The following is a 41,681-nucleotide window of genomic DNA, read 5'->3' as shown; positions in this document are numbered from 1 at the left end:
CAGTGCAAGCCTGCGCGTACTGCGCGAGCTGCGCCTCCAAACGCGCCGCATCGAAGGCCGCGAGGTGATGATCGCCGACACCCCGCAGGGTGAGCGCATCATCGGCGAGAAGGTGCCGCAGGAGCCGTTACCTCCAAGTTGGCGTGAGCGTCTCGGCTCCTGGCGCATCCTCAATCCAGACCCCGGCTTTCCGGTCACTGACCTCCAGCTCAAGCTCACCGATGGCAAGCTCTGCCTCAGCTATCGGATGCCGGTGCTCTCGCCGGATCGGATTCAGGTGCCGCTACGGGCGGTGAGCAACGAACGCGCGATCATGCTCGGGCTTGGGCGCACGCGGGGGGATTCGGTGCAGATGGTTGATCATGAGGGCCGGGCTCGGCTGCGCTGGTCGGGGTATTTGGCTGAGCCGGTTGGCCGTTCTGATCTCGCGCAGGTTGACGAGCTACTCGAGCCGTTGGAGACCTTCGGCACCGACCCTTAGCCGTCGTGGCCCTAGATGTCATGGAGGACGCGGTAGTTCTGCCGATTCTATCTGTCGCTGACCTTCTTCCATTTCATCCATGTGCTGCTCAGCATAGTCATCCTTGCTGCTGTGGAGCCCGCGCGGGTGCCCATAGCGCCGCCGATCGTGTTGGCGTCGAGAGTGGCGTGTGCTAGTGGCAGATGGTGGATCTGATCTGGCTGATCCTGTTCCCAGTGGTCTGTGTGGTGCGCTGAGGTCCGGTGACGGCCGATAACAACAAGCCGATACCGCGCAAGGCTGCAGTTGTCTACCTGCTCTTAGTGATCCTGGCTACGGTGACCCCGGGTATCGGACATGCGAGCGCTGGCAGATAGACCTGCGAGCGCGGCGGCCAAGCGAGTGGCTCTGCGCAAGCCGACGGGCGTGCTGTGCACCAACCTTGTCGGTCAAACTGCGCCCGGAGCTTCGTACTCCCGACAGATGCGGACGACGTCCTCGGCGGAAAGCGGCTCGCCCGTCAGACTACAGCGATAGCCGTCCGCGCGGCGCTCGTTGAAGCGGCATCCGCTGCAAACGCCAAAGACCCGTCGGCCGTGGGCGATCTGCAGTGCTCGCAGAAGCTCGGTAAGACCTGCGTCTAGCGCCGAACGGGCCGTCTCATCGAGGTCTGCTGCAGCCTGGCGAATCCGCTGCTCGCGCCCGGTCCGTTCCAGCAGCTCCAGGGCTGCGGACGTGAGTGTTAGGTGCACCACGCGCCGGTCCGCTGCATCTGGGCGTTTGATCACAAGACCTTTCCCCGCAAGCAACTTTAGACTCTGCGACACAGAGCCCTTGGTCTGGCCGAGGAACTCAGCCACCGCAAGTGGCGTGTCCGAGTAGCGGTTACAGACGGCGAGATACCGCAAGGTATGCAGGTGGATAGGCTGCAGGCCGACTTTCGCGCTGGCCACCCAGGCCTCGCTACGTAGGAGGTTGCAGAGACGTTCCAGAGTATCGTCAATGGCCATGGCGCGAGTCTAGCGCGACAAGTGGTTTTTTGTCGAAACAATCTTGACCAGTCCTGTTTCCCCGGCTAGAGTTATTATTGTATCGATCCGATACTATATGTTCAGCGTCTACGTTTGGAGTTCTGCCATGCCGACCAGCCGCATCAACATCCGTGTCATTACAGCCACCGTCATCGCGATCGCGAGTTTCGGCACCGCCGACGCCGCTGAGCCGCCCGCGTATCCCGCGGACTACCGCAACTGGACCCATGTCAAGTCCATGGTCATCCACCCAGGACACCCGCTAGCCGAGCCTTTCCAGGGTATTCACCACATCTATGCCAACGCCGCCGCCCGTGGCGGGCTTGCCAACGGCAGCTATGCCGATGGTGCGGTCTTCGCCTTCGACCTGTTGGAATACGATACCGCCGACAACGCCTCTAGTGAGGGCGAGCGAGCCTTGCTGGGCGTCATGGTGAAGGACAGCGGTCGGTATTCCGAAACGGGCGGTTGGGGCTTCGAGGCTTGGCAGGGCGACAGCCGCACCGAACGCATGGTGAATGATGGTGGCGCAGGCTGCTTCAGCTGTCACCAGGATGTCACGGAACGTGATTACGTCTTTACGCAGTGGCGCAATTGAGCGCCAGCGACATCCGTAAAGCCACCGCAGTTAGGGCTGGCGGAAGAGCACGTTGCCGCAACGGCAGCGATGGTGCTGGATCAGACCAGCGGCGGCCGGCTGACGGCGCCGCCCGTGCTCACCGATCAACAGCACTCAGTTCGCCCGATACACCTCAGTCTCGGGGTGAAACGCATACCAAGCGAACCAGAACAGGGTCGTAGCCGGGAGTGGGTCGCCCTCAGCATCGAAGGCACGCGCACTGGGCTGTGCCCAATCGAAGCGCACCTCAATCGACTCACCGCCGAGCTGATCAGACACGCGGCCATCGGTCTGCGAGAGCTCCGCAAACGGATACGCCTTGAACTGTCCATTGACCTCAACCCCAAGCACCCGCTCCTTCGGGTGATAACGCTTAGAGCGCGCGCTCACAGGAAAGTAAAGCTTGCCATGGCTGCTGTAGCCGCCATAGGGGGCACGATCATAGTTGCGGCGATGGCCGGTCTCAGTGGACAGCGCCTGGGTCTGCGGATGGGCACGGCGCCAGGCGCCCCAAGTCGTGTGGGTCAAGGGCAGGGCGGTGAGCTTGGTCCCGGCCAAGGGGCCGGCGATGGCCTGCTTGGCGATCTGACTCCAGAGGCTCTCGGTTTGACAGTCGTAGAGCAGCAGGTCGCTGTTGTAGAGCAGCCCAGAGACGCCGAAGCTGAGTGCCCGTCCCGCCTGCTCGGCGCGGAACGCGATCCCTGAGCCGCACAGCGGGCAGTAGGTGATGGCAATCGGCTCGCCCTCGATGCGATCATTGACGATCTCATGCCAATCCATGATCTTGATCGGATAGGCGCGGGCCTCGCCTTGATGGACCAGGCCCAGGACCTCGTCGTCACGCGTAAGAAAATCCACCGCCTCGGCCTCGACAAAGCGCGGCTGATCGATCGCCGGGATGCCATCCCGATCCGGCCCACCGGCATGGATCTCAGCGACCGGGACCAGGCTGTTGTGCACGTCAAAGCCGTTGAGTTGTTGTGCCGTCGGTGCCGCATCCAGCAGCACACTGGCACTGAGTGCGACGAGACCGACGACGGCAAAGACGGCTGGGAGTGCTGAACTGAGGCGTTGAGTCATGCGATGGCTCCTTGGCTGGCCGGGGTCGGATGGCGGGTTCGGATGAGATCAGGCGTGAGCGGTTGCGAACCTGGCCTCCGTCTTGCGGGACCGTGCGCTGCGACGCTCCAGCCAACGCCCGATCCAATCATCGACCGACAGGTAGCGCCCGGCGCCGATGAACAACAGCGCCACCAGCATGATCAGGTAGGTCGCGGCGAACTCGATGCCGTTGTTCAGGATCACCAGGCTGCCGTTCTCGGTCAGCCACTCATAGTTGCCATGCTCGCGCAGGATGTCCTTGGCGCGATCCAAACGCTCGACAGCGCCGATGGTGCGCTCGTTGGCGAACAACGAGCCGCTCCCCTCGGCGATCGCCAGCCAGCCGTGCTGCCAGTGCACCGTCACCATCGCCACGAGCATGGTCACGATCAACGGCACCGAGATCAGCCGCACACCAAGGCCAACCACCAGTAAGACCGCGCCAACGGTCTCGGTTGAAGCCGCCAGGAACGCCATCACTGTTGGAAAGGGCAGGCCCAAGCCGGAGTCCGGATTGCCAAACCAGGCTATGGTGCTGTCGAAGTGGGCGAACTTCTGGGTTCCCGCCATCCAGAAGATCGGCGCCAGATAGAGCCGCAACAGCAGCGGGGCGATGAAATCGACGCGTCGCGTGGCATCGAGTAGGCTGCGCGCCTGAGTCATGAGGCTGATGATCATGGGGAACACTCCGGTCGGGTTGCTGAGTCGCTGATAGCGAACAAGACCCGATCGGCGCGGTTGATCTTTCGCGGAGGATGGCAGGATGTCTGAAGCAAGTGAACCGAGTGCGCTGCCCACACGGGGGCAGGCCGCTGAGCCGGCGCACCCACTGCGCCAGATCTTCGACCACGCCAACGATGCCATCCTGCTGATCGACCCCGAGCGCGATCGCATCCTCGAGGCCAATACCCAGGCCTCGCGCATGCTCGGCTACGACCCGGCTGAGCTCACCCGCGACGTGCGCATCTCCAGCGTGCATCCGCACGAGATGGAGCGCCTGCGCCAGTTCGCCCAAGACGTCAAGACCCGCGGCCAGGGCTGGACTGATGAACTCAGCTGCATGCGCAAGGACGGCCTGCAGCTGCCATCGGAGATCTCCGCCTCGGTGGTCCAGGTCGACGGGCGCGACTGCATCGTCGCCATGGTGCGCGACGTCTCTGCGCGCAAGGCCGCCGAAGAGGCCCTGCGCCGCAGCGAAGCCCGCTTCCGGGCCTTCGTCGAGAACGCCGGCGACGGCTTCTTCCTGGTCGCCAGTGATGGACGCATCCTCGACACTAACAGCCGGGCTGCCGAGATGCTCGGCTATCAGCGCGCGGAGGAACTGGTCGGCCGCTCGGTGCTCGAGATCGATGTCGGTCTGACGCCAGAGACCTTCGCGCAGCTCCTCGCCGAGCTCGAGATCGACCAGCCCAAGCTGCTCGAGAGCCGGCATCGACGCCGCGATGGCTCGGTGTTTCCCAGCGAGGTTAGCCTCTGCGCCCACGGCGAGGCGCAGGCACCGAGCTACATCGCCCTGCTGCGCGACGTCAGCCAGCGAAAGACCGCTGAGGCGGCTATCGCCCGCTTGGCCGAGATGGGCGAGTTCGCGGCAATGATGGTGCACCAGATCCGCAATCCGCTCTCGACCCTGCGCATGGCGCTGGATTATCTCGGTAGGCAGTCGCTCACTGATGCGGCGAGCAAGCGGCTCACCCTAGCCCAACGCGAGTCCGATCGGCTCGGCCGGCTGTTGGAGGACGTGCTGGCCTATGCCGGCCGCCGCACCGCCTCACCCGAGCCGGTCGCGCTCGATGCGCTGATTCGCGCCCTGCTGCCGTCGCTGCAAGCGCTGCCGAGCGTTGCCGATCGGCGGCTGCACGTCGACCTGGGAGTCCCGGAGACCGAGATCCAAGCCGATCCGGCGCAGCTGCGCGAGGTCCTGATCAACCTCGTCGTCAATGCCTGCGAGGCGGTGGCAGCCGGCGACCCGGTGTTCCTGCGCACCGCTCGGCAGCCTGGCACGGCGAGCCCGATGATCGAGGTGCGCAATGGTGGCGAGCCGATCTCGCCGGAGGTGCTTGCGCGCATCGGCAAGCCGTTCTTCTCGACCAAAGACACCGGCAATGGCCTCGGCGTGGCCTATGTGCGGCGGGTGGCCGCGGCGCATCATTGGGTGTTCTCGCTCGAATCGACAGCAGATTCTGGGACCGTTGCGAGGTTGCTGCTGTAGCGAGGTCTGTTAGCGTTGCGCCCTTTGCTCACCGGAGCCTGGCCTGCAGGCTGCGCCGTTCCGGGCGACCAATGGCGCTGAGCCGTCAATGCCCGCAAGGGAGCTTTCGGCCAACATTTGCATCTCAGTTCGGTGCACTCATGGATCATTACCTAGAAGCGAGGGATGCCACTGCTGCCAACGGCACAAGTGCATTGCACGGACAGAGAATGGACCAGCGTTGAGCGGAACCTCTGAAGAGCGGCGCGGCGCATCTGAATTCACCCTGCCGATACAGCTCGATGAACTGCAGCTGAGCCACGATACCCCGTCTTTTCAACAATCAGTGGCAGACTTCGGTCATCACCGGCCAGGTCGTGATCAACGGCTCGTCAAGGCTGCTGAAGATCCTGACAGCGAGCGCCTGAGCCTCATCCTTGGGGTTTCCCAAAGCCACCCAAAATCCGGTATCGGCGACGATCAGTTTTTGTCCGACCAGTCCAAAAGCTCCTTATAACGCGCCGAGAAATCGGCTTCGGCCTCGAAACCCCCGACAAAGCCGATCTCCTGGGCCTTGCGCAAGGCATCCGCGCCGACCAATGGAGCTTGCGGAGAGGCTGTTTGAGCGGGCGCCGGCGTGACCGTGATTTGGACTTCCTGATCGGCAAGCTCTTTCACCGGCAGATGGAGGATGCCGTCGGCGGCGATTCGGGTAGTGATCTCGAGTCTTTGCATGTGATTGATCGCCTGTGGATGTGACGTCAGCAACGATTGAATCGCTCAGCCGGTTGACCTTACTTGCTTGATAGGGGGGATGCAGTCATCAGGGCCGGCCCGATACACGCGCCGCGCGGGCGGCGGCATCGGTAAGTGCGGGCCGCTCGCGCCTGGCCGCGGTGCGCTGCTCGAAGGCGACTTGGCACCGACGCTGCAGCTCAGCTTCAGCAATGGCCTGCTGCATCAGGCGGGCGATCACAGCGCTCTCGTTCTGTCCGGAAAACGTGCGGTTGAAAGCATCGCGGATCGCGTCCGGAATGCTGAAGTTCATGGTCGCCATGGGCTGCGCCGGCTTATGCAAATCTTCAACAAGCCTAGGCGCAAGGGTGTCGCCTCGCAAGCCCGTTGCTGGCCTCGAGGGCCTCGTCAGCAACGTTCTATGGCAGCGGTATCAGGCGGTCTTCAGGCGACTGCGTATCGTCAAGGTTTGGGTTCGGATCGCCGTTGAGCATCAGGCGACACTCGATCTTGAAACGGGCGCTTGGCTACCGGAGACAATTTGAGCTTCGTGGTGTCCTTGTCGGCGCAAGAGACAGATGTCCGGCGCGACGCAAAGTAGACATGTCCGGTCCGCAGGCTCGGCGGAGTTGGGCTTGCCGCGTGGCAGGGCAGTGATGGCGCTGTGGCGGCCCCAAGTTTCTTTTCCTACTGCCCGATGGCGGCATTGCTGGCCATGTCGGGTGTTTGTGCATACACATGAGCGTATGGACATCGATTTTTGAGTGGGTCGAGTCCAAGCGCTAGGCGAACTTAAGAGCAGGCTGCTCAATGATCACGATCTGATAGGCAAACCCGTGCGTGTCAGACGCACGTCAGAAACGCCTCGAGGTCTCGGGATCGATATACTCTGCGGCGAAGCCCGCACAACAGTGCGATCACTTGGACATTCAGCCTCAACGGCGGCAGCAGCTGGGAAGACCACGAGGCTGCACCGGCTACCCATCTCGCTCAGTTGGGCTCGGAACAGAGAAGCGATTGATGAAATTGATTTACGGTCTCGTCGCAGGCAGCGCCCTCATCGGCGCAACCCTGAGCATCCCACAGGCACTCGCCTGCACCGGCGGCGCAATCACCGCCAAGGACGGCGGAGTGGTCGTCGGGCGCACACTAGAGTTCGGCACATCACTCAACTCCCAGCTCGCCGTCTGGCCGAAGGGCTCCTCGTTCACCGGCACCACCGAGGCCGGCAACAACGGACTGAGCTACACATCACAGTACGGCTTCATCGGCGCCACGGTTGATACCAGCTACGACATGATCGTCGACGGCCTGAACGAGAAGGGCCTCAACGCCGCCCTGTTCTACTTCCCCGGCTACGCCGAGTATGCCGACGTCACCCCGGAGAACACCGCCAAGGGACTCTCGCCCTCTCAGGTGGTGACCTGGCTGTTGGCCAACTTTGACTCCGTCGATGCAGTTAAGGAGAACATCGATCAGATCGCCGTCCTGCCGGTCAAGCTCGACCTGCTCGGCGCAGTTCCCGATGTGCACTACAAGGTTCAGGATGCCTCCGGTCAGGCGATCACGATCGAGCCCGTCGGTGGCGAGCTGAAGGTCTACGACAACCCGGTTCGCGTGCTCACCAACGCGCCCGGTTTCGAGTGGCACCTCAGCAATTTGAACAACTACGTCAACCTCACCGCCGACTACCCAAAGTCGGAGACGATTGGCGATCTCGAGCTGCAGCCGTTCGGTGTGGGTGCTGGAGCCCTTGGCCTGCCCGGCGATTTCACCCCGCCGTCGCGCTTCGTGCGCATGGTCTTCTTCACGCAAAACGTGCCTGAGCAGCCGAACACCGACGCAGCGGTCTCGACCCTCTTTCATCTCCTAAACAACTTCGATATCCCCTTCGGCTCCAACGCCTCACCCCCCGGCACCGCCGAGACCGAGCCTGAGATCACCACCTGGACCGCCGTCAGCGACCTCCAAAAGCTGCACTACCACTGGAAGACCTACGGCCACCAGAGCGTGCTCGTGGTCGATCTGCATGAGGCGCTGAAGCAGGCCGGCGGCAAGCTGCTCACGCGCGAGATGGGTCCGCAGGACGCCAGCTCGGTGTCGCGCTCCACCCCGGTCGGCATGAAGTAGTCGGTACCGGACAGCCTCTTGGCCATCAGTTCGCGGTGGCTAAGAAGGTGTTGACGACCTCCGCCATTTGCGTCGGGAACTGATACATCATGCCGTGACCGCCGCCGCGGAAGCGCACCAGCCAGGAGGCACGAATCTGTCGTGCCAGGGTGAGTGCGTTGCCCGGCGGCACCACTTCGTCCTCGGTGCCAGCCATGATCAGGGTCGGCGTGCGGATGGACAGAAGCTGTTGGTCGATGCCGGGCCAGTTGGCGACCGCTGCGTTTTGCTTGGCGCGGACCTCCGGGCTGATGGTCTCGGTCACTGGCGGGACATAGGTGGACGGGTCCGGGTGGGCTTGTCGCCAGCGCTCGGGGATGAGCACACTGAACATCCGCTGCGTCTTCTGCTCGGGCGTGCCGGATGTATCAGCGAAGATCTTCTGCACCGCAGCGCTGCGCTTGATCTCGGCTGGACCGCCAGGCGTGTTCATGGGGTTGCTCACAGAGGTTGGTGGAGGAGCAGGGGCTGCTTCCCGCCTTGCGGGTCGCCGGCCAGCAGGCCTTGGTTGAGCAAACCCTTGCCGAGCATACCGAGCTGCGGGGGTTGATTGTGAGCGACGCCCCTGATGCCCCGGCGCGCTTCGGTGACGCCTTGCAGGCGCATATCCGCTTTGAAGAGCGGACCCTGTTCGAGACCGCGCAGCAGGTGCTGGAGCCCGCCGTGCTCAACGAACTGGGCATGCTGCACGAAGCGGCAGCGCGCCCAGCTTGTCCGACGACAGCGCGCAAGGGCGGCGCGCCCGGAGCGCCGCGATGAGCCCGCAGCAAGCCAAACGCCCCGGCGAGGTCGCCGTGGAGCACCCCCCAAGCGTCAGATCGCCGTTTCGACCGCTTGCTGTTCGCCGGACTCTGGCTCCTGCTGCTGGCCTACGCGCTGTTGTTCGCACCTCCGGTTCCAGCGGACCTGCTCGGTCAACTCCGCGATCTCGCCTTGGCGCGCGTGCAAGCCGTCGATCCGATCGCGATCGCGGTGTTCAACCTGCTCGGGGTCTTGCCGGCCGCCTTCCTCGCCATCCTGCTGTTTGATACCGGCAAGCCTAGCCCCTGGCCCTTTGCGCTGGGCAGCTTCGTCCTCGGTGGTGTCGTTTTGCTGCCCTACCTGGTGATACGGGACCTGCGCGCGCCCTTGCAGCCGGCCCCCGGTGCCTTTGTGCGCGCGCTCGGTTCGTGGATCACCGGCGTGGTGTTGCTGCTGATGGCTCTGGGGCTGATAGGCTTTGCGGCCTTGGCTGGAGATCTGAGCGCCTTCGCCACCCAGCTTCAGGACTCGGCCTTCATCGCCGTGATGAGTGCCGACCTGCTGGTCTTGACCATCGCGCTGCATCGCTGTGCGGTGATGGATCGACAGCGGCGCGGGTTGCGCCTGAGCGGTTGGTCCGCGCAGGCTGTGCACATGCCGCTACTGGGTCCGCTGCTCTATCTTGCGCTGCGCCAGCCGGCATCGCGGGACGACCTCGGGTGAGTCCAGACGGTGCTACAAGATCGGCTCGCTGAACGAGCGCAGCCGGTAGCGGATGCGGATCTGGCCAGCGTCCGTGCGCGTGGCGCTGATCGGGTAGCCGGAGTTGTCGAGGATGCTGGTCACCAGCGCCGCGACCAGCTCCTCAGGCGGGGTATCGCGATGCCGCTGTGCCAGGCGCTCGCGCACATGCTCGAGCAAGGACGGGTCGATCTCAAGCGTCAGGGTCTCAGCGGGCGTGGATGTATTCATGGCGCTTCAGTGACGAGTGGCTCGAGCAGTTCCGGACTGTCGTTGGCCGACGAGTTCACCGCCCGCGAGATCGGATAGGCCTCCCAGCATCTTGTATCGGCCGGCTTGAGCAGCGCCAGCAGCGCCCCCTTGCTCGCGCTTCCGTCACCGCTCGCAAGCCAGTTCCCATAGTCCTCAGGCGCCAGGATCACCGGCATCCGATCATGGATCGGCGCCAACAACGCGTTGGCCTCAGTCACGATCATCGTGCAAGAGTCGATGACGGCCCCCCGGTGCTGCGCAGGCCAGGACACTCAGCAGCCGGCCAATCGACCGCTGAGGCGGGCTGTTGATCGGATCAATGAAAGGTTCGATCTATCGATTGACAAAACACAATAGGCCAGGCCCATAGCAGCCATCCGATCAAACGATTTCACCCCGAGCGGCGCAGCGCCTAACCTGGTGTCAACCTCAAACGAGGCATCCACACCCACCGACTAGGAGCTGTACCCATGACCACCGACGTCCAGACCACCCCCGCCATGCCACGCCTGAACGAGCCGGCCCCAGCCTTCGATGCCCCGACCACCCACGGGCGCAAGACCCTCGAGGACTACCGTGGCCAATGGCTGGTGCTGTTCTCGCATCCGGCGGACTTCACCCCGGTCTGCACCACCGAGTTCATCGCCTTCGCCAAGCGCCATGCCGATTTCAAGGCGCTCGGCTGCGAACTGCTCGGCCTGTCCATCGACAGCAACTTCTCGCACATCGCCTGGGAGCGCAACATCAAGGAGAAGTTCGGTGTCGAGATCGGCTTCCCGATCATCGCCGACCTCTCGATGCAGGTGGCCAAGGCCTACGGCATGATCCAGCCCGGCGCCAGCGACACCTCAGCGGTGCGCGCCACCTTCATCATCGACCCCAATGGCGTCCTGCGCGCCATGGTCTACTACCCGATGAGCAACGGCCGCTCGATCGACGAGTTCGTGCGCCTGGTCAAGGCCCTGCAGACCTCCGATGAGCACGGCGTGGCGACCCCGGAAGCCTGGCAGCCGGGCGACAAGGTCATCGTGCCGCCGCCGGCCACCGCTGAGCAGGCCGAGGCGCGCATGGCCGAGGGCTATGAGTGCAGCGATTGGTACTTCTGCAAGAAGGCGCTCTAAGTCAGACCGCAACGATGGGCGGCGTGACACGCCGCCCAACAATCGACTGCGAGAGATCAGTCCAAGGCCAGGGCGGTTCGCGCGCGATCCGATCGATCAGGGCCGTGCGCTTCGGCTGGCCGCTGCGGCATTGTAGCAGCCGACGACCTATCTGGCCCAGCGCGCGCAGTTCGCGCTACGCGTGCAGGGTGACTCGATGACCGAGGATCAGATCGAGGATGGCGACCTGATCCTGATCGCACCCCAGGAGACCGCCGCCAATGGCGAGATCGTCGTCGCCCTGATCGACGGCGAGGCCGCGACCGTCAAGCGCCTCTATCGAGAAACCAACGGCGTCCGCCTGCAGCCGGCCCATGCCGCGATGCCACCGCTGCATTATCCTGCCGAGGCCGTGCAATTGATCGGCATCGTCACTGCCGTCCTGCGCGAACGTCCGAGCGACTTGCCCTCTGAAGCGCGCTAGCGTCGCGTCACTGATCAGTGATCGAACTTGTCAACGAAACCTGTGGATAGCCATGCGCTGAATGCGGAACTCGAATGGAGTTGCGGGCGTCTGAGCGCGCGGGATCACGCGCGGGTTTACGCGCGGGATCAGTTGCATACTTCGTGCGACTGGCTCAGTGTGACTGGCGATCTGGTCATCACATCCGAGGCCGTCATGGCTGTGACCGATGGGTCATCCTTCGCGCAATCGAGCCACCGTCCTCCTACAACAACGAGCAAAGCCTATGAGCACAGAATCGAGCACAGAATCGACTGGCCCGCTGGAGGGTCAGCAGTCCAGCTACGAGCGCATCCGTTCCATGACGACCTTAGAAGATGTGCTCAGCGTTGCGACCTCCTTCGAAGAGAGCGCGCGCAATTTCTATACCGACCTGATCCCGAAGATCAGCAAGAACTTCCGCTGGCTCGCCGAGGAATTGGCGAAAGAGGAACAGGGTCACTATGAACTGTTTACCGCGCTGGCGGCGCGCGATGACATCGAAGATCAGATCAAGGCCGAGGTGGAGCGTCCGGCCACGGACGGCAAGTTCGCCGAGGCGGTGATGACGCCTGACCTTGGCGAGAAGCCCGATGATCAAGCGGTGCTGCAGTACGCCATGAGCCGCGAGCATCTTGCGATGACGCACTACCGCTCACTCGCTGACAGCTCGCCGGCTGGTCCCTTCAAAGAGCTGTTCGAGTACCTCGCCAACGAAGAGGCTAAGCACAAGGAAGAACTAGAAAAGCTCTACTACGAGACGGTCCACAGCGGCGGCGTCTGAGACCCCCCTGAGCTGATGGCAAGGAAGCCAGGCAGCCCTGATGTCGCCCGAGTTCCCTTGGGGTCGCTAGGACCTACAGACCACCTTTGCTGTCTTCGACCTGATCAACGGAGACAAAGTCAATGACATCTTGACCCACGGCATCGCATTCGGCGAGCGGCGGATGCAAGATGAGCACCGCTGGTTGCAGGACGAGCGATGCTCGAAACCGGCCTCTGGGCGTAGACCGACGGAGGGACTCTAGCGGCAGCCCCCTGTTGCTGACGTCAGGGTGAGCCTGTCTCGCGCTCGAAAAGTGCGAGCAGGATGCGCCTTGTAACAGCAGGCGTTTTCCCTCCGAGGCTCATGATGACAGCGAACAGCGAGACCCAACCGCGAGCACGACGTATCGCCGTGATGTTCGCGACCCTGCTGCTGTTCTGGGTCATGCTGATGGGCCGGGTGACGGCCGACGTGCTCATCGTTGGTGTCATGGTCTCTCTGGCCATCGCGCTGCTGTTCCCAAGCGGTCTCTCATTCTTCACCGAATTCCGTGCGACTCCCAAGGCGTTTGCTGCGGGAATCCGCTACTACGGCCTGTTCTTCAAAGAGCTGGTCAAGTCCAACCTCAAACTTGCCGCCATCGTCCTGTCCCCATCGTTACCGATCAAGCCCGGTATCGTGAAGGTGCGCACCCGGCTGAAGAGTCGCATGGGGCGGCTGATGCTGGCCAACTCGATCTCGCTGACGCCAGGCACCCTCACCGTCGAGATGGAGGGCGAGTGGCTGTACGTGCACTGGGTCAGCGTTGGGTCGACGGACGTCGAGGGGGCCACCGCCGAGATCGTCGCCGGTTTCGAGCGCTATCTCGAGGTCATCTATGGTTGATTTGCTGATCTATCTGGCCGCGACCATCGCCGGGGTCGCCTTTCTGCTCGCGCTCTGGCGCTTCATGGCGGGCCCGACGGCTGCTGACCGCGTCATCGCCTTCGATAGCCTCACCATCGTCAGCATCACCGGGATCGCGCTCGCGGCACTGGCCGAGGGCCGCGGCATCTATCTGGACGTCGCCCTGGTCTATGCCTTGCTGTCGTTTCTCGGGGTGATCGTCGTCGCCCGCTACATCGAAAGAGGGTTTTGATGACATCGCTGCTGTATCTGCTCGGAGGCATCCTGCTCGTTGCTGGGGCGGTCTTCCTGCTCTCCGGTGGGATCGGGTTGGTGCGCATGCCCGATGCCTACAACCGCATCCAGGCCGGCACCAAGGCCACCACATTGGGCACCTTGCTGACCCTCGCCGGGGTTGCCTGCCTGCGCCCGGACTGGGCCCTGAAGTTGCTGTTGATCGGCCTGTTCCTGCTCTTCACCAACCCGCTGTCGTCGCAGGTGCTGGCGCGCGCGGCGCACCGGGTCGGGGTCAAGCAGGCGCCGCAGACCGTCATCGACCGGCTTGAGGAAGACCTGGGAGAGAAGCCATGACACTGCTCATCGCGATGAGCCTGTTGCTGAGCGTCACCATCGTGGCGGCGGCCATCTTGGCGACACGCAGCAGTCAAAGCCTGGCTGTCTCCATCCTCTCCGCAGGGCTGGTGAGCCTGCTGGCCTCGGTGCAGTTCTTGCTGCTGGCGGCGCCGGATGTGGCCATGACCGAGGCGGCAATCGGCAGTGGCCTGACCACCTTCCTATTCTTCTTCGTCCTCGGCCGGGTGCGCGGGGGCGAGCATGATTAGGCGCCTGTTCGTCGTCCTGTTGCTGTTCGGGCTCGCTGCAGTCTTCGCCGGGCTCATGGCCAGCTACTCCCCGGACGAGACGCTGAATCTCAGCGCCCGCTACTACGCTGAGCATACGGCCCAAGACATCGGGGCGGCCAACATCGTCACCGCCATCATCGTCACCTTCCGCGGGCTCGATACCCTCGGCGAGGTGACGGTGCTGTTCCTCACCGCGGCCATTGTCGGCCTGGTGCTGTCTCACGGCCGTCGCGAGGGCAGGGGCTCCGGGCGCGAACTGCCGCCTGCCGGTGAACTGCTGACCACGGGCACCCGGCTGTTGGTGCCGCTGATCCTGCTGCTCGGTGCTTACGTCTTCGTCAATGGCCATCTGACCCCGGGTGGTGGTTTCCAGGGCGGCGCCATCCTCGCCTCGGCGATCCTGTTGCTGCTGCTGACCGATCCACTGCGGCGCATCAGTCATCGGTTGATCACCGCCATCGAGTCCACCGCCGGTCTGGTCTTCGTCGGCATCGGCCTGCTCGGCATCTTTCTCGCCGGCGGCTTCCTCGACAACCGCATCCTGCCGATCGGCAGCCTCGGCGAGCTCTTCTCGGCCGGGGCGATACCGATCATCTACTCCTTCATCGGCCTCAAGGTCGGCGCGGAGTTCTCCTCGATGCTGGCGCATCTGTCCGAGACGGAGGATCTCTGATGGCCTATATCGCCATGACCACCGGCTTCGTCTTGATCCTGATCGGGCTCTACGGGGCGCTGACCAATCGCAACATCCTGCGCATGATCGTCGCCTTCACGGTGGCCAACACCGGGGTCAACCTGGTCATGGTCGCCGTCGGCTACCTGCACGGGCGCACGGCGCCGATCCTCGATGCGGCGGTGCCGGTTGCCGAGGCGGCCGCGCGCATCATCGATCCGGTGCCGCAGGCCTTAGTGCTGACGGCGATCGTGATCGGGGTCGGCGTGACGGCCCTGATGCTCGCCTATGCGTACAAGCTCTATGAGAGCAAACGCACCCTCGATATCTCCGCGTTCAAGGACCTGAAATGGTAAGCGCCATCTATATCCTCGCGGTCGGGCTCGGGGCCGCGTTTCTGATCGGCTTGCTGCGCGATGAATGGCGCGCCGGTGCCTATGGCGTCAGCCTCGCGGCACTGGCCTTGATGAGCCTGATCTCCGCTGGCTGGGTCTGGGTGCTGGCCACTGGTGATGGCAGTGCGGTGGACATCATGACCGCCGGAACCCTGCCACCCTATGCGATCAACCTGCGCATGGGGCTGGCCGAAGCCGTCCTGACCCTCTTGATCAACCTGACCGGCCTGCTCTCAGCGGTCTATCTGCGCGATACCCTGTTCAAGCAGGGGCGCCGGGCGCTGGCGACCTTGCTGGTCTTCACCATGGCGGCCTGCGGCATCGTGCTGACGCGCGATCTGTTCAACCTGTTCGTGTTCTTCGAGCTGGTCGCCATCGCCACCGGCGGGCTGGTGCTGCTCTCGCGCGATCAGCGTGCCCTGGCGGCGGGGTTCAAGTATCTGGTCGCCTCCCAGGTCATCACCGTCCTGCTGCTGGTCGGCATCATCTTCGCCTACCATGCCACCGGCACCCTCAATATCGACGGCATGGCCGAGCTGTCGGCGCTGGTGCTCCAAGGCGGCGCATTGGCCTTCTTCCTGATGTTCATCGCCATCGTGCTGGATCTGAAGCCGTTCCCGGCCAATGGCTGGGCGCTGGATATCTACGAGTCGGCGCATCCGGCCTTCTCGGCGATGCTGTCAGCGGCCTCGGCATCGGCCGCGCTGTTCGCTGCTGACAAGCTGCTGCTGATCGGCGGCTCGACCTGGCTTCCGGTGGCCACCGGGATTGGCCTCTTCGGCTTCGTCGGCGCCAATCTGTTCGCCTTGGCGCAGACCAACGACCGGCGCCTGCTGGGCTACTCCTCGGTAGCGCAGGTGGGACTGATCTTAGCGGTCCTGGGCCAGCGTGACCTGCTCGGTGATCGCTACCTGTTCATCGCTGGCGGTATCCTGCTGGCCCATGCCCTGGCCAAGGCCGGTCTCTTTTGGCTGTCTGGCCTGATCGAAGGGCGCAAGCTGACGGCTTGGAGCGCGCTGCAGGGGCATCCGATCCTGATCTTCGCCTTTGCCAGCTTCATCGCCTTGCTGGTCGGCCTGCCGCCGTTCCCGGGCTTCTACGCCAAGTGGGAGCTGGTGATCGCGCTGGCCGGCCAGGGCCGGTTGGCGCTGATCGGGTTGATCCTGTTCGGTGCCTTGCTCGAGGCCGGCTATCTGTTCCGATGGTTCGGGCAGGCGCTCAAGCGTGAGCGCTCGCTGGAGCCGGTGGCAGCCTCGTCCTTCAAGCGTGCGGTGATCTTGAGCGCGGTGGCCGCAGGCTGGGGCCTGGGCTTCATCTGGGGTGCGCTCTCGCCCAACGGCAATCTGCTGCTGGCCTTGCCGCTGCTGTTCGCGCTCGCCTTCCTGGCACTCGAACCGCTGTCGGTGCGGATCAAGAACAGTGTCGCCATCGTCGGCATGGTCGCTTGGTTCCTGCTGACGCTCCCCAGTTATGATCCGCTGCAGCTGATCTTTGCCGCAGTGATGCTGCTCGGCGGCGCCTTGATCCTGCTGGCGAGCTATCAGACGCAGGGGCAGCGCATCGGTTTCTATCCTTCGGCGATGCTGATGTACGCGGGTCTGGCGATGCTGATCGTCGCTGAGGACGCCTTCAGCTTTTTCGCGGCCTGGGAGTCACTCACCATCGGCTCCTACTTCCTGATCCTGCGTGGTCAACGCTCGGAGCCGCATGCGCTCTCGTACATGATCTTTTCGCTCGGCGGAGCCTTCCTGATCCTGGCTGGCTTCGCGCTCGCGGCCGGCGGCGATCCGCTGTTCGCGCTGGCTGGCCTGGCGGAGGTTGCCGCGCCGATCGCCCCCTGGGTCTTCTTGCTCCTGGCGATCGGCTTCATGACCAAGACCGCCGCCGTTGGCCTGCATATCTGGCTACCGGGCGCCCATGCCGAGGCCGAGACCGATGTCTCACCGATGGTCTCGGGTATCCTGCTCAAGGCCGGCCTGTTCGGGCTCTTCGTGCTGTTGATGGCGATGGGCAGCCAGCAGCTCTATGGGGTGGAGCTGACCCATCTCCTGCTGTGGATTGGCGCGCTCTCGGCCCTGATCGGCAACCTGATGGCGGCCTTTCAAGAGGATGCCAAGCGCCTGCTGGCCTATTCGTCGATCGGTCAGATGGGCTATGCCTTGTTCGGACTGGCGATGATGAACCATCTCGGCTGGCTCATGGCGCTGATGTTCGTCATCAACCACTTCATCTACAAATCGATGCTGTTCCTCTCGGTCGGCGGCGTCGCCAAGCGCACCGGCACCCGTGACATGTATCGGATGGGTGGGTTGATCACCCTGATGCCCCTGTCCTTCATCGCGGTGCTGATCGGCATCATCGCCATGTCCGGCGTGCCGCCCTTGTCCGGCTTCGGCGGGCGTTGGATCTTCTACAACGCCATCCTGACCGCCGAGTATCGGCTGCCGATGATCCTGATCTTCATCTCGGGCCCGATCGCCTTCCTCTATCTGTTCCGGCTGATCCATACCATCTTCTTGGGTCAGCTCAAGGACGAGCACCGGCGGGTGAAAGAGGCCCCATTCTGGCTGGTGTTGCCGCAGATGATCTTCGTCGCCTTCCTGCTGGTCTTCGCGCTGGTTCCGGGGCTGGCGCTGCGGCGGGTCGACGCCTATATCAGTCAATTCCATCCCAGCGGCGCCCTGGGTTGGGAAGGCCTGACCATCACCAGCGACTTCGGCTACTGGAGCCCGATCTCGATCATGATCGTGGTCGGCGTGATCTTCGCGAGCCTGTTCGCCTGGCTGGTGTTCGTCAACCGCAAGGCGCAAAAGGTCAAGCAGTTCAATATCGTCTTCGCTGGTGAGCGGCCGTTCCGACCGGAGACCACGCACTTCGCCTGGAACTTCTTCGCGCCCTACCGCAAGGCGCTCGGTTTTATGACCGAGCCTTTGGTCGAGCGTTTCTGGGCCGCCGTCGTCGATCTGCTGCACGCCTGTGCCGAACTGTTCCGTCGGCTCTACACCGGTAATGGCCAGACCTATGCGATCCAGCTGCTCGCCTTCGTCGTGGTCGTCTACCTCCTGCGTACGGGGCTCTAACCATGTCGTTTGAATGGATCAAGATCCCCTATGCGCTGCTGACGCTGTTCATCGTCGCCAACTATGGCTTCCTGCTGACCGCGGTGATGGCCAAGATCGCGGCCCGAGTCGGGCGCCGGCACGGCATCCCGGTCTGGCAGAACTATGTCGACCTGATCAAGAACTACGGGCTGCGCAGCTCGATCACCCATGGCGTGATGTTCTACCTGGGGCCGGTGTTCCGGCTCACCGGTGGTGTCGGTCTGCTGATGTTCGTGCCGACCATCTACGGCACCGAGATGTTCTCCAACATGTCCTTTGCCGGCGACCTGATCCTCGCGCTCTACTTCGTCTTCTTCGGCTCGCTGGGGATGGCGCTGGGGGCCGGTGAGAGCGGTCATCCCCACTCGGCGATTGGCGTCACCCGCGGGTTGTCGCAGGTGACCGCGGCCGAGCTGCCGTTCGCCTTGGCCGTCTACGCGGTCGCGGTGCAATACCAGACCCTCTCGGTCACCGAGATCGTCGCCGCGCAGCAGGGCGGCATCCTGCATTGGACCCTGTTCAGCAACCCGCTTGCGGTCGCTGCGGCCATGCTCTCGTTCCTCGGAACCATGATGCGCCCGCCGTTCGATGTGGTGCTGGCGCCGCAGGAGATCCCGATCGGGCCGCCGACCGAGTACCACTCGTCCTATCTCGCCCTGATGCAGACCAATCGCGCGATCTTCCCGATCGCCAAGATCGTGATCTACATGAATCTGTTCTTCGGCGGGGCGGCGAGCTGGCCGGTGTTCTTTCTCAAGGTGTTTCTGATCTATCTGGTCTCGGTCATCGTGGGCGTCGTCTTCCCGCGCTTCCGGGTCGAGCAGTCGATTCGCTGGTTCTTGATCTGGGCGGTCCCGCTTGGCATCGCTGCGATCCTAATGGTGTAAGCCCATGAAAGACGATTTTCCAACACCGCCCGTTCGGGATGAGCTGAAGAAGCGCGTCGTCGAGACGCCCGATGGCCAGACGATCGAGATCGATCCGCTGCGGGACTACTACTGCCAGTCCGCCCCGACGGTCATGCCGGCGGCCTACAGCAAGATCGTCGAGGGCCTGTTCAACTGGGCTCGGGCCGAATCGCTCTGGATTCTCGGCTTCGGCACCGGCTGCGGGGCGATCGAGATGCGGCCGCTGATGACGCCGCGCTTCGACGCCTATCGCTATGGCATCCAATGGCGGCCAACCCCAAGGCAATCGAACCTGTTCGTGATCTCGGGCTATCTGTCGGTGAAGACGCTGAAGCGGGTCATCCGCTCCTATGAGCAGATGCCGAACCCGAAATACGTGGTTGGATTGGGCTCATGCACCATCAATGGGGGCATGTACTTCGACTCCTACAACACCATCACCCGGCTGGACCAATACCTGCCTGTGGACGTCTACATCGCCGGCTGCATGCCGCGTCCGGAGGCCTTGTTGGCGGGCTTCGAGGAACTCAAGCGGATCATCCGGGCGGGCAAGGCCGAAGGCGCCAACCAGTACGCCGAGCAGTTCGACTGGTACAAAGCCAACCAGAAACGGGTGATCCACGATTGGGATATGCCGGACTACAACTGGTGAGCGGCCGCGATGCGTGATCTCTACGACAGACTGAAAACGGCCTTCCCGCTGGGGGAGCTGACCGAACAGCGGCCGGACTTGGCGTTCGTCACTGTGGCCAAGGAGCAGCTCCGATCGCTGTTGCTCCATCTGCGGGACCAGGAGGGCTTCACCCATCTGGTGCTGCTGACCGCGGTCGACTGGCTGGAGGAGGGCAACTTCCAGCTCACCTATCTGATGAACAACCGTCTGGCCTGTCGCGATCTGGGGGTGCGGGTGATGCTGCCGCGGGACCCGGCGTCGATGGACAGCATCCATGACCTCTGGCCCACCGCCGCCACCTACCAGCGTGAGCTGCGGGAGATGTTCGGTATCGACTTCCCGGGCAGCCCCCGTGTCGACGAAGACTTCATCCTCGAAGGCTGGATCAGAACCCCTCCCTACCGGCGCGATTTCGACACCCTGAAGTTTTCTGATGAGGTCTTCGCGCCGCGCCCCGGACGCGCGTCGAGCGATCCTACCGAGTTCATGAAGCAACAGCTCTATCCGGACAAGACCTGAGATGGCGTATCAACCAGACCGCAGTCAATACCCATCCAGGAAGCCGGACGGCAGCCTGGACATCGACCTCAGCTCGGGCAAGTATCTGAAGCTCTGGCAGGGGCCGCAGCATCCCGGCATCACCGGCAACATGTCGGTGGAGCTGACCGTCTGCGGCGACGAGGTGATCGAGGGCAAGACCCACGTCGGCTATCTGCACCGCGGCTTCGAAAAGCTGATGGAGCGGCGCACCTTCATCCAGTGCTTCCCGATCGTCTGCCGGATCTGCGTCCCTGAGCCCGACTTCAACGAGTACTGCTACGCCGCTGCGGTCGAGGAGCTTGCGGGGCTTGAGGTCCCGGAGCGGGCGGATTGGATACGCACCCTGATCCTCGAGATGGGTCGCATCAACAGCTATCTGATGTACCTCGGCGGCCAGGCGGGTGCGCTCGGTCAGGGTGTCATCGGCCAGTGGACGACCTATGTGCGCGACCTGATGCTCGACCGCTTCGAGGAGCTGAGTGGCGCGCGCATCTACCACATGTTCATCATGCCCGGTGGGGTGCGCGATGGGCTGCCCGATGGCTTCGACCAGCGCATGGAGGAGACCCTGCGCGAGATCGAATCCACGCTGGCCGACGTCAAGGACGTCATGTTCACCAACGCGGTGTTCAAGAAGCGTACCGTTGGACTCGGGTATATCGACCCCGCGATCGTCGATCAATACGGTGTCACTGGCCCGACCGCGCGTGCCGCCGGTGTGGCCAAGGACGTACGCAGGGATCAGCCCTATCTGGTCTATCCCCAGCTCGATTTCGAGCCGGTGGTGGGTCAGGACTCAGATGTCTTTGCGCGTGCCGATGTGCGCCGCCGCGATCTGCTGATGTCCGTCGACCTGATTCGGCAGATCCTGGCCCGGATGCCGCGCTCTGGGGCGGTGATGGCGCCGCTGCCGAACGTCTTGCATTGGAAGATCCCCTTTGGCGAGACCTATATCCGCGGTGAGTGCTCGCGTGGTGAATATGGCTATTACCTGGTCACCGACGGCAGCGGCTATCCGCGTCGGGTCAATGTGCGCGGACCCTCTTATACGCATGCGATGGCCTTGCTCGAGCGCCTGATCGTCAATTGCAATATCTCGGATGTCGCCGCGCTGATGGTCTCGCTGCATACCTATCCACCTGAGATCGAGCGGTAAATTGCTCAACATGGCGCTCGTGAATAACTGTTTAACCGCAGATGACGCGGATTTTCGCCGATGAATTCAAAGAGACGCATAGGTCATGAGCCAACGAAAACCGTTCGTTCCGAATCGAGGATCTGCGGCTTCATGATTTCCTGGGCTTCTATAGTCGTTTCTTTCCGGCGACCAGCCGAGACGTTTATCAGCAATCTGCGTTCATCTGCGGTTCAAAAAAACTCTATGATAATCGAGATAGTCGGATGAGCTTGAGCGACGTCCTTTCTCCCTTCAGCGCCTGGAAGAACCTCTTCCGCGATCCGGTCACCATCCCTGATCCGCTCAACGATCGGCCAGGTGCGCCGCGCTATCGTGGCTTCCACCAAAACGACATCGAGAAATGTATCGGCTGTGGGACCTGCGAGGCGATCTGCCAGAATGCGGCGATCGACATGGTCGCAGTCGCGGAGATTGCGACCAAGCCCGGCGACTCCGGTCTGCGTCCGCGCATCGACTATGGGCGCTGCTGTTGGTGCGCCCTTTGTGTCGATGTCTGCATGACCAGCTCGCTGAGCATGTCGAACGAGTACAAGTGGGTGGATCATGACCCGGATGCCTTCTGCTTCATCCCGGGTGTCGACCTGAAGCACTGGGACAGCTCCGAGCTCGGCTACCGGCGTCCCGAAGGACATCGGCTCACCGGGATCGAGCGCGTGGCCATGGGTGAGCTCGAGCCAGAGGTGCGCGCCGATTCCTTCGTCGAGATCGTCGCTGGCTACGACCTCGAGCAGGCCAAGCTCGAGGCCGATCGCTGTGTCTCCTGCGGCCTCTGTGTCGCGACCTGCCCGACGCACATGGCGGTGCCCGAGTACATCGCCACCATCCGCGATGGCGACTACGAGCAGGGTGTGCGGTTGCTGTATCAGACCAATCCCTTCTCCAATGTCTGCGGGCGCGTCTGCACCCATCGCTGCGAGACCAGCTGCGCGGCGCGGCACGAGGGCGATCCCATCGCCATCCGTTGGCTCAAGCGCCACATCATCGACCAGGTCACGCATGATCGGATCAAGCAGATCGCCGCCGAGGGCCGCGTCAGCAAGCCCAGCGGGCATCAGGTCGCGATCATTGGGGCCGGGCCGGCCGGGCTCACCGCCGCCTTCGATCTGGCTAAGGCCGGTCATGGCGTGACGGTGTTTGAGGCGCTGCCGGCCCCTGGTGGCATGATGCGCTACGGTATACCGGAATACCGTCTGCCTTACGACAAGCTCGATGAGGATGTCGACGTGATCCGCTCCATGGGCGTCGAGATCCGATGCAACACCCGCGTTGGCGAGGACATCAGCATCGATCAGCTGCGCGAGCAGCACGATACCGTCCTGCTGTCCATCGGTCTTCATCAAGGCCGCTCGACGCGCATCCCCGGCAGCGAGCATGAGGATGTCGTCTCCGCCGTCGAGCTGCTGCGCCGGATTACCTTTGGCGAGCGCTTCGATGTGCCCACCACGGTCGCGGTGATTGGTGGTGGCAACGTCGCCATGGACATCGCCCGCAGCCTGGCGCGCATGCAGCGCCAGCAACATGGCCAGGTCGGTGTCACCCTAGTCGCCCTCGAGGCCGAAGACCTGATGCTCGCCGATCGCGAGGAGATCGACGAGGCGCGCGAGGAGGGCGTCGTCATCATCCCCAGTCGCGGTCCGCGTCAGTGCCTGATCGAGCGCGACGCACTCACTGGGCTAGAGACCGTTCACTGCGTCTCAGTCTTCGATGACCAAGGGCGTTTCGCACCGAACTATGACGACAGCGATATCCAGATCCATGACGCGGGTCTGATCGTCGAGGCTATCGGCCAGGCTGCCGACCACGCCTTTCTCGGCGAGTCCTTGACCGAGGCCCTAGAGTGGGAGCGCAACCGCATCCGCATCGACGCCGACGGCCGCACCTCCGAGTCCTGGCTCTGGGCGGCGGGGGATGCGGTCCAGGGTCCGGACGTGATCACCGCCGTCGCCGCTGGACACCGGATTGCCGCCAGTATGATGGAGGCCTTCGCTGGCACGTCTGCTCAGACCCATTGAGTTTGCCGAGCTCGCGCCGGTATGACCGGTCTGCTTGCCGCCGGCGAGGTCTTTGCGATGAAAATCAACTTAACGCGTCTAACCGCGCGCCACCGGCAGCCCTGCATGACGCCACTCGGGCAGGCCATCGGCCAGGCGTCGGGCCTCGAAGCCAGCCTCACGCAGCGCCGCGACCGCCTCGAATGAGAGTACACACCAGGGTCCGCGGCAGTAGGCGACGACCTGACGCTCCGGTGGCAGCTCCGCCAGTCGTGTCATGAGTTGGTCCAAAGGGATATTGAGGGCACCCGGCAGATGGCCCTGGCCGAACTCCTCGGACGGGCGCACATCAAGCACCGTCACCAGCCCATCCTGCGCCTGCGCCAACAGCTCTGCCGCCGGCATTGGCTCGAGCGCATCACGCTGCAGCAGATAATGGGCGACCAACTTGGCGACGGCATCGCTGCGATCCTGGGCAATCCCGCGCAGCGCGGCGAGGGCATCCAGCGTCCGCTCATCGCCGAGCGAATAGCGCACATACTTGCCATCGCGCCGCGCATTGACCAGCCCCGCGGCCTTGAGCTGCTGCAGATGCTTGGAGGTGTTGGCCACCGACAGCCCGCTGAGCCGCACCAGTTCCTCGACACTGCGCTCGCCTTGGGCCAGGTAGTCGAGCAGCTCCAGCCGCGCCGAATGACCCAATGCGCGGGCGATCACGGCGAGATGCTCGAACAGCTGTTGTTTGGGCGATGCAGACTGAGACTGGGTCACGATGAGAGGCTGGCAATGACAGGACTCCATAGTATAACGCCACGCGCATCAGAGCCCGCTCGCCATCCGTCGGCACTCAGCCCTCAGCCTTCAGCCTTCAGTGATCTAATGGTTATGGCTAATCCCCAACTCGGGACATAATTAACCTCTAAAGGAAACCCCGACCATGTTCGACTGGCTCGACCACCTACCGCTTGGCCTACTTCTGATCATTGCGCTGACACTGGGGCTCGCCCCCTTTGTGCCCGAGCCCCATGTCTGGGAGAAGCTCAAGATGCTCGCCGCTGGCACGCTGGTGCGGCCGATCGACATCTTCGACCTGCTGCTGCATGGCATCCCCTGGCTGTTGGTGCTGGCCAAGCTCGGGCGCTTGGGCTGGATGCGGATGCGCTGAGCGATCGATCACTCGACGTCCGTTTGCGCCCCGCTGCCGCAGCCGGGTGATCAACCGGGGCAAGCAAGCCACTGCAGCGACCAGCGCCAGGGCAGGCGCTGGTCGAGACAGTGCGATCGCAACGGGGTTGTTTCAGTGCAGCCGTTTGAGTCTGCACCATGCGATGGTCGATTTCTCCCTGCGAAAAGGCCGAGGCGCGGGATTATTCACCGCTTGTGGATGAGGACGACTGATGACTGAATCGAGTGCCGAGCGAGCGCGCGCGCCTAACGAGCATGGCGCCCGCGCCACCCCAGCAGATGAATCGCGCGAGATTCACGTTAACCCCAGCAGCGAATCCGATGCGGACATGACGCCAGCGGATGGGGCAGAGGGCTGCGATCTCGCGACGGATCTTCGACAAGCGCCATTGCTCGCGGCCTTGAGTCCGGCGCAGTTAGCGCGCCTGTTACAACGGGCGAGTCAGGTCCGGCTTGCCGCAGGGCAGATGCTCTTCCGCCAAGAGGAACCGGCAGAGCGATTCTACTTCCTGCGCTCGGGCCAAATCCGTCTGTTCCGCCTCTCCAGCGACGGCGGCGAGAAGATCATCGAGTTGATCCGTGCCGGTCAGACCTTCGCTGAGGCGCTGTTGTTCATGGGCACCGGGCGTTATCCGGTCTGTGCCGCAGCGCTGACCGAGGCCCAGGTGGTGTCGATCGATGCCGCGGACTTTGCCGCGATGCTGCGCGAGTCGCCCGAGACCTGCTTCGCCTTGCTGGGCGATCTGAGCCGGCGTTTGCATACGATGATCGCTGAGATCGACAGCCTGGCCCTGTTGTCCGCTCAGGGTCGTGTCGCCCGCTGGTTGCTGCAAAACAGCCAGGCCGAGGCCCCAGCGCTCCGGCTCGGTGTCACCAAGGCCGTGCTTGCATCGCGCCTCTCGATTCAACCCGAGACCTGGTCGCGCGTGACCCGCCGGTTGGTTGATGCGGGTGTGATCAGCGTTAAGGGTGAACGGATCGAGGTCCGGAACCGGGCGGCACTGCAGGCGCTGGCGGACGAGATCTAAGACGATCGCCTGTCAGCGCACGACCGCCGAAGGCGCCGCATCCGAGGCGGAAAAACCGGCTTGACCATGATCAAGTCGCATCGCCCTGTCCACTGGAAGACTGTCCCTGTCGATCGTGGTATCGCCACCCCAACAACCGTCAGCGGACCGAGTCTTTCAAATGAGTATGTTCTGTTTCCAATGTGAAGAGGCCACCAAGGGCACCGGCTGCACCACCAAGGGTATCTGCGGCAAGACCGAGACGATCGCCGTGCAACATGATCTTTTGGTCTATGTGCTCAAGGGCCTCGCCCTGGTCGCTGAAGAGGCGCAACGCCGAGGCCAGCCGGATGCGTCCGTTGGTCCCTTCATCGCCCAGGCGCTGTTCGCCACCATCACCAATGCCAACTTCGATGCCGCGCGTTTCAACGCCCTGATCCAGGCCACCATCGCCAAGCGCAACGCACTCAAGGCCGCGATGGGCTTCAGCAGCGATCAGGACGAGGTCACTTGGAACGGACCGGTCAGCGCCTATGCTGCCAAAGGCGCCGAGGTGGGCGTGCTCTCTCAGCCCGATGAAGACCTGCGCTCCCTGCGCGAGCTGCTGGTCTATGGCGTCAAGGGCATGGCCGCCTACACCGACCATGCCGCCATCCTCGGCCTGGAGAAGCCGGAGATCTACGCCTTCATGATCAAAGCGCTGGCGGCCACCACCCGTGAGCTGAGCCTCGAGGAGATGACCGCGCTGGTGATGGAATGCGGTGCCGTCGGCGTCACCGCGATGGCCCTGCTCGACGAGGCCAATACCACGGCCTATGGCCACCCGGAGATCACCCAGGTCAAGCTCGGCGTCGGCACCCGCCCCGGCATCCTCATCTCCGGCCACGATCTCAAGGACCTGCAAGACCTGCTCGAGCAGAGCCTCGACAGCGGTGTCGACATCTACACTCACAGCGAGATGCTGCCGGCACACGCCTATCCAGCCTTCAAGAAATATGCGCATTTCGTCGGCAACTACGGCAACGCCTGGTGGCAGCAGGACACCGAATTCGCCGCCTTCAACGGCCCGATCCTGATGACCACCAACTGCATCACCCCGGTCAAGGCTGCTTATCGTGATCGCCTCTACACCACCGGCATGACCGGCTGGCCGGGTGTGCAGCACATCGCCGATCGGCCTGAAGGTGGCGCCAAGGACTTCTCGGCGATCATCGAGCAGGCCAAGACCTGCCCGCCGCCGACCGAGCTGGAGCAGGGCGAGATCACGACCGGCTTTGCCCATGCCCAGGTCATGGCCTTGGCCGATCAGGTGGTTGATGCTGTGAAGACCGGCGCCATCAAGCGCTTCGTGGTCATGGGCGGCTGCGACGGCCGGCACAAGGAGCGCAGCTACTACACCGATGTCGCCCAAGCGCTGCCGCAGGAGGCGGTGATCCTGACCGCCGGCTGCGCCAAGTACCGTTTCAACAAGCTCGATCTCGGCGATATCGGCGGCATCCCGCGCCTGCTCGATGCCGGCCAGTGCAACGACTCCTACTCATTGGCGTTCATCGCGCTGAAGCTGAAAGAGGTGTTCGGGCTCGATGACATCAACGAGCTGCCGATCTCCTACGACATCGCCTGGTATGAGCAGAAGGCGATCATCGTGTTGCTGGCGCTGCTGCATCTGGGCGTGAAGCACATCCGGCTTGGCCCGACACTGCCGGCCTTCCTGTCGCCGAACGTGGCCAAGGTGTTGATCGAGAATTTCGACATCAAGCCGATTGGCAACGTGCAGGAGGATGTCACGGCGATGATGGCGGCTGCTTGAGCCAGGATCAGCCGCTCGCTGGGGAACTGCTATCTCGGCTGGTGAGGGTTGCATGCGCTGGGCCGGAGCATCAGCATCTCTGCAAGCAGCGTTGCGACCTGCTCAGCCTATGCAGGGCGGGGCTGCTGACCCGCTTGGCTCCACCAGCGCTCCAACTCCTTGAGCGGCATCGGCTTGGCGAAATAGAAGCCCTGAAACCGATGGCAGCCTTGCGCGATCAGCAGATCACGCGCGATCTCGGTCTCGACGCCCTCGGCGATGACCTCGACCCCCAAACTTTGACCCAAGGTGATGATGGTGCGCACGATGGCGGCGTCGCTGTCGTCAGTCTCCAAGCTGCGCACAAATGATTGGTCGATCTTCAGCTCGTCTACCGGCAGTTGTTTGAGGTAGGAGAGCGATGAGAAGCCGGTGCCGAAGTCGTCCAGCGAGATTCGAATCCCGTGCGACTTCAGCTCGGTCATGGTCTTGGTAACGCGCTCCAGGTCATTGAACAGCAGGCTCTCGGTAATCTCGAGTTTCAGCCGCGTCGGATCGGCGCCGGTCGCGCTCAGTGCCTCCAGCACTTGGTTCACGAAATTGGCCTGTTGAAACTGCTTTGGGCTGACGTTCACTGAGAGACTCAGCTGCTGCAACAGCGGTTCTTGCTGCCAGCGCGCCAACTGCTCGCAGGCGCTATGAAGAATCCATTGGCCCATCGGCAGGATCAGCCCCGAGGCCTCGGCCAAGGGGATGAACTGCGCCGGCGAGATCAAACCCTTGTGCGGATCTTGCCAGCGCACCAACACCTCGGCACCAACCAGCTGGCCCTGGGCATCCAGTTGCGGCTGATAGTGCAGCCGTAGCTGTTCCGGAATGGCATTGCGCAACAGGGCCTCGAGCTCGACGCGCTGTTCCAACGCCAGTTGCATGTCCTGATCGAAGAAGTGCAGGCAGTTCCGACCAATCTGCTTTACCTGCACCATCGCGGCATCAGCCCGCTTGAACAGGTCGCTGACCTTGTCGGTGGCGCCATCGAAGAGGCTAATACCCATGCTGCCGGTGATGACGAAATCGCTGCCATCGATGCGAATCGGCTGGCGGATGGCGGCCAGCAGCCGCTCACCGGCGCGATTGGCCTGTAGCAGCGCGGCATCGGAGCGGCTGTCGAGATGCTCGATGACGACGACGAACTCATCGCTGCCCAGACGGGCCACGGTGTCGTCACTGGCGACCGCCGCTAACAGCTGGCGCGAGACCTCAATCAACACCTGGTCGCCGACATCGTGGCCTTGAGTGTCATTGAGGGCGCTGAAGTCGTCCAGATCGATGAAGAACACCGCGCCGCGGTGCCTCGAGCGCGCGCTGCTGAGCAGGGCCTGTTGCAGACGGTCGATGAACAGACGCCGATTCGGCAGCTTGGTCAGTACGTCAAAGTAGGAGAGGCTGTGGATCTGCGCCTCAGCCTGCTTGTGCTCGGACATGTCATCGAAGGCGCCGATATAGTGGATGACCCGACCCTGATCATCCACCACGCTGGAGATATGCAGCCACTCCGGAAAGATCTGGCCGTTCTTGCGTCGGTTCCAGATCTCGCCTTGCCATTCGCCATGCTGATTCAGCTGTTGCCACAGCGCGCGGTAGAAGTCGGCGTCGTGGCGCCCTGACTTGAGCAGCGTCGGCGTCTGTCCGATCACCTCATCTGGCTGGTAGCCGGTGGTCTCACAGAAGGCCCGATTGACGCGGAGGATGCGTTGCGCATCGTCGGTGATGATCATCGCCTGACGGGTCTCGAAGGCCTTTGCGGCGATACGCATCTCCCGCTCGGCCTCCTTTTGTTGGGTGATGTCTTCGGTGAAGATGAGGATGCCGCCGATCGATTGATCCTCTAGATACCAGGGCCGCACCTCCCAGCGTTGCCATTGGGTGCGCCCATCGGGGCGGATGAAGTAATCACATTCGGCGCGAAGCACCTCACCGCGCAGCGCGCGCTGATGGATCTCGCGCCAACGTTGCGGGATCTCCGGGAACACCTCGTAATGGCCGCGGCCGCTGAGGTTCTCGCCGGAGAGGCCATAGTCCTTAAGCCAGCGATCGCTGACCAGCATGAAGCGCAGCTCGGTATCGAGCATGGCCAAGGCCGCCGGCGCATGCTTTATGAACAGCCGTTGGCGCGCCTCGCTCCGGGCCAACTGCCGTTGGCGGTACGACAACAGCCCATAGAGCAGCAGCGCGGTGGCGGCAATAAAGGCGATGCCTTTGTATTGCTGCCATTGCACGAGCTGAGCAGAATCCCGAGCGACCAAGCCGAGGAGGCCGTCGGAGAGGATGATCCAGAGGCTACCAAAGGCGATATAGACCAGAATGATCCATACCGTGGAGCTGTTCCATCGCATGCCGAAGCTTTCGATCCACGTTAACGTCGTGAAAGTATAGCGCAACCCTATGACGATGATTCGCTTGCCATTAGCGGCCCCAGTTCATGGCGTCTGATGCGCCACTTGGTCTGATCCCTCGGTCGCCGAGCCGGTTGGCGTCACTGTGGAAGGTCGGTGATGCGCCCGTGCCCCGGCACAATGATCCTGGACTCCGGCTCGAGCAGGGCCTTGAAGGCCAGGTATCCAGCGCGCTGTTGGAAAGCGAGCCTGCCTTGAGCTGCAGGAGAGATGGCTTAAAGCAGACCATTTTGTCAGGACGTGCCAGCCTCCTCAGCCGCCTCGATGGCCGGCGCCGGTCGACTCGGGTGCCACCGGGAGGCCCGCTTCACATTGGTCAAGGCTCGCATCGGTGAGGGCTTCGCCTTCGTTGGCCGACAGGTGGGGCTGCGCGGTGAGCGTTTTTTGTGGGTCTTGGCGAGGCGCTGATGCCTCGGCGGCGAAATCCTTGCCAAGCGCCGGCACGCGTTCGTCGTGATTGGCTATAATCGTTTCATGGCCGTTGGCCATCGTGGCTGAAGGTATCATCGTGCGCGGCATCGCAAGCTCCGCCGCGGCGGCTTGAGCGCCTCGGAGGCCGCCGACAGGCCTGGATACGCGACGCGATCGGGCGGCCGAGCCATTGAAGAACAAACCCATGCCACATGCCGCCTTGCCGTATCATCCCCGCCGCCGCTTCGCCTTGGCCTTGATGGTCGCCTTCCTGATCGGCACGGCTGTTCTCGTGCTGGCTCCCGCGCGGGTCCCGGCGCAGTCTCCCGTGCAGACGAAGGAAAGCATCGATTGGCTGCGTTTCGACTACCCGCCCATGTACATCGTTGCTGGCCCCCATGCCGGTCAAGGGTATATGGACAAGATCCTCGAGTTGCTCATCGCCAAGATGCCGGCCTATGACCACCAGGTTCGGGTGGCCAATCTGAGCCGCATCATGTCGGAACTGGAACAAGGGAATAACGTCTGTATTGCTTCCCTGTTCGTGAACGAGGAGCGTCAGCGACTGGGCCATGTCTCGCGTGGCAAAACGACGCTGCTGCCTCCTGTGCAACTGGTGTTCCGCGCCGAGGACGGCGAGCGTTTCACCGCCTTCGGCAACCCCGCTTCGTTGGACAGCATTCTGGCGGATGAATCCCTGATGCTGGGCGTTTCCGATCGGATGTCATACGGTATCGAGATCGACCAAACAGTCGCCGCCCACCAACATCAGCCAAATGTCTTTTTGCGCAATGGCAGCGATGTGGGGCTGGGTTTGCATGAGATGCTGATGAAAGGTCGCATCGACTACACCATCAACTACTCCTGGGCCGCGAATTTCACCGCTGGCCCCGAGCAAGCCGGGTTGCTCGACTTTCTGCCCTTCATCGAAGCCGGTCCATACCCCTCGCACCATGTCATTTGCACCAAGAATCCCTGGGGAAAGCGGGTGCTCGAGACCGTGGACGCGCTGCTCGCCGATGACGACCTAACACGACAACGCAAGGAATTCATCGAGGCTTGGCTCCCCGAGTCGGAAAGGCCGGCGTTTCGCGAGACCTTTGACCGGCGCTTCGGTCTAGGCCGATGACGGACCGTCCAGGGGTATCGACGCGGAGGGTGACCAACTGGTGATTCAGACCCGGACGAGTCGGCCATCCACGCTAGGCGTCGGACGACGGCCTAAGCGGGGCTGGCAATGAGAAATGCGCGCTTCAGCAACAGCCTCTCCTATCGCCAGGCGATGATCTCGGTGATGGTCGCCTTCATCATCGGTTCAGCGCTCAGTTTCACCCAGGTCATTTACGATCTTTATCGCGAGAAAGAACGCCTCGAGGGCAATATCCTTCAGGTGATGAGCATTCTGAAAGACCCCGCGGCACAAGCGCTCTACACCGTCGATCGACAGCTCGCGCGCCGGGTCGTCGATGGCTTGTTCGAGTACCGCACCGTGCACTATGCGAGCTTGGTCGATGACTTTGGTGACGTCTACGCGGAGCGGCACGTTCCCCTGCCTCCCGGTGCCTTCAGGGATTTGTTTATCCGATTGACCGGGACCCAGACCGAGTTCAGCCTGCCGCTCCAGTCGCCGCGAAGCGACCGGGTACTTGGGCATTTGAATGCCTCCCTCGATACCTACGGGGAGATGTTTTCCTTTTTCGATCGCGCGGTGGTGGTGTTCGTCAGTGGCATGATGCGCAATATCGCGCTCGCGATTTGCCTGATCATCGTCTTCAACATGACGCTGGTGCGACCGCTGCTCAAAATGATCAGCGCCATTGCCTCGCGCTCTCCCGGCAGCGGCGGCGAGCCGATCAGGCCACCCAAGGGTCATCGGCAAACCGAGTTCGCGCAGCTTGCCAATGGCGCGAACCGGCTGCTCGATGAGTACGAGAGCGCCCTGCAAGCCAAGCAGGAGGCGGAACTGGCGCTGCGTGAGCATCAGGCAGGCTTGGAGCGGCTCATCGCCGAGCGCACCGAGGAGCTGGCCTATCTTGCCACCCACGACCAACTCACGGGTCTGCCAAATCGCGTTGTGTTCTCCAATCAACTGTTGACAGCCCTGGCCCATGGCGAGCGCAACAGCACCATGGTCGCGCTTTTTTTCATGGACCTCGACGGGTTCAAGCACATCAACGATCGCCACGGCCATGCGACCGGGGATCGTATCCTCTTGGCCGTCGCCGATCGGCTGAAAAAAACGGTGCGCGAGGAGGATCTGATCGCGCGCATGGGGGGCGATGAATTCACGCTGCTCTTGGCAAACATCACGCGGATCGAGGATGCCTTCGCGGTCGCGGAAAAGCTCGTCGCCGAGTTTGACCGGCCCATTCGCTGCGACGACGCGCTTGAGTGTCGCGTGGGGCTTTCGATTGGGATCGCCTTCTATCCGATCGATGGCGATCGGCCGGAACAATTACTCTCCCTCGCCGATGACCTGATGTATGTCGCGAAGCGATCCGGGAAAGCGCAATTCGTATCAACACAGCATTCCGAGGGCGCGACCTTGCGTCCTCATCAACGCCAACTCAGCCCAATCTCGTCGGCGCCAATCGCTTGATGATCCACAACCCCTTGATGAGCTTTAACCGAATGAGTGATCACCAGAGCATTCTCGAGCAAGTCCAGCGCTACTACGGCGAGACCTTAACCGGCAGCCATGACCTGCGCACCGACGCTTGCTGCGATGGCGCTGCGGTGCCTGAGGCGCTGAAGCCTTTGTTGGCTGATATCCATCCCGAGGTCAGCGAGCGCTATTACGGCTGCGGCTTGGTCGCGCCCGATGCCCTCGAGGGGCTGCGGGTGCTGGATCTGGGCTGTGGCGCCGGGCGCGATGTCTACCTGCTCTCGCGGTTGGTCGGCGAGCAGGGCGAGGTCGTTGGCGTCGATATGACGGCGGCTCAGTTGGCGGTGGCCGAGCGGCATCGGGCCTATCACGCCGAGCGCTATGGCTACGCGCGCTCCAATGTGCGCTTCGTCGAAGGGCGCATCGAGGCGCTCGGCGCGCTTGGACTGCCGGCGGGTGGCTTCGATCTGATCGTCTCCAACTGTGTGCTCAACCTGTCGCCGGACAAGGCGGCGGTGCTCGCTGGCGCCTATCAGCTGTTGGCTCCGGGCGGCGAGTTCTACTTCGCCGATGTCTATGCCGACCGCCGCCTGCCCGCCGCCCTGGCCGAGGACCCGGTGCTTTATGGCGAGTGCCTGGCCGGTGCGCTGTACTGGGCTGATTTCCTGTCGCTCGCGCGCGCCGCTGGCTTCACCGATCCACGGCTTGTGGATGCACGGCCTTTGGCGATCGACGACACCCAGGTGGCGGAAAAGGTCGCGCCCGCGCGCTTCTGTTCCGCGACCTATCGACTCTTCAAGGTCGAGGGGCTGGACCCCGGGGCCGAGGATCATGGCCAAACGGTGACCTATCGCGGCGACCTGTCTGGCTACCCCGACAACTGGTCCCTAGACCGCGATCGGCGCTTCCCCACCGGGCATGCCGTGGCTGTCTCCGCGAACAGCTACCGCATCCTGCGGGCCTCGCGGTTCTCACGCGCTTTCGCGTTTGACGCTGGGGCCGGGGCACATCGGGGACCCTTCCCGGGCGTGAGCGATGCAAATCCATTCACGACCGCGATTGCTTGCACGACCGGCTCCTGCTGCTGAGCATGGCCGTTGGCTGCGAATGATCCACTCGCGGTCTGTCTGCGACGGCCTGCTGCTGCAGGGCATCCGCTGGCTGCTGGTGCTGGCCAAGCTCGGGCACTTGGGCTGGATGCGGATGCGCTGAGCGATCACTCGACCTCTGTTTGCGCCTAACCGTCGGCAGTGCGCCGATGCGCCCGGAGACGCGGCTCGTCAGCGTCATGCACGCGAACAACGAGGTCGGCAGCATCCAACCGATCGCCGAGTGTGCGGCCATTGCCCGCGAGCACTGATCGCTGAAGAGTGTCCCACCGAGCTAGCCGTTTCGTACAGAACGGACGTTGGGCTGCTGGCGGTTTCGTCGACGATCAGGTGCGGGTCAAAGCCGGCGCGCTGCCCGAGCACAGCCTTTGTAGCGCATTATTCCGGCTCGAGGCTAGCCGCGGTGCCGATGAAGCCCAGCCCTTTGTTAACCGCGAGCTGCTTCAACGCAGGAAAGTGTCATCAGGACGCACCAGCCTCCTCAGCCGCCTCGATGGCCCGCTGATTGGCCTCAAAGCCGCCCTTGGCCTTCCAGCCGACCAGACCGTCTTGGAGGATGCGCACATTGTCCCAGCCCAACAGGCGCAGGGCGAAGCCGGCCTGGGCCGAGAGCGAGCCGGTGTTGCAGTAGATGATCACAGGCTGGTCGCGGGGGATCTCGTCGCGCTGCGCCACCACCTGGCGCGACCCCTGTGCTTGCGCCCGGCCTTGATCGCCTCCAGCCGACGCTGGGAATCGCGCGGGATTCTGCGCACCATGGTGCTGATGTGGCGGTTGCGGCTAGCCTATGCCCTGGGCGCTGATCCGGCACGGCTGGCACGGTTGTATCGGTGATAACCAACAAGAGGGCAGCCCATTGAACAGGCACAACCAGCTGGTCTTCGTCTACAACGCTGATAGCGGCCTCTTCAACACAATGGCCGACATTGGCCACAAGCTTTTCTCACCCGCGACCTATGCTTGTGACTTGTGCGCCATCACTCATGGCCTGCTGAGCGAGCGCGCCGAATGGCGTCGCTTCATCGAGTCTCTGAGCGCGCCTTGCGAGTTCCTGCATCGCGATCAGTTTCGCGCGCGCTTCCCCGATGTGCAGACGCTTCTGCCGGCGATCTTTCGTGAGTGCGAAGGGCGGCTGGTACTCTGTGCCGACGCGCCGGCCATTGCCGCCTGCGAATCGCTTGTGGATCTGCAGGCGCTGATCCTGAGGCACTGCTTGGACGAGCGCTAAACCAAGCGTGATGAGGTCGAGTCAGACGAGTCCTCGGTGGCTTTCTCGCGGTCTGTCTGCGACGGCCTGCTGCTGAATGGAGGTTGAGCGATGCGCAGGGCCAGCAGTCTGTGCCAGTCTGCGAACGCGCTTCAGTTGGCTTGATCATGAGCCTGCTCGACCGGCCAGCCATGGGCTCGCCAGGCGGTCATGCCGCCTTGGATGACCTGCACCTGAGCGAAGCCACGGCCGGCGAGCAGCGCCGCGGCCTGGGCCGAGCGGCGATCGGTGCGGCAGATCAGCGCGGCAGGTCAGCGCGATTCTCCTGGTGGGATCGGCTGCTCGGCACCTACCGCGTGCAGCCGCGCGCTGGCCAGAAGGGCATGACCATCGGTATCCGCCAGCATCGCGAGCCCCAGCGGGTTGATCGCCTCGATGGCATGCTGCTGCTGCCCTTCGTCGGCCAAGTGACCGACTATGCGATCAACCGCCGGCAATGGGCCGATGCGTCGCCGACGTCCGCATCGACCGCGGCACCTGATGGCAGCGCTTGACACGCGCCTCCGCGCCGCGGGCAGCGCATGCCGCCGATTGCTTTGCTGCGTCCGGGAACAGGGCGTGACCTGTCATTCAGCTTGCACCTTCTGCCGCGCCAACCCAAGATCATCGAGCAGCACATAGAGCGCGGGAATCACCAGCAACACCAACAGCGTCGCACTGAGCAGCCCAAACACCACCGAGATCACCAACGGCTTGATCGCATCGGCCTGGGAGCTGGTCTCGGCGAGCAGTGGTGCCAGACCGGCAATGGTGGTCAGCGAGGAGATGAGGATGGCGCGCAGCCGCTGACGGCTGGCCTGGCCCGCAGCGGCCGCGGCAGAGAGTCCCTGGGCACGGTTGGCGTTGATGAACTGGATCAGCAGGATGGCGTTGTTGACGACGATACCAGCCAGCGAGGCGGCGCCGATCAGCGACGGCATCGATAGGTAATAGCCCATCAGCACATGGCCCCAGATGGCGCCGATGAAGGCCAGCGGGATCGCCAGCATCACGATCAGCGGCTCGAGGTAGCCACGGAACTGGAACGAGAGGATGACAAAGATGCCGAGCAGGCCGATCAGCAGACCACGGCGGATTGAGCCGCCGGTCTCGGCGGCATTGGCGACCTGGCCCTCGAACTGGACCTCCACCAGCGGATGCCGCGCCTGGAAGTCGTCCAACCAACACGCGCGCAGATCGCTGACGATGGCCTGACCGCTGGCCAGCCGGGCATCGACATCGGCGGCGACCGTCACCGTTCGAAGCCCATCGATGCGGGTGATCCGCGCCCAGTCGCGCTGCTCGCTGACCCTCGCCACCGCGCTGAGCGGCACGCGCTGGCCATCGGCGAGCTGAATGGTCTGATCGGCCAGATCATCGAGATCATCGCGATCGTCCTTGGCCTGGCGCACCAGGATCTCGATGTCCCAGGCGCCGATGCGCTGGCTGTCGGCGATCTCGCCAAGCCAGGCCGCGCGCAGTTGCGTGGCGACCTCCTCGGCGGTCAGCCCCAGCCCATGGGCGCCCTCGGCGAGCCGATAGCGGCGTTGTGGCTTGCCGGGGCGCAGATCGTCGATGACGTTGAATACCGCCTCATAGCCGGCCAGCTGCGTGCTGGCCTCCAGCGCGGCGGCCTTGAGCGCGTCCAGATCCTCGCCCTGCAGGCGGATCTCGACCGGGATGCCCGCCGGGCCGAAGCCGGGCTCCTGGATCAGCAGACTGTGGAGGCCGGCGATCGGGCCGATGGCCTCGCGCCAAGCCGCAGTCAGCACATCCAGGCTCAGGGTGCGCTGCTCGGCGGCGAGCAGATCGACGATGACGGTGGCGACATGGGGACCGGCCTCCTGCGCGCTCGGATTGTGATTGAAGCGGGTCTGGATGGCCTCGACCAACGGCGCTGCGTCGGGCTGCTGCGGGCTCAGTTCCGCATCGAGTTGGCGCATCGCCGCCTCGACCTGCGCCGCGACCGCCTCGGTGCGCGCCAGCGGCGTGCCCTGCGGCATCAGGATGCGCGCCTCCAGCACATCACCGTCGATCGAAGGCATCGCCTCGCTGCCGATGTGGCCACCGGCGACGAAGCCGACCGAGCCGATCAGCACCAGCAGCACCAGGCCGAGCACCGCATGGCGGGCGCGGATGGCCGCATCAGCAGCGCGACCAACGCGCTCGCGGAAGCTGGCGAAGCCACGCTCGAAGGCCTGCCGCAGCCGCGACTCGGGTGCTTCGCTCAGGCTGTTGACGCTGCCCTTGAGGTGATGCGGCAGGATCAGGAAGGCCTCGATCAGGCTCGCCGCCAGCGCCGCGATCAGCACGATCGGCAGCACCTGCAGCACCGCGCCCAGCTCGCCGGCGAGGAATGACAGCGGCAGGAACACCGAGACCGTGGTGAGGAAGGAGGACAGCACGCCGGGCAGGACTTCGCGGGTGCCGGCGACGACGGTGTCGAGCGAGGAGGGGGCGGGGGCGGACGCATCGCTCGCTGGGGCGTCGGATTGCGCGCTCGCCCGCGCGGCAATGTTGTCGGTGATGACGATGGCATCGTCCATCACAATGCCGATCGCCATCAGCAGCGCCACCAGCGTGATCATGTTCAGCGATAGCCCGGTCAAGGCCATCACCACAAAGGCCCCGGCGAAGGCCGCCGGCAGCCCGAGCACCGCCCAGAGCGCCAGGCGCGGGCGGAAAAACAGACTCATCACCAACACCACCAGGAGCAGCCCCATCAGGCCGTTGCTGACTAGCATCCGCAGCCGATCACGAACGATGCTGGTCATGTCCTGGGTCAGGGTCAGTTGCATGCCGGTGCCGAGCCGCGCCTGCTCCTCGGCGACCAGGGCCTCGAGCGCCGCGAACACCCGCAGCGCATCGTCGCGCAGCCCCTTGCTGACCTCGAGCACCAGCGCGCGCTCACCGTTGAAGTGGATCTGCTCCTCGGCGCGCTCGCCGACCTGCGAGAGCTTGGCGAGCTGGCCCAGGGTCAGCTCGCCACCCTCGGCATCCGACACCACAACCAGATCGGCCAGCGCACGCAGCGAGCGGCGTTGATCGGTGAAGCGCAGCAGCAGCTCGCGGTCGTCGCCCTCCAGGATGCCGAGCGGCAGGTCGATGTTCTGACGGGCGATCAGCTGCGCCAGCGCGCGGGCCGAAAGCCCGTGCTGGGCGAGCACATCGCGCGGCACCTCCACCTGCCATTGGCGTTGCGACAGGCCTTGGATCTGCACCTCGGCGACACCGGGCAGGCGCAGGATGCGGTCCTCGAGCTGGCGCGCGACCTCCTCAAGCTGTGCCAGCGGCAGCGCGCCGCTGATCGCGACCGCCGCGACCAGATCGCTCTGATGCAGCGAGCGCACGATCGGCGTCTCGGCGCGCGCTGGCAGATGGCGGATGGCGCGCACGGCGGTCTCGATGTCGCTGCGAAAGCGCAGCGCGTCGCCGCCCGGCTGCATGGTTGCGGTGGCGTTGGCGAGGTTGTCTTGGGCGACGCAGATCAGCTCATCGAGATAATCAACCGCCTTGAGCGCATCGCGCAGGCGCCGGCAGATCGCCTCCTCGACATCGGCAGCGCTGGCACCGCGGTATTCGACCTCGATGCCGACCTCGGTCGGGCGGTAGTCGGGGAAGGTCTCGCGCTGCAGGGTCGGCGCGGCGAAGAGCCCAGCCGCCAGTAGCAGGAGCAGCATCAGGTTGGCCGCGGTCGGGTGGGCCGCGAACCAGCGGATCATGGGGTGGCTCCCGCCGAGGGCGTTTGTGCTGGTTGCGGGGTCTGAGTTGGCGTTTGGACCGCCGGCTGAGCGGCGATCGGCGCTTGAGACCGAGGCTGGCCTTGTGGCCGATCCCTCAGCAGCGGTTGTGCTTGGGCTTCGACTTGTCGCTCTGGCGTTGCCTGTCGTGCTGTCTGGCGCTGCGCCTCTTGTTTCAATCGAGCCTCAAGTGCAGGATCGGGGCGAGGGTTGACCTGCATGCCATCGATCGCCGGCAACGGGTCATCGACGATGACGCGATCGCCTGGCGCGAGGCCCGCGGCGATCACGGCGAGGCCGCTCTGCTCAAAGGCGATCTCGACCGGGGTGTGGCGGAGTCGATCCTCGGCGTCGAGTCGATAGACCAGGCGTGTTCGATGACCTGCGCGTGCGCCCGCGCCAGCGCCAGAGTCTGAGCCTAACAGGGGCTGCTTCCCGTCGGCTTCTGCCTTCCTGTCGACTGCACCGTCGACTGCGCTATCGACTGCGCTATCGACGCCCGCGGCGGGATGCACGGCTGCCGCTGCGGGGTGCACGGCCGACGCCGGCACCACCAGTCGAGGCTCAGGACTGGCCGCGGACAGGGTGACCTGCGTCAGCATGCCGGGCTGCAACGGCGGGCGATCGGGTGGGCTGGCATCGCGATAGGGATGCGCGACTCGCACCACCACCCGCGCGCTGCGGGTGACCGGGTCCAGGCCGCTGGCGACCCGGGTCAGTTCAGCCGGCCAGCGCACCTGTTCGTCGCCGACCAGGCGTACCTCGGCGGTGACGGCACTGAAGTCCATGCGCTCATCGAGACGCTGCGTCTCGGGAATCGGGGCGTTCGGTGCATTCGATGCGTTGGGCGCAGTCGCGGCCGTCGCGACACTGCCGAGCAGTCGGCGCAGCATACCGAGCGGGATCTGTGCCTCGACCTCAGCCGCCGCCAGGCTGTCGGCGCTGAACAGCCGCTGGCCAGGTGCGATGTACTGATGCAGCTCAACCTCGACCTCGGACAGGCGCAGTGCATAGGGCGCCTCGAAACGGGTATCGGCGAGATCTTGCTTGGCCTGCGCCAGCAGCACGGCGGCGCGCGCCTGTTGCGCGGCCAGTTGCTGACGACGGGAGGGGATGAGGGATAGCTCGTTCTCTAACGTCGCCACCGCACGGCGTTGGGCGGCGCTGGCGCGACGCTGTTCGTCAAGCTGCGAGCGCGAGGCCGAGCCGGTCGTGGCGAGCTGCTTGATGCGTGCCAGCTCCTGTTCGGTCAGGTCCAGTCGCTCCTGCTCGAGGGCGAGCAGGCGGCGCGTGCTCTCGGCCTCGACCTCGAGCTGGATCTGCTCGGCGGTCAGGCGCTGGGCCTCCGCCTCGGCCTCGGCGATGGCCAGCTGGTAGCGGCTCGGGTCGAGCGCGAGTAACAGAGTGCCAGCCGGCAGCAGGTTGCCGCTCTCCAAATCTGGATGACGCTCAACGACGCGACCGGCGACATTGGCCACCGCTTGCCAGCGCTCGGCCGAGCGCGCGGTGCCAAGGCCGCGCGCCTCGATCTGCAGAGCGACGGGTTGCAGTTCGATGACGCTCAGCGTCGGCGCCGGTGCCTGGCTGTCGGTGTGTTGCGGCGCTCGGGCATGGCTGATCAAGAACGCGGCCAGGGCGATGCCGCCGCCCAGCCCGAGCAGGATCAGCAGTCCGCGGCTGAGTGAGGTCAGGATGGGCTTCATGGTTGGTCGTGTTCCCCAAAGCGTCCATTGAGCCTGCAGCAGCCTGTCTGATCCTTGATCGGAGTCAAGCGGCATCTGGTCGCGGCGCCGGTCGTTCGGTCGGTTATCGGTGCGCGGTGCAAATCGCATCGGTCTATGCGGTTTGGCGTTTCCAGCCTGTCGCGCAAGCGTCTTAATCGATTGCCTCGATGCGATTGCGATAAGCCGTGACGAGCCGATGCTGATGAGCAAGTGCAACGATGTCCGGCCATTGATGGCGAATCAGCCCGTGGAAATCACGCATCTTCATGTTTCCAAAACGGATATGAATGACCCTTGGCGGCGGTTTGCTGACCAATATGCGATCGGAGAAATCGGCGTCCTTGGACAAAATGATCAAGTTCTGTGCCCTGGCGTAGGCCCAGATCTCGGAATCAGACCAATCCTCATATATGGTCCGCCCCGCGATGCAAGAGCCACTTGACTGTTCAGCAGAAGGAAACGTTGCGGCCATATATCCGGCGTCGTGATGAGGTGGCGTGATCGCTCCTCGCGCCCTGATGGAATCCGCGCGCATTCCTGTCCTTATCACTGTTTCAGTCTCGGCGATGCCGGCTGGTGAGGATTACAGGGTTTCAGGAATGCAGGACAAGCCTTTCATGCCATCACAGTGACAGTCACTCTTAGCAACTCGTGGTTAGAAACTCGTGGTGTGGGTGATCGTGCTCGCTCGGATGTGACTCAATCCCTCATCGGTGCTCGCGGCGGTTAAACCGCCTGACTCAAGGCGTGCTTTGGATCGTAGGCCTCGCCTTTGGT

Annotated in this window: 46 protein-coding genes and 1 pseudogene; 31 read left to right on the top strand and 16 right to left on the bottom strand. The window is 63.7% G+C overall.

Annotated elements, in window-relative coordinates; translation table 11 throughout:
- On the top strand, positions 1-481 hold a 481-nt coding region (locus tag CKO42_RS21515; RefSeq protein ID WP_200248747.1), incomplete at its 5' end, for a hypothetical protein.
- A 428-nt stretch (positions 482-909) separates the two neighbouring features.
- On the opposite strand, the gene CKO42_RS21510 is transcribed toward CKO42_RS21515, so the two are convergent.
- A complete protein-coding gene (locus CKO42_RS21510; protein WP_200248745.1) occupies positions 910-1,470 on the bottom strand; it encodes a MarR family winged helix-turn-helix transcriptional regulator in 561 nt (186 codons plus the stop codon).
- 127 nt (positions 1,471-1,597) lie between these two features.
- Between CKO42_RS21510 and CKO42_RS21505 the strand changes: the two genes are divergently transcribed.
- Positions 1,598-2,089, top strand: a complete 492-nt coding sequence (locus CKO42_RS21505) for a cytochrome P460 family protein (RefSeq protein WP_200248743.1) — start codon at positions 1,598-1,600, stop codon at positions 2,087-2,089.
- Positions 2,090-2,224: 135 nt separating this feature from the next.
- Here the strand turns inward: CKO42_RS21505 and CKO42_RS21500 are convergent, their stop codons facing one another.
- Positions 2,225-3,190, bottom strand: coding sequence for a DUF3179 domain-containing protein (locus tag CKO42_RS21500; RefSeq protein ID WP_200248741.1), 966 nt, complete (start codon positions 3,188-3,190; stop codon positions 2,225-2,227).
- Positions 3,191-3,238: 48 nt separating this feature from the next.
- Complete coding sequence (locus CKO42_RS21495; RefSeq protein ID WP_200248739.1) at positions 3,239-3,889, bottom strand: HvfX family Cu-binding RiPP maturation protein; 651 nt, start codon at positions 3,887-3,889, stop codon at positions 3,239-3,241.
- A gap of 85 nt (positions 3,890-3,974) precedes the next feature.
- Between CKO42_RS21495 and CKO42_RS21490 the strand changes: the two genes are divergently transcribed.
- Positions 3,975-5,420, top strand: coding sequence for a PAS domain S-box protein (locus CKO42_RS21490; protein ID WP_200248737.1), 1,446 nt, complete (start codon positions 3,975-3,977; stop codon positions 5,418-5,420).
- A gap of 220 nt (positions 5,421-5,640) precedes the next feature.
- On the top strand, positions 5,641-5,916 hold the full coding sequence (locus CKO42_RS21485) for a hypothetical protein (protein WP_200248735.1): 276 nt from the start codon (positions 5,641-5,643) through the stop codon (positions 5,914-5,916).
- Here the strand turns inward: CKO42_RS21485 and CKO42_RS21480 are convergent.
- Positions 5,880-6,134: a hypothetical protein gene (locus tag CKO42_RS21480; RefSeq protein WP_200248732.1), complete on the bottom strand. Its 255-nt coding sequence runs from the start codon at positions 6,132-6,134 to the stop codon at positions 5,880-5,882. The two genes, CKO42_RS21485 and CKO42_RS21480, sit on opposite strands and share 37 nt — an antisense overlap.
- A gap of 88 nt (positions 6,135-6,222) precedes the next feature.
- Complete coding sequence (locus CKO42_RS21475) at positions 6,223-6,456, bottom strand: hypothetical protein (protein WP_200248729.1); 234 nt, start codon at positions 6,454-6,456, stop codon at positions 6,223-6,225.
- Positions 6,457-7,154: 698 nt separating this feature from the next.
- On the opposite strand from CKO42_RS21475, the gene CKO42_RS21470 reads away from it, so the two are divergent.
- Positions 7,155-8,264 carry a linear amide C-N hydrolase gene (locus CKO42_RS21470; protein ID WP_200248724.1) on the top strand — a complete coding sequence of 370 codons (1,110 nt, stop codon included), beginning with the start codon at positions 7,155-7,157 and terminating at the stop codon, positions 8,262-8,264.
- A gap of 25 nt (positions 8,265-8,289) precedes the next feature.
- Here the strand turns inward: CKO42_RS21470 and CKO42_RS21465 are convergent, their stop codons facing one another.
- Entirely contained in the window at positions 8,290-8,736 is a 447-nt protein-coding gene (locus CKO42_RS21465; RefSeq protein ID WP_200248720.1) for an alpha/beta fold hydrolase, read from the bottom strand.
- A gap of 20 nt (positions 8,737-8,756) precedes the next feature.
- Here CKO42_RS21465 and CKO42_RS21460 point away from each other — a divergent pair, with 20 nt between their 5' ends.
- Both CKO42_RS21460 and CKO42_RS21455 read left to right on the top strand, forming a co-directional pair.
- Entirely contained in the window at positions 8,757-9,062 is a 306-nt protein-coding gene (locus tag CKO42_RS21460; protein WP_200248715.1) for a hypothetical protein, read from the top strand.
- Positions 9,063-9,137: 75 nt separating this feature from the next.
- Positions 9,138-9,767, top strand: coding sequence for a hypothetical protein (locus CKO42_RS21455; protein WP_200248712.1), 630 nt, complete (start codon positions 9,138-9,140; stop codon positions 9,765-9,767).
- 12 nt (positions 9,768-9,779) lie between these two features.
- On the opposite strand, the gene CKO42_RS21450 is transcribed toward CKO42_RS21455, so the two are convergent.
- Together CKO42_RS21450 and CKO42_RS21445 are read right to left on the bottom strand one after the other, a co-directional pair.
- Positions 9,780-10,016, bottom strand: a complete 237-nt coding sequence (locus tag CKO42_RS21450) for a hypothetical protein (RefSeq protein ID WP_200248707.1) — start codon at positions 10,014-10,016, stop codon at positions 9,780-9,782.
- On the bottom strand, positions 10,013-10,309 hold the full coding sequence (locus CKO42_RS21445) for an SOS response-associated peptidase (protein ID WP_338034973.1): 297 nt from the start codon (positions 10,307-10,309) through the stop codon (positions 10,013-10,015). The genes CKO42_RS21450 and CKO42_RS21445 overlap by 4 nt, the downstream gene beginning before the upstream one ends.
- 198 nt (positions 10,310-10,507) lie before the next feature.
- Here CKO42_RS21445 and CKO42_RS21440 point away from each other — a divergent pair, with 198 nt between their 5' ends.
- From CKO42_RS21440 to CKO42_RS21370, 15 genes are all read left to right on the top strand, one after another.
- Complete coding sequence (locus tag CKO42_RS21440; RefSeq protein WP_200248701.1) at positions 10,508-11,158, top strand: peroxiredoxin; 651 nt, start codon at positions 10,508-10,510, stop codon at positions 11,156-11,158.
- Between the two features lie 151 nt (positions 11,159-11,309).
- A complete protein-coding gene (locus CKO42_RS21435) occupies positions 11,310-11,621 on the top strand; it encodes a LexA family protein (protein WP_274608948.1) in 312 nt (103 codons plus the stop codon).
- Between the two features lie 265 nt (positions 11,622-11,886).
- Positions 11,887-12,423 (top strand): ferritin family protein, encoded by a 537-nt coding sequence (locus CKO42_RS21430; protein WP_200248697.1) that lies wholly within the window; start codon positions 11,887-11,889, stop codon positions 12,421-12,423.
- A 348-nt stretch (positions 12,424-12,771) separates the two neighbouring features.
- Positions 12,772-13,290, top strand: coding sequence for a Na+/H+ antiporter subunit E (locus CKO42_RS21425; protein ID WP_242479593.1), 519 nt, complete (start codon positions 12,772-12,774; stop codon positions 13,288-13,290).
- Entirely contained in the window at positions 13,283-13,543 is a 261-nt protein-coding gene (locus CKO42_RS21420; protein WP_200248695.1) for a monovalent cation/H+ antiporter complex subunit F, read from the top strand. The genes CKO42_RS21425 and CKO42_RS21420 overlap by 8 nt, the downstream gene beginning before the upstream one ends.
- The gene (gene mnhG, locus CKO42_RS21415) at positions 13,543-13,881 is read left to right on the top strand and encodes a monovalent cation/H(+) antiporter subunit G (protein ID WP_200248683.1); all 339 of its coding nucleotides are present in this window, start codon (positions 13,543-13,545) and stop codon (positions 13,879-13,881) included. Before CKO42_RS21420 ends, mnhG begins: the two co-directional genes overlap by 1 nt.
- The gene (locus CKO42_RS21410) at positions 13,878-14,132 is read left to right on the top strand and encodes a hydrogenase subunit MbhD domain-containing protein (RefSeq protein WP_200248680.1); all 255 of its coding nucleotides are present in this window, start codon (positions 13,878-13,880) and stop codon (positions 14,130-14,132) included. The genes mnhG and CKO42_RS21410 overlap by 4 nt, the downstream gene beginning before the upstream one ends.
- Positions 14,125-14,826, top strand: coding sequence for a hydrogen gas-evolving membrane-bound hydrogenase subunit E (gene mbhE, locus CKO42_RS21405; RefSeq protein WP_200248677.1), 702 nt, complete (start codon positions 14,125-14,127; stop codon positions 14,824-14,826). The genes CKO42_RS21410 and mbhE overlap by 8 nt, the downstream gene beginning before the upstream one ends.
- A complete protein-coding gene (locus CKO42_RS21400; protein WP_200248675.1) occupies positions 14,826-15,182 on the top strand; it encodes a sodium:proton antiporter in 357 nt (118 codons plus the stop codon). Before mbhE ends, CKO42_RS21400 begins: the two co-directional genes overlap by 1 nt.
- Positions 15,176-18,301 (top strand): proton-conducting transporter transmembrane domain-containing protein, encoded by a 3,126-nt coding sequence (locus CKO42_RS21395; protein ID WP_200248673.1) that lies wholly within the window; start codon positions 15,176-15,178, stop codon positions 18,299-18,301. The genes CKO42_RS21400 and CKO42_RS21395 overlap by 7 nt, the downstream gene beginning before the upstream one ends.
- Before the next feature lie 2 nt (positions 18,302-18,303).
- On the top strand, positions 18,304-19,209 hold the full coding sequence (locus CKO42_RS21390) for a respiratory chain complex I subunit 1 family protein (RefSeq protein ID WP_200248672.1): 906 nt from the start codon (positions 18,304-18,306) through the stop codon (positions 19,207-19,209).
- A gap of 4 nt (positions 19,210-19,213) precedes the next feature.
- A complete protein-coding gene (gene nuoB / locus CKO42_RS21385; RefSeq protein ID WP_242479592.1) occupies positions 19,214-19,882 on the top strand; it encodes an NADH-quinone oxidoreductase subunit NuoB in 669 nt (222 codons plus the stop codon).
- Between the two features lie 9 nt (positions 19,883-19,891).
- On the top strand, positions 19,892-20,422 hold the full coding sequence (locus CKO42_RS21380; protein ID WP_200248670.1) for an NADH-quinone oxidoreductase subunit C: 531 nt from the start codon (positions 19,892-19,894) through the stop codon (positions 20,420-20,422).
- 1 nt (position 20,423) lies between these two features.
- Positions 20,424-21,599, top strand: coding sequence for an NADH-quinone oxidoreductase subunit D (locus CKO42_RS21375; RefSeq protein ID WP_200248668.1), 1,176 nt, complete (start codon positions 20,424-20,426; stop codon positions 21,597-21,599).
- Between the two features lie 245 nt (positions 21,600-21,844).
- On the top strand, positions 21,845-23,653 hold the full coding sequence (locus CKO42_RS21370; protein ID WP_200248666.1) for an FAD-dependent oxidoreductase: 1,809 nt from the start codon (positions 21,845-21,847) through the stop codon (positions 23,651-23,653).
- A gap of 78 nt (positions 23,654-23,731) precedes the next feature.
- Here CKO42_RS21370 and CKO42_RS21365 read toward each other — a convergent pair whose 3' ends face one another.
- Positions 23,732-24,403 (bottom strand): ArsR/SmtB family transcription factor, encoded by a 672-nt coding sequence (locus tag CKO42_RS21365; protein ID WP_338034972.1) that lies wholly within the window; start codon positions 24,401-24,403, stop codon positions 23,732-23,734.
- 166 nt (positions 24,404-24,569) lie between these two features.
- On the opposite strand from CKO42_RS21365, the gene CKO42_RS21360 reads away from it, so the two are divergent.
- The 3 genes from CKO42_RS21360 to hcp all read left to right on the top strand — a co-directional run bounded on the left by CKO42_RS21360 (position 24,570) and on the right by hcp (position 27,634).
- Complete coding sequence (locus tag CKO42_RS21360) at positions 24,570-24,797, top strand: RND transporter (RefSeq protein WP_200248662.1); 228 nt, start codon at positions 24,570-24,572, stop codon at positions 24,795-24,797.
- Positions 24,798-25,029: 232 nt separating this feature from the next.
- Positions 25,030-25,845: a Crp/Fnr family transcriptional regulator gene (locus CKO42_RS21355; protein ID WP_242479591.1), complete on the top strand. Its 816-nt coding sequence runs from the start codon at positions 25,030-25,032 to the stop codon at positions 25,843-25,845.
- Positions 25,846-26,005: 160 nt separating this feature from the next.
- The gene (gene hcp, locus CKO42_RS21350) at positions 26,006-27,634 is read left to right on the top strand and encodes a hydroxylamine reductase (RefSeq protein ID WP_200248660.1); all 1,629 of its coding nucleotides are present in this window, start codon (positions 26,006-26,008) and stop codon (positions 27,632-27,634) included.
- A gap of 107 nt (positions 27,635-27,741) precedes the next feature.
- Here hcp and CKO42_RS21345 read toward each other — a convergent pair whose 3' ends face one another.
- Positions 27,742-30,009 (bottom strand): putative bifunctional diguanylate cyclase/phosphodiesterase, encoded by a 2,268-nt coding sequence (locus CKO42_RS21345; protein ID WP_200248648.1) that lies wholly within the window; start codon positions 30,007-30,009, stop codon positions 27,742-27,744.
- A 312-nt stretch (positions 30,010-30,321) separates the two neighbouring features.
- Positions 30,322-30,588, bottom strand: coding sequence for a hypothetical protein (locus tag CKO42_RS21340; protein ID WP_200248629.1), 267 nt, complete (start codon positions 30,586-30,588; stop codon positions 30,322-30,324).
- A 142-nt stretch (positions 30,589-30,730) separates the two neighbouring features.
- Here CKO42_RS21340 and CKO42_RS21335 point away from each other — a divergent pair, with 142 nt between their 5' ends.
- The 4 genes from CKO42_RS21335 (at position 30,731) to CKO42_RS21320 (ending at position 34,445) form a co-directional block, all read left to right on the top strand.
- Positions 30,731-31,609 (top strand): hypothetical protein, encoded by an 879-nt coding sequence (locus CKO42_RS21335; protein ID WP_200248625.1) that lies wholly within the window; start codon positions 30,731-30,733, stop codon positions 31,607-31,609.
- 108 nt (positions 31,610-31,717) lie between these two features.
- The gene (locus CKO42_RS21330; protein WP_200248622.1) at positions 31,718-33,079 is read left to right on the top strand and encodes a diguanylate cyclase domain-containing protein; all 1,362 of its coding nucleotides are present in this window, start codon (positions 31,718-31,720) and stop codon (positions 33,077-33,079) included.
- Between the two features lie 32 nt (positions 33,080-33,111).
- The gene (locus tag CKO42_RS21325) at positions 33,112-34,173 is read left to right on the top strand and encodes a methyltransferase domain-containing protein (protein WP_207148795.1); all 1,062 of its coding nucleotides are present in this window, start codon (positions 33,112-33,114) and stop codon (positions 34,171-34,173) included.
- A gap of 143 nt (positions 34,174-34,316) precedes the next feature.
- Positions 34,317-34,445 carry an aminotransferase class V-fold PLP-dependent enzyme gene (locus CKO42_RS21320; RefSeq protein WP_200248607.1) on the top strand — a complete coding sequence of 43 codons (129 nt, stop codon included), beginning with the start codon at positions 34,317-34,319 and terminating at the stop codon, positions 34,443-34,445.
- A 211-nt stretch (positions 34,446-34,656) separates the two neighbouring features.
- Here CKO42_RS21320 and CKO42_RS21315 read toward each other — a convergent pair whose 3' ends face one another.
- Positions 34,657-34,869, bottom strand: coding sequence for a rhodanese-like domain-containing protein (locus CKO42_RS21315; protein ID WP_200248604.1), 213 nt, complete (start codon positions 34,867-34,869; stop codon positions 34,657-34,659).
- A gap of 9 nt (positions 34,870-34,878) precedes the next feature.
- Here CKO42_RS21315 and CKO42_RS27555 point away from each other — a divergent pair.
- Positions 34,879-35,028 (top strand): annotated as a pseudogene (locus CKO42_RS27555) (TIGR04283 family arsenosugar biosynthesis glycosyltransferase); the annotation flags it as partial.
- Positions 35,029-35,050: 22 nt separating this feature from the next.
- Positions 35,051-35,422: a hypothetical protein gene (locus CKO42_RS21310; RefSeq protein WP_200248601.1), complete on the top strand. Its 372-nt coding sequence runs from the start codon at positions 35,051-35,053 to the stop codon at positions 35,420-35,422.
- Between the two features lie 131 nt (positions 35,423-35,553).
- Here CKO42_RS21310 and CKO42_RS28325 read toward each other — a convergent pair whose 3' ends face one another.
- The 4 genes from CKO42_RS28325 to CKO42_RS21290 form a co-directional block, all read right to left on the bottom strand.
- Positions 35,554-35,661 carry a hypothetical protein gene (locus CKO42_RS28325; protein ID WP_338034975.1) on the bottom strand — a complete coding sequence of 36 codons (108 nt, stop codon included), beginning with the start codon at positions 35,659-35,661 and terminating at the stop codon, positions 35,554-35,556.
- A 366-nt stretch (positions 35,662-36,027) separates the two neighbouring features.
- Positions 36,028-39,162 (bottom strand): efflux RND transporter permease subunit, encoded by a 3,135-nt coding sequence (locus CKO42_RS21300; RefSeq protein WP_200248594.1) that lies wholly within the window; start codon positions 39,160-39,162, stop codon positions 36,028-36,030.
- Positions 39,159-40,883, bottom strand: a complete 1,725-nt coding sequence (locus CKO42_RS21295; RefSeq protein WP_207148794.1) for an efflux RND transporter periplasmic adaptor subunit — start codon at positions 40,881-40,883, stop codon at positions 39,159-39,161. Before CKO42_RS21295 ends, CKO42_RS21300 begins: the two co-directional genes overlap by 4 nt.
- Positions 40,884-41,055: 172 nt before the next feature.
- A complete protein-coding gene (locus CKO42_RS21290; RefSeq protein ID WP_200248588.1) occupies positions 41,056-41,376 on the bottom strand; it encodes a DUF5615 family PIN-like protein in 321 nt (106 codons plus the stop codon).
- Positions 41,377-41,681 lie beyond the last annotated feature (305 nt).

Source organism: Lamprobacter modestohalophilus (assembly GCF_016583905.1).
Classification (GTDB): Bacteria; Pseudomonadota; Gammaproteobacteria; order Chromatiales; family Chromatiaceae; genus Lamprobacter; species Lamprobacter modestohalophilus.
This window is presented reverse-complemented; position numbering and strand designations above follow the sequence as displayed.

Coding starts and splice junctions, on each gene's coding strand:
- CKO42_RS21510 (WP_200248745.1), bottom strand. CDS start 1,470: ATGGCCATTGACGATACTCTGGAACGTCTCTGCAACCTCCTACGTAGC.
- CKO42_RS21505 (WP_200248743.1), top strand. CDS start 1,598: ATGCCGACCAGCCGCATCAACATCCGTGTCATTACAGCCACCGTCATC.
- CKO42_RS21500 (WP_200248741.1), bottom strand. CDS start 3,190: ATGACTCAACGCCTCAGTTCAGCACTCCCAGCCGTCTTTGCCGTCGTC.
- CKO42_RS21495 (WP_200248739.1), bottom strand. CDS start 3,889: ATGATCATCAGCCTCATGACTCAGGCGCGCAGCCTACTCGATGCCACG.
- CKO42_RS21490 (WP_200248737.1), top strand. CDS start 3,975: ATGTCTGAAGCAAGTGAACCGAGTGCGCTGCCCACACGGGGGCAGGCC.
- CKO42_RS21480 (WP_200248732.1), bottom strand. CDS start 6,134: ATGCAAAGACTCGAGATCACTACCCGAATCGCCGCCGACGGCATCCTC.
- CKO42_RS21475 (WP_200248729.1), bottom strand. CDS start 6,456: ATGGCGACCATGAACTTCAGCATTCCGGACGCGATCCGCGATGCTTTC.
- CKO42_RS21470 (WP_200248724.1), top strand. CDS start 7,155: ATGAAATTGATTTACGGTCTCGTCGCAGGCAGCGCCCTCATCGGCGCA.
- CKO42_RS21465 (WP_200248720.1), bottom strand. CDS start 8,736: ATGAACACGCCTGGCGGTCCAGCCGAGATCAAGCGCAGCGCTGCGGTG.
- CKO42_RS21450 (WP_200248707.1), bottom strand. CDS start 10,016: ATGAATACATCCACGCCCGCTGAGACCCTGACGCTTGAGATCGACCCG.
- CKO42_RS21440 (WP_200248701.1), top strand. CDS start 10,508: ATGACCACCGACGTCCAGACCACCCCCGCCATGCCACGCCTGAACGAG.
- CKO42_RS21430 (WP_200248697.1), top strand. CDS start 11,887: ATGAGCACAGAATCGAGCACAGAATCGACTGGCCCGCTGGAGGGTCAG.
- CKO42_RS21425 (WP_242479593.1), top strand. CDS start 12,772: ATGACAGCGAACAGCGAGACCCAACCGCGAGCACGACGTATCGCCGTG.
- CKO42_RS21420 (WP_200248695.1), top strand. CDS start 13,283: ATGGTTGATTTGCTGATCTATCTGGCCGCGACCATCGCCGGGGTCGCC.
- mnhG (WP_200248683.1), top strand. CDS start 13,543: ATGACATCGCTGCTGTATCTGCTCGGAGGCATCCTGCTCGTTGCTGGG.
- CKO42_RS21410 (WP_200248680.1), top strand. CDS start 13,878: ATGACACTGCTCATCGCGATGAGCCTGTTGCTGAGCGTCACCATCGTG.
- mbhE (WP_200248677.1), top strand. CDS start 14,125: ATGATTAGGCGCCTGTTCGTCGTCCTGTTGCTGTTCGGGCTCGCTGCA.
- CKO42_RS21400 (WP_200248675.1), top strand. CDS start 14,826: ATGGCCTATATCGCCATGACCACCGGCTTCGTCTTGATCCTGATCGGG.
- CKO42_RS21395 (WP_200248673.1), top strand. CDS start 15,176: ATGGTAAGCGCCATCTATATCCTCGCGGTCGGGCTCGGGGCCGCGTTT.
- CKO42_RS21390 (WP_200248672.1), top strand. CDS start 18,304: ATGTCGTTTGAATGGATCAAGATCCCCTATGCGCTGCTGACGCTGTTC.
- nuoB (WP_242479592.1), top strand. CDS start 19,214: ATGAAAGACGATTTTCCAACACCGCCCGTTCGGGATGAGCTGAAGAAG.
- CKO42_RS21380 (WP_200248670.1), top strand. CDS start 19,892: ATGCGTGATCTCTACGACAGACTGAAAACGGCCTTCCCGCTGGGGGAG.
- CKO42_RS21375 (WP_200248668.1), top strand. CDS start 20,424: ATGGCGTATCAACCAGACCGCAGTCAATACCCATCCAGGAAGCCGGAC.
- CKO42_RS21370 (WP_200248666.1), top strand. CDS start 21,845: ATGAGCTTGAGCGACGTCCTTTCTCCCTTCAGCGCCTGGAAGAACCTC.
- CKO42_RS21360 (WP_200248662.1), top strand. CDS start 24,570: ATGTTCGACTGGCTCGACCACCTACCGCTTGGCCTACTTCTGATCATT.
- CKO42_RS21355 (WP_242479591.1), top strand. CDS start 25,030: ATGACTGAATCGAGTGCCGAGCGAGCGCGCGCGCCTAACGAGCATGGC.
- hcp (WP_200248660.1), top strand. CDS start 26,006: ATGAGTATGTTCTGTTTCCAATGTGAAGAGGCCACCAAGGGCACCGGC.
- CKO42_RS21345 (WP_200248648.1), bottom strand. CDS start 30,009: ATGCGATGGAACAGCTCCACGGTATGGATCATTCTGGTCTATATCGCC.
- CKO42_RS21340 (WP_200248629.1), bottom strand. CDS start 30,588: ATGCCGCGCACGATGATACCTTCAGCCACGATGGCCAACGGCCATGAA.
- CKO42_RS21330 (WP_200248622.1), top strand. CDS start 31,718: ATGAGAAATGCGCGCTTCAGCAACAGCCTCTCCTATCGCCAGGCGATG.
- CKO42_RS21325 (WP_207148795.1), top strand. CDS start 33,112: ATGAGTGATCACCAGAGCATTCTCGAGCAAGTCCAGCGCTACTACGGC.
- CKO42_RS21300 (WP_200248594.1), bottom strand. CDS start 39,162: ATGATCCGCTGGTTCGCGGCCCACCCGACCGCGGCCAACCTGATGCTG.
- CKO42_RS21295 (WP_207148794.1), bottom strand. CDS start 40,883: ATGAAGCCCATCCTGACCTCACTCAGCCGCGGACTGCTGATCCTGCTC.
- CKO42_RS21290 (WP_200248588.1), bottom strand. CDS start 41,376: ATGGCCGCAACGTTTCCTTCTGCTGAACAGTCAAGTGGCTCTTGCATC.